Origin of the sequence: Clostridium celatum DSM 1785 (assembly GCF_000320405.1) — a bacterium.
GTDB lineage: Bacteria > Bacillota > Clostridia > Clostridiales > Clostridiaceae > Clostridium > Clostridium celatum.
The window spans coordinates 1-54,708 of sequence record NZ_KB291626.1; the positions used below are offsets into that span (position 1 = coordinate 1).

The following is a 54,708-nucleotide window of genomic DNA, read 5'->3' on the forward strand; positions in this document are numbered from 1 at the left end:
CCATTATTCATATCAGGAGGAGTTTGCATTTGGCCATTGTCATCTTTATTACCCATAGCAACGCTATCACTTTCAGGTTTGTATAAATTACCATTTATAGAGCCATAATGTCTTTCTATAAATTCCTCTTCAATAGGTTCAACTGCTAGGTATAATCCCCATTCTTCGCCATTAACAGTTATATGAGCATAGGCACATTCTGGTGTTGGAACATTTAGAGAATCAAGCAATTTATAAGAAAAGTATTCTTTCATATAAGTTGTATCAGACATATTGTTATTTAAAACTAGCTTACTAAGTCCGTCTAATGTTTGTCCATCAATATATTTATCAAATTTTAACTTAAAGCTAAATCTATCTGTAGTACTATCAGCGACAATTTGAGATAAACTAGAATTTCCTTTTGGCCTAATACCTACATTAGTATAAGTTGTTCCGTTTACAGTTATATTTGCTGAGGTATATTCTTCAGCAGATGCATTATCAATCATTTCTTGCCAAGCATCTTCAGACATTTCTATATTTATTTCAATAATTTTATCATCATCAAATATTGTAGTTACATAATTAGGTTGAGTTATTGAAGTAGCCAAAGTTATATTTTTAGGTAATAGCACAATAAGTGATGAGAAACATATAGCTATTACCATTAATACAGCAACAATTGCATTAAAGTGTTTGTTTGAAATCATTTTTTCACCACCTATTAGCTTAGCTCATATATTCGCCATTATAGCTAACTAAGACAACATTATTTACTCCAGATATATGACTAAGTTCATTTACAAATTGAGTTGACATTTCTTTTAATCTTATTTCAACGGTTAATTCTATTCCAGAATTAGCGGAAACAGTTTTAGATTTAACAACATGTTTTTTTACAGAACTAGAAACAAATTTTATAGCTTCTTTTTCACTATTATCATTAGTACAATTAACAACTAGTATATAAGGATTATCAGTACTTTTCTTATTAACAAATAAAACCATTATGATACCTATGAAAACAGAACCTATAATTCCTAGTGGAATAAGACCAGCGCCTAAAACTATACCAGCAGATATAGCCCAAAATAAAAAGGCAATATCAAGTGGTTCTTTAATAGCGGATCTAAATCTTACTATAGATAATGCACCAACCATACCAAGTGATAAAATAACATTTGAAGTAATTGCTAAGATAATTAAAGTAGTTATAAGTGTCATTGCAACTAAAGACATTCCAAAGCTTTCCGAATACATAACACCCTTAAAAGTCTTTTTATAAATTAAAAAAATGAATAAACCAACTGCCAATGCTAAGCATAGAGCAATTAATGTATCTGTTATAGAAAAACTGGTAGTTTTTTCTAAAAAACTTAATTTAAAAATATCTGAAAAGTTAATTTGTGAATTCATTTGTATTACCTCCAAAAATAATATTAAAAATAATTTATCCAAACATCCTACAGTTAGCATATTTAGAAATTGAAGTAGCTTTTCTTGTATTAGTTTGTATTATATCTTTTATTATGTCAGGTAAAAATTCATCGAACTTTACCTCTAAAATAATTGTATCGTTATTAGGTATTTTCATTATAGGAAGATTAGTATTGAACATATCCTTTGAATAAATACCACTTTTAACATTACTATCAATAGTAATTCTTACATTTCCAGGTTTATAGATATAAGCTTCACGTGTATAATCCACAACAGTTTTAGGTTTTAACATTTGTGACTTCATTTTAAAGTATAATTCTTGTATTAACGATTTATCAGAATTAAGCATCCATTCAATATCATTATTTAATATTTTCTCACATTCTTTTTTTGTTAAAGGTGCAGAAAATTTAGTACAAAGTCCATTTATTTTACTTTTCTTTTCAAGTCTTATAAACGAAAAGTTATCATTGTAAAATCTAATTCTAAATTTCTCTCTTTTACTATATCCATTGATTTTTTCCATTAAGGCTTTATCATTAAAATTATCAAAGTAAAGACTTCGTATATTATAAATACCATTAGAATTAGCGTTTTTATCTAAAGAAGCAATATGTTTAATTCTATTTTTTAGAGCATAGTAATCAGATAAATTTATAAAAAATTTTAATTCATGTCGTGGTTTACTCATAAAGTAATCACCTCCCAATTTTTGTGTTAAATTTAAGTTAACTTACAAATTTAATATTAGTACTTTAATCTTAAAATAGTCTTAAAAGTACACTTAAAGATAAATTTATATGGTAGACTTTTAGTAAAGAATCATTTTATATATTAGGTAAGGAGAGATGATGAATGAGATTATTACTAGTTGAAGATGAAATACAACTTTCGGAAGCACTTACTCAAATATTAGGGAAAAATAAATATGTAGTTGATGCTGTTTATGATGGTGAAGATGGATTGGATTATGGATTAACAGATATATATGATGTAATAATATTAGATATAATGCTTCCAAAGCTTAATGGATTAGAGATACTTAGAAGATTAAGAAAAAATAATATAAAAACACCAGTTATTTTACTTACAGCTAAAGGTGAAATTGAAGATAAGGTTAAGGGACTTGATAGTGGTGCAGATGATTATTTAGCTAAACCTTTTGCAACAGAAGAACTTTTAGCAAGGCTTAGGGCTTTAACTAGAAGACAAGGTGAAATAATAAATGATAATATATTAGAATTCGGAGATATTAAGTTAAATATATCTAGCTATGAGTTAGAGGGGCCATGTAATAGTATAAAATTATCATTAAAAGAATTTGAAATAATGAGATGTTTTATGCAAAGACCTAAGTCTATAGTGACTAAGGATGAACTTATAACTAAAATTTGGGGGTATGATTCAGATGCTGAATACAACAATATAGAAGTATATATTTCATTTTTAAGAAAAAAAATTAATTATATAGATTCAAAAACAAATATATCAACAGTTAGAGGTGTAGGATATAAACTGGAGGATATTTAAATGTTTGATAAATTAAAGAAAAAATTTATTCTAATGAATATGGTATTATTAACTACAGTGTTTATTGGAATATTTGGAACTATATATGTAATGACTGCCTTTAGTTTAAATAGAGATATGGAAATGCAACTTAGGAATAGTATGAATCCAATGGCAAAGCCACCTAAAGGAAATATGGATGTTACAATAACTATTAACTTGGATTCAGAAAATAAAATAACTAATATAGTATCTAGATTTGATGTTTCAGAATGGAATACTAAACAAGTTATAGATGAGATATTAAGCAATAATGAAAGCTTAAGTAAAATAAAAATAAATGGAGAAAGCTATGCTTATCTTAAACAAAATATTAATGGTGGAATAAAAATTGTATTAATAAGTAGAGCATATCAGCAAGATGTTTTAGCAAATTTGCTTAGAATATTTATTTTAGTTGGTGCTATAAGTCTTATTGTCTTATTTTTAATAAGCATATATTTTACTAATAGAACAATAGAGCCCTTAGAGGAAAGTTTCAAAAAGCAAAAGCAATTTATTGCAGATGCTTCACATGAACTTAGAACACCTCTTACAATTATTAAAACTAATATATCTTTATTAGAAGAAAATAAAAATGAAACAATTAAAAGCCAAGAAAAGTGGATTAAATATATTGATTCGCAAGCTAGTAGAATGTCTACTTTAATTAATGAAATGCTTTCTTTAGCAAATTTAGATGCAAAAAGAAAAAATGAAGAAATCACTAGTATTAATTTAAGTAAGATTCTAAATGATTTATTACTTGTGTTTGAAGTGGTTATATTTGAAAAAGGATTACTATTAGAGGAAAATATATCAAAAGATATATTTATAAATGGTGAAAAGGATCAAATAAAAAAGTTAATAAGTATATTAATGGATAATGCAATCAAATATACTAATAGTGGCGGTAAAATTACAGTAAATCTTAATGTTGATAAAACTAAAACTAAATTAATAGTTAAGAATACAGGTGAAGGAATTGCAAAAGAGCATTTAGAAAAAATATTTGAAAGGTTTTATAGGGTTGATGCTTCAAGGGATAGAGGTACGGGGGGCTATGGATTAGGACTATCTATAGCTAAATCGATAGTTGAAGATCATAAGGGGAAGATTTATGCAGAAAGTATAATTGGAGAAAGTGCATCATTTATTGTAGAACTTCCTATAAATAATGAGAAATTAAAAGTTGATAGTAATAAATTGACTTAAAATTGGGTTGTATTAAACTTATAATATAAGAAGGTTTAATGCAACTATTTTTTTGTAATTAAAAATATTAAGAAATTCTTTAGATTTTTAATAAGTTCTTCTTTATTTTTTTAAAGTATTATAGAGTTATAATATAGACTAAAAGGATAATTTTGGAGGAGTAAATATGAATGCTAATACAATATTAAGTTATTTATCACAATATGGAGTAATATTTATATTTGTAATTGTATTTTTAGAATATTTAAATTTACCAGGACTACCAGCTGGCATAATAATGCCATTGTCAGGGGTTTGGATATCAAGAGGGGAGAAATGAATTTTCCTTTTGTCTTAATATTATCTGTTATAGCAGGGGTAATTGGCAGTTGGGTATTATATTTCTTAGGATTTTATGGGGGAAATCTTTTATTAGATAAATACACAACAAAATTTCCCAAGCATAAAAAATATATAGAAGAAAAGTTAGAGTATTTAAGAGGAAAAGGACATATTGGAGTTTTTATAAGTAGATTAATACCAGTTGCAAGGACTATAATTGCAATACCAGCAGGTGTACTTAAAATGAATTTTTTAAAATATACAATATATTCTGCTTGTGGAATATTTATTTGGAATGGCGTATTTATTTCAGCAGGTTATATTTTAGGAGAAGGAATATTTAAATATATTACTTAAATTGAAAGTTAAAAAGGGCAAATAGCAAATTAATGTGATAATTTGTTGTTTGTCTTTATTTATTGTGTAAGATAATATTTGTATAAAGAAATATAGTGATATGCTTATTTTAGATAAGATTAATTAATAAAATTATAAATGATTTTTATATGATAAAATTTAGTTAATAGAACTTAAGAAAATCTTTAGAATTATATGAAGTAGTTCTTTAGCTTTTTTTATTATCATTTGTAGTATAGTAAATGAGCATGTTCTTTAAAATAATTAAGAGAAGGGGAAAAGTAAGAGGTGAATAATATGAGCTCATATAATATTTTAGTAGTTGAAGATGAAAATGATATAGCAATTGCAATTGAAGCATATTTAAATAATCAGGGATACAACGTTTTTATAGCTAATAATGGAATTGAAGGTTTAGAAGTGTTAGATAAGGAAACTATTCATTTAGCGGTAGTTGATGTAATGATGCCTAAGATGGATGGTATAACTTTTGTTATGAAGCTTAGACAAAATCATGAGTTTCCTGTAATAATGTTATCAGCAAAATCAGAAGAGGTTGATAAAATAATGGGGTTAAATATAGGAGCAGATGATTACGTAACTAAACCATTTAGACCATTAGAGTTATTAGCTAGAGTTAATTCACAACTTAGAAGATATTCAAAATTTTTAAATATGGTTACTAAAAAAGAAGTAAATGAAAATGTATATGTAGTTGGTGGACTTGAATTAAATACTGATACTAAGGAAGTAAGCGTAGATGAAAAATTAGTAAAGCTTACACCAATTGAATTTAAAATATTAGAATTACTTATAAAAAATCCAGGAAGAGTATTTGCAACAGAGGAAATCTACGAAAGAGTCTGGAATGAGCAGGCAATAAATACAGATACAATAATGGTTCATGTAAGAAAGATAAGAGAAAAGATTGAAATTAATCCTAAAAATCCGAAATATTTAAAGGTGGTGTGGGGAGTTGGATATAAAATTGAAAAACAATAAGAATAATAGTGACATGAATTATTCGGAAAATGATGTTAATGCAATGAAAAAAAAGGTATATAAAAGTAAAGGAATTATAGCTACATTAGTGTCATTATTAATAATAGCAAGTGCAGCTTTAGGTATGTGTAAGGCATATCCTATTATAGATAAAAGCGCTAGGAATATTGAAAATAATTATTTTGAGCATTATGGATTTGCAGAAGATTTAGCAGAAACAAGTTATGTAAATTATTTTAGTACTTTATCAGAAAAAAACGAAGGAAATTTAAGTCCAGGAAAAACTTTATTGAATTTAGAGAGTAATATATATAGTAATGAAAATTATTATACAGGTGAAGAATATATCAATCAGTTTAATTCAAATTTTAATAATTGGAGAAACAGAACAGAGGGAAGATATACAAATTTATTATATTATGCTTATAATAAAACAAATAACGTAGATAAAACTAATATGGGTAATGGGGTAGAAGTTAAGGATAAAAATGTAGTTATATCACAAGATGCTAAAGATATATATCAATTTTATGTAGCTTTAAACTTTGATGAAAATGGAATTATGACTATAACTGATATTTATGGTGCGGATAAGAATAATTTTGAGTATAACTTAATAGATAATTTAGATGGTATTGATGATTATTATGAGTATACAATTAAGCCTATAAAAAATATGTCAATTGTATATGCAGTGCCTAAGGTTCTACCTTTTGATGATGTAATATCTTGGGGGATAAATAATTCAAAGATGGTAGGATATGAAATGGCTGGGGCAACGGCGGTAACAGTAATTATAACTTTTATAGCCATAGCTGCACTAATATTTCCTATTAATAAAGCTAAAAATATGTCTTTATTTAATGGATTATCAAAAATACCGTTTGAAGTTTGGATGATAATATGTGGACTTGATATAGCACTTTTAATGGTATCACCTAGATATATGGTAAAGCCAGCATTAGAAGGAAATCTAGAATATTTGTTTGGGTTTATTATAAATGGATTTACAGTTTCTCAAAATTTAATATGGTTCTTTAACTTTATAACTTGGGTTATAGAATTTGGAGTAGCATTTTTTGCAGTATTAATAATAAAATATATATTTAATATGGGTTTTAAAGAGTATTTCAAGAAAAGAACCATATTAGGTAGAATTTTAACATTAATTATTAGATATGTTAAAAAGGTATTAAATGAAGTAACTAAGGTAGATTTAAGTGAAAAAAATAATAAGCTAATAATAAAATTATTATTAATAAATGCAGTAATATTATTAATAATAACTTCAATTTGGTTTTTTGGAATACCTGTAGTTATACTTTATTCAATAATATTATTCTTTGTAATAAGAAAATATGTTGATAAGATAAGCGAAAAATATAGTAAGCTTAGAGAAGCAACAAGTAAAATTGCACAAGGTAATTTAGATGTAAAAATAGAAGAGGATTTAGGACTTTTTGAGCCATTTAAAATGGATTTAGAAAAAATTCAAGGTGGGTTTAAGAAAGCCGTAGATGAAGAAGTTAAGAGTCAGAAGATGAAAACGGATTTAATATCGAATGTTTCTCATGATTTAAAAACTCCACTAACAGCAATAATAACTTATGCAGATCTTTTAAAGGATGAAAATTTATCACAGGAAAAACGTAGGCAGTATATTGAAACTTTAGATAAAAAAGCTCAAAGACTACAAGTTTTAATAGAAGATTTATTTGAAATGAGCAAAGCAACTAGTGGAAATATAACATTAAATATAGAAAATATTGATGTTGCATCTTTAATGAAACAAACATTACTTGAATTAGAAGATAAACTTGAAGAGGCAAATTTATCAGTTAGAAAAAATATACCAGAAGGAAAAGTAATATTACCTTTAGATAGCCAACGCACATTTAGAATTTTTGAAAATTTAGTAATTAATATGACTAAATATGCAATGCCTAATACAAGAGTGTTTATAGATATGATTGAAGATGAAAATAAAGTTGAAATAATAATGAAAAATATGGCAGCGGAAGAAATAACATTCAATGTAGAAACTATTGCGGAAAGATTTGTTCGTGGAGATGAATCAAGAAACACAGAAGGTTCAGGATTAGGTCTTGCAATAGCAAAAAGTTTTGTTGAACTTCAAGGTGGTAAATTTGATATAAGTGTTGATGGGGATTTATTTAAAGTAACAATAATATTTACAAAATAGTTTTAGAATATAAAACAATAAAAAGGATAGAGTATAGCAAAATTTTTATTTTCTATACTCTATCTTTTTTAGATAGTAGAAATATTAAGTGCAATGAATAAATTTTATATGAAATAAATATATTTATACATAATTAAATTTTTATAAAACTAAATAATGGAGGAAAATATTATGTCATATAGATATTTATTAGATATCGCATTAATTTTATTAAGTACAAAATTTTTAGGATTACTAACAAGAAGATTTAATTTACCACAAGTAGTTGGAGCTTTGCTTGCAGGTGTTATATTAGGACCATCAGTTCTTAACATACTTCATGAAACTGATTTTATAGGAATGATGGCAGAGCTTGGAGTTATAGTAATTATGTTTACAGCAGGATTAGAAAGTGATATAAGACAGTTAAAAAATTCAGGAAAGGATTCACTTATAATAGCTACTTTTGGTGTTATTATACCTTTAATAGGCGGAACTATTGTTGCATATATTTTTAATGATGGAAGTTTAAGTACAGTAAGCAATATATTACAGAATGTATTTATTGGTGCAATACTAACAGCAACTTCAGTTAGTATTACAGTAGAAGCATTGAGGGAATTAGGGAAACTATCGGAGAAATCTGCAACAGTGATATTAGGTGCAGCTATTATAGATGATATTCTTGGAATTATAGTATTAACGATAATAACTAGTATATCAGATAAGTCTGTTAATGTTGGAATTGTATTTTTAAAAATTATTGCATTTTTTATTTTTGCTCTTGTAGTAGGATATATAATTTATATAGTTTTTGATAAATGGATAAATAAATATGATATTGATAAAAGAAGATTTGTCATAGGAGCATTCGTTGTTTGTTTATTGTTATCATTTTGTGCAGAGGAGTTTTTTGGAGTTGCAGATATAACTGGTGCATTTATAGCAGGTTTAGTTTTATCAAGAAATAGAGAAACAGAGTATATTTCTAAGAGATTTGATATAATTTCATATATGTTATTATCACCTATATTTTTTGCAAGTATAGGTATTAATATGGAAATTCCTAAAATGACAGTATCTATTATTATAATGACTATTGTTTTAGTTGCTGTAGCGATGTTAAGCAAAATTATTGGATGTGGATTAGGGGCAAAAATATGTGGATACTCTAAAAAGGAGATTATACAAATTGGAACAGGAATGATGGCAAGAGGTGAAGTTGCACTTGTTATTGCTAATAAAGGAATAAAACTTGGTATTATGAATACTTATTTTTTACCATCGATTATAATAATGATAATAACTGCAGCAATATGTACGCCTATATTACTAAAGAAAGCATATACAGTATAAATAAATTAATAAAATCTAAAAAATATAATTTTAAAAATGTATCATTTGTTACAACATAAACTTTATATATTATGTATAATTTAAATATAATATTAAAAAAATATATAGAATATGTAAGTATAACACATATATAAAGGAGAGATTAAATTATGATTAATAAGGATAATACTATAGGTGAAATATTAGAAATGAATCCTAAAGCTGCAGAAATATTAAGTGATTTTGGAATGGGATGTTTAGGTTGTCCATCTGCAACAATGGAAACATTAGAACAAGCTTGCTATATTCATGGATTAGAATTAGAAGAAGTTTTAAACAAATTAAATGAAAAATAATTTTAAGGAATCTGTATTGCAAAAAAGCAATGCAGATTTTTTTGTATATTTTTATTTTGTTAAGGAAAAGATATTTATGTATTTAAAGATATTGACAAGGAGACTTTAATATGGGAAATAGTATGGCTATGGAATATCCTATGTTTTGTTATCAATGTGAACAAACAGCAGGTGGTAAAGGTTGCACTAAGATGGGGGTATGTGGTAAGACACCAGAGATTGCAGCACTTCAAGATCTACTTATATATCAAATAAAAGGTATAAGTTGTTATGCTAAAAAAATAGTTGAAAAAGGTGATAATGTAGATAAGAGTATAGTAAGCTTTGTCGAAAATTCATTATTTACAACTTTAACAAATGTAAATTTTGATGCAGATGTACATGTTGAAATGTTACGAGAATCACAAAAAATAAAGGAAAAGCTAAGAAAACAAGTTGGAAAGATTAAAAATGATACAGATCATGCTACTTATAATTTAAGTGAAACTAAATCAGAAATGCTTGAGGATGCAAAAAAGGCCGGAATAATGTATGATCAGGAACTTGATCCAGATATACGTTCATTAAGACAAACTATAGTTTATGGATTGAAGGGGATAAGTGCTTATGGACATCAAGCAAGAGAGCTTGGATATTATGATGATCAGGTTGATAATTTTTATATAAGAGCATTAGAAGCAACAACTGATGATACTTTATCAGTTGAAGAATTAATAAGATGGACTATGAGAACCGGAGATATGAGTGTTGCTGTAATGAAAAAATTAGATGAAGCAAATACTACAGTTTATGAAAATCCATCACCTCATAAGGTAAATGTTCATGTTAAAAAAGGGCCATTTATTACAGTTTCAGGGCATGATTTAAAAGACCTTGAAATGTTATTAGAGCAAACAGAAGGAAAGGGTATAAATATTTATACTCATGGTGAAATGATACCAAGTCATGGATATCCTGGATTAAAAAAGTATTCTCATCTTGTTGGAAACTTTGGAGGAGCTTGGCAAGATCAACAAAAAGAATTTGATAATATACCAGGTTGTATTTTAATGACTACAAATTGTCTTATGAGGCCAAGAGAAACTTATAAAGATAGAATTTTTACAACAAGTGTAGTTGGATGGGATGGAGTAAAGCATATAGGAAAAGGCAAAGATGGAAAAAAAGATTTTAGTGAAATAATAAATAAAGCTTTAGAACTTGGTGGATATGAGGAAGATCAAGAACCACATGAAATATTAGTTGGATTTGGCCATCATGCAACGTTAAGTAATGCAGAGACTATAGTCAATGCAGTTAAGGATGGTAAGATAAGACATTTCTTCTTAATTGGAGGATGTGATGGTGCTAGACCAGGTAGAAATTATTATACTGAATTTGCTAAGATGGTACCAGATGATTGTGTAATACTTACTTTAGCTTGTGGCAAATATAGATTTAATAAACTAGACTTTGGAGAAGTAGCAGGACTTCCAAGGCTTTTAGATGTAGGTCAATGTAATGATGCATATTCAGCAGTTAGAATTGCAACAGCATTAGCAGATGCTTTTGGAACAGATGTGAATGGATTACCATTATCATTTATAATATCTTGGTATGAGCAAAAAGCTGTTGCTGATCTTTTAGCATTATTATCACTTGGAGTAAAAGGAATATTCCTAGGTCCAACACTTCCTGCATTCTTAAGTCCTAATGTACTTCAATATTTAGTTGATACATTTGATTTAAGACCTATAAGTACAGCTGAAGATGATTTAAAGACTTGCTTACAACAAGGTATATAAAAATGTATTTTAGAATTTAAGATAATAGATAAATAAAAAATAATATAATCTTAAAGTTTATAAGGAGATAAAATGAATTTAAATAATAATGATATTATAAAAGTTGCTAATATTGATAACATCGATGAAGGAAAAGAAATTATAGCGATGAATAAAAAGTTCAAAACGATTTGTTTTGTTTTTGATGTAGGTAAAGGCTTGCCTAACCATACTCATAATGGATATGCAAGTGTCTTAGTTTATGATGGAAGTGTATCACTGGAATTTGTAAATGGTGAAAAATATGAATTAAATAAGGGAGATTTCATGCCATTTGATGCAAGAATAGAACATAATGTAATTGCAAGGTCTAAAAGTAAAGTATTAGTAACTATATCAGAAAGCTTGGCAGAATAATATTAATAACCAAAATGAATAAGCTAACAAAAATACTTAAATGATATTAATTTATTATTTAAGTATTTTTTTATTTAAACAGTTCAATAGGATTTTATATATAAGTTTTAAGAGAAATTATATTAGTTGTGATAGGATTTATAATATTAACATGGCTAATATATAAGATTAAAAAATTTTTTTAAATAATGTGCATATAATATGATTATTATTTTAACATACGTAACAAATGTTACTTAATATAATATAAATTTAATATATAGTAATGATATAAATTAAAAATTTAAAAAGATAGGAGAAGAGAATATGAGTTTATTTTTAGGAAAGATACATTACTGGTTATTTAATAAAGTATTATGGTTTGAAGGATTAGAAGGTGAAATCATAGAACTTGCAAAAAATGAAGGGTTAAATATATATAAGCTACAGGATGAAATTAATATAAAATATGGAGAAAAGCTTCCGGATAAAAAACTTGAAGATATGATAGATACAAGTAATATTCATGGATGGTTACAAGGTAAGATTCATAACGCAGAAGGTAGAATGGCTGCATGGACCAATATTATATTAAGTAATAATAAAGATGCTATTTTAAATATGAAAAAAATATATATTGAACAAGGAATTAATGCTGCAAAGGAAGCAAAGACTAAGCTAAGCAATATTACCGCAGAAGATATATTTAAGAGTATGAATGATTATATATTAGATGGAATGCCATGTGATAGAGTAAATGAGGTAATAAATTCAAATAGTGAAACTGTAGAGTGGAAAAGAAAAGTATGTGTACATAAGGATATTTGGAAAAATGAAGGTATATCAGTAGATATATTTTATAACTTAAGAAGTGAATGGATAAATGCTTTTGTTGTTGAAATGAATAATGATTATGAATATATTCAATTAGATGAAAATACACAAGTAATTAGGAAAAAGATATAAGGGGGCACATTAAATGAAGGCTATAGAAATAATGAATGAAGAGCATAAGTATATTCTAAGAATGTTAAATGTAGTTAGAAAAGTGTGCTTTAGAATTATGAATGGTGAAGAAATAATTTATGAAGATTTCAATAAGATAATTGATTTTATTCAAAACTATGCAGATAATCATCATCATAAAAAAGAAGAAAAGGTGCTTTTTACTAAAATGGTAGAGCACATAGGAGAAACAGCAGAAAAAGCAGTTAATCAAGGAATGCTTGTAGAACATGATTTAGGAAGATTATATGTTAGAGATTTAATAAATGCTTTCGAAAAGATGAAGAGTGGGGATGAAGAAGCAAAACTAGATGTTATAGCAAATGCAATTTCATATACACATTTATTAATAAGGCATATAGATAAGGAAGATAGAGTTATTTATAAATTTGCAGAAAGAAATTTAAATGATGAAATAAAGGAATTTATTAATGTAGAATGTGAAAAATTTGAAATTAGTAATGAAAAAATAAAGAATAGATATATATTAATTTTAGAAGATTTAGAAAAGAAATATTAATATGCTATATATAAAATTGTAATTGTAGGTTTTAATAAAATAACTATGTTATAAAACTTAAAAAAATGAAAAAGAAATTCTGCTAATTTTTAATGTTAATTAGCAGAATTTTTTTAGTATAAATTTTTAGCTTTTATTATATAAAAATTACAGGTATAGAATTAAATCCTATACCTATAATTAATTTAAATTATTTTCTAGAGTTGTATATTTCTTTTTCTACATCAATAAAGATTTGAGCTATAACACCATAAGCTTTTCCCCAAGCTTCGATAACTTCATCGGTAGCAGCATCACCTAAGACTTCTTTAATAGAAGCTAAAAGATTTGAGCCAACTATTGGATAATGTCCTTCAGTAATTTGACGGTCACAGTGAACTTCACCAATTTTTTTTACTACAGGTAAAATTGCTTGTAGATTATCTATATTTTGAGCAGCGGCTAAAATAGTCATAGCTAGTGCTTTAGGTTGTTCTCCAGAATTTTGCTTGTCCATATTAAATAATGGTTTAACTTCTGGGTTATTTATGAACATATTTTTATAGAATGTTGTAGTAATTTCTAATCCATGTTCCTTTAATACTGGAACTGTACTTTTTATTATATCTATTGTTTTTTGATCTAACATATTAATTCTCCTTTTATCTAATAATTATTAAGTGATAATTATTATTTGTTCTCTTGGGATAAATATAACATATAAAAATAAAATGTGCAAGTAAAATACACATTTTATTTTTATATGTTATAATGGAGATACTACAAGTGAAAGGAAGATAATAAATGCAATTATCAAAGTTTACAGATTATGCTTTTAGAGCGTTAATATATTTAGCTAAAAATCCACAAGATAATGGGACAGTAGATAAATTAGCAGATGAATTAAACATATCAACACATCATTTAAAGAAGGTAATTAATAAATTAGCAAAAACTGAATATATAATATCAACTAAGGGGAGAAATGGGGGCCTTAAATTAGGATTACCACCAGAAGAGATTAATTTAGGAAAAGTTTTATTGTTAACAGAAGAAAATTTAAGTTTGGTTGAATGTATGAATGAAACAGGAACATGTCCTCTAATTAGTGAAGAATGTAAGCTTAAGGGTATCATTTGTAGATCTCTAAATGGATTTATAAATGAAATGTCTAATTATACACTAAGGGATATAATATAAGTAAAATACTATATATTAAAACAAAGACCCTACTAGAATAAGAAAAAGATATCTAGTAGAGTCTTTGTTTTTTAATAATTATAATGCACTTTCAATAATTTCAGCTTTATGTAGAGTATTTAAAGATTTAAATTCCTTATAAATTAATACTAGTGTTATTACTACTGATAAGAAATCCGCACAAGCACCTGCAGCCCAAACACCATCTAATCCAATAAATAAAGGTAGTATTAAAGTAAATGGAATTAATAATATAACTTGTCTAAGTAAACTAACAAACATAGACATTTTAGCTTTACCTATTGATTGGAAATAACTAGTTGAAACAATGTTTATTCCAACTATTGGCATCATTAATAAATACATTCTAACACCTTTTATAGCAACAGCAGTAAGTTCAGGATCATTGTTAAATAAGCTTATTGCAAATTTAGGGAAAGCTTGAATTAGAATCCCACCGATTGTACAAATAACTGTAGCTGCAATAGTAGCAATTGCAAAAGTCTTTTTAGCTCTATCGTATTTTTTAGCACCATAGTTAAATCCAATAATAGGCTGACAACCTTGATTAATACCAAATATAGGCATCATAAATACCATGTTAATAGAACCTATTATAGTCATGGCTCCTATAGATAAATCATTACCATAAGCTTTTAAAGAATTATTAGCAACAACTTGTACTAAACTGTTAGCAATTTGAGTTGCAAAAGGAGCAATACCAATAGCAAAAGTCATCATCACTAAGTTTTTCTTTAATTTCATATTTTCAAATTTTAATTTTAAGTTGGATTTTCCTTTAGTATAGTAATAAAGAATTATGAAGAAAGTAAGTGCTTGAGAAATAACAGTTGCAAAAGCTGCTCCTTTAATTCCCATGTTTAATACAAAAACAAATAAATAGTCTAAAATTATATTAGTACCACATCCAATAACCATTGTTATTGAAGCTAGCTTAGGATTACCATCAGCTCTTACAGTACTATTTAATGCAAAAGAAAGAATATTAAAAGTACATCCACATAAAATTACAGTAATATATTGCTTTGCATAAAATAAAGTATTTTCACTAGCACCAAATATATTAAGTATTGGATTAAGGAAAATAAGACCAATAATTGTTATGGATATTCCAATAATTAAGCTTAAAGTCAGTGCACTTCCAATAAGCTTTTCAGCATATTCTCTATTACCTCTACCAAGATTTAAGGAAATATTTGCTGTTGAACCAATACCTATAAGCATTCCAAAAGCTAATAAAATAGACATAATCGGCATAGTTATTCCAACACCAGTAAGTGCAAGTGAACCTACATCTGGAATTCGGCCAATAAACATTCTATCTACTATATTATATAAAGCATTAACCATCATTCCTATTATTGCAGGAATAGAGTATTTTAATAAAAGTTTTCCGATAGACTCTTCGCCTAACATATTTTGATGTTTCATATTTGTCCTCCTAAGTGAAATTAAAAATTTATATTTTATTAAATTGAAGTTAATTAACAATGCAAATTTTATATTTAGTTATTAAAAACATTTTTTGATAGTTTATTAAGGATATTTAATCCTTGACAAATTTCATCTTCGCTTAAATTAGATGTAAGCATTTGCTCCCATTTAGTTAAAATATCAAAGAATTGATCTTTAATATTAAAGGCTTTTTCAGTTAAATAGATTCTATTAACCCTTTTATCTGAGCTATCTTTAAGACGACTTACTAAGCCTGCCTCTTCTAGTTTCTTTATTGCTTTCGCAGTTGTGCCTTTATCTATATTAACTAAATCTGAAAGCTTCTCTTGATTAATTCCATCATGTTTATAAAGTTGTATCATGAATAGATATTGCCCAGACCCAATTTCAAGGTTATTAAATTCCTTGCTAAAAAAAACATTAGCTTGTCTATGAATTAAAGATATATATTTACCGAAATACTCATTAGTAGAATTCATATAAAAAACTCCTTTTAGTCATAAAATACTAATATATTATAGTAAAAAAATAGTTGCAAATGCAACTATTTTTTATTTTTACTTTTGAGAAAATATAATAAAGAAATAAAATTACAAGCTAATGATAAAATAAATATTTTAAAATAAAAACCAATACAGGAATTTATTAAAAGGAATTTGAATGATTTTGAATGAAAATGAAAGTTTTTGAATGAAAATCATTGACTTGTGAATAAAATAAGAGTATTATGAAATCAAGGAAGTGATGTAAATGTTATCAGAAGAGAGATATAAATTAATTTTGGATAAGTTAGATAAGGAATCAGTAGTATATTTAAATGATTTAGTTAAATATTTAGATACATCTGAATCGACTATAAGAAGAGATTTAAATGCACTTCATAAAGCAGGATTGCTTAAGAAGGTTCATGGTGGAGCTACATCATTAAAAGATATAAAGATAAATACAAGTGATGATAAAGTAGAATATAGACAAAATTTAAATATGGATGAAAAGCTTAAAATTTCAGAGTATGCAGCATCATTAATAGAAGATAATGACTTAATATATATGGATGCAGGTACAACTACTGAGCTTATAATAGATTTTATAAAAAATACAAAAGCGGTATTTGTAACTAATGGAATAGTTCATGCGAAAAAGCTTATTCAAAAAGGATGTACTACTTATATATTAGGTGGGGAGTTAAAATTAATTACTGAAGCTATAGTAGGGGTTGAGGCTATAAATAGTTTAAGAAAATATAACTTCACAAAAGGTTTTTTTGGAGTAAATGGGGTTTCAATTAAAAATGGATTTACAACGCCAGATATAAGAGAGGCTATGGTAAAAGAAGAAGCAATAAATAGAACAAAAGATAGCTTTGTTTTATGCGACACTTCAAAATTTGATGAAATAAGTTCTATAACATTTGCAAGCATTGATAAAGCGAGAATAATAACAACTAATTTGGAGGATATTAAATATAAGCAAGTTACAGACGTTGTGGAGGTAGGCAAATAATGATTTATACTATTACTTTTAATCCAGCATTAGATTATATAGTTAAAATGGATGATTTTAATTTAGGACATGTAAATAGAACTAATAGTGAGAGTGTTTATGCCGGTGGAAAAGGCATAAATGTTTCAATAGTTTTAAATAACTTAGGTGTTAAAAGTAAGGCTTTAGGGTTTATTGCAGGATTCACAGGAGATGAAATTGAACGAGAATAAGAAATTTTGGCTGTGATACTGATTTTATTAAATTAAAAGAAGGCATGTCTAGAATAAATGTAAAAATTAAAGCTGATGTTGAAAGTGAAATAAATGGTGGTGGTCCAAATATTTCAGAAGAAGCATTAAATGAACTTTATATGCAGTTAGAAAAACTTGAATCAGGAGATATATTAGTTTTAGCAGGAAGTATTCCAAAAACTATGCCAGTAGATATTTATGAAAGAATAATGGAAAGACTTCAAACTAAAGGAGTTAAGTTTATTGTAGATACAACAGGAGATTGCTTATTAAAGGTGTTAAAATATAAGCCATTTTTAATTAAGCCAAATCATCATGAACTTGGGGATTTATTTAATGTAAAACTTAATGGAAAAGAAGAAATTATTGAATATGCAAAGAAGCTAAAGGAAATGGGGTGCAGAAAATGTAATTATTTCTATGGCTGGAGATGGAGCTATTTTAATAAATTCTAATGGAGAAGTTACAATTAGTAATGTTCCAAAGGGTGTAGTCAAAAATTCAGTTGGAGCTGGTGATTCAATGGTTGGTGGATTTATAACTGGTTATGTAAATTCAGGTAATGTTGAAGAGGCCTTTAAATTAGGTGTAGCTACAGGAAGTGCATCAGCATTTTCAGAAGGTTTAGCTACAAAAGAATATGTTTATGAATTATTAAAGCAAGTTAAATAAAAGTGTTTAAGGGAGGAATGGAAAGTGAAAATTACAGATTTACTAAAGAAAAATGGAATTGCACTTAATCCAAGTGTTAACACAAAAGAGGAAGCAATTAATACATTAGTAGATTTAATGGATGTAACTGGGAGATTAAATGATAAGGAAGCGTATAAAGAAGCGGTTTTAGCAAGAGAAAGCTTAAGTACAACAGGAATTGGAGATAATATAGCAATTCCTCATGCTAAGACAACTGCAGTAAAGGAACCAGGACTTAGTGCAATGGTACTTACTAATGGAATAGATTATGACTCACTTGATGGTGAACCAGCAAAGTTATTTTTTATGATTGCAGCACCAGAAGGCGAAAATAACCTTCACTTAGATGTACTTGCTAGACTTTCAATGATGTTAATGGATCCAAGCTTTAAAGATCAATTAATAAATGCAAAAAGTGTTGATGAGTTTTTAAATCTTATTGATGAAAAAGAAAATGATAAGTTAAAGGCTGAAAATGAAAAAGAAGAAGCGCAAAAAGCTCAAGTTAGTGGATATAGAGTATTAGCAGTTACAGCATGTCCGACAGGAATAGCTCATACATTTATGGCTGCAGAAGCTTTAGAAAATAAAGCTAAAGATATGGGAATTACTATAAAAGTTGAAACTAATGGTTCTGGTGGAGCTAAAAACGTTTTAACAGCAGAGGAAATTAAAAATGCAGATTGCATAATAGTTGCAGCTGATAAAAAGGTTGAAATGGCTAGATTTGAAGGTAAAAAAGTTATTCAAACTAAAGTTGCAAATGGAATTCATAAAACAGAAGAATTATTAACTAGAGCTACAAATGGAGATGCGCCAGTATACCATCATGCAGGTGGAAATGATAGTGAAGGTGTATCATCAGAAGATAAAGAAAGTATTGGAAGACAAATATATAAACACTTAATGAATGGTGTATCTCATATGTTACCATTTGTTATAGGTGGAGGTATATTAATAGCTTTAGCATTCTTATTAGATAACTATAGTATTAATCCAGCTAACTTTGGTAAAAATACACCAGTTGCTGCATTAATAAAGACAATTGGTGAAACTGCATTTGGATTTATGTTACCTGTACTTGCTGGTTATATTTCAATGAGTATTGCAGATAGACCAGGTCTTGCAGTTGGTTTTGTTGGTGGTATGTTAGCTAATTTAGGTACAACTTATGCAAGTGCATTTGATTCTTCAGTATCAGTTATTAGTGGAGGATTCTTAGGAGCATTATTTGCAGGTTTCTTAGGTGGTTATTTAGTATTAGGATTAAAGAAGATATTTGATAAATTACCACAATCTCTAGAAGGTTTAAAACCAACATTACTATATCCTTTCTTTGGTATTGGATTAATTGGTTTAATAATGATATTTGTAAATCCATTCTTTGGTGGAATAAATGAAGCAATAACACATTTCCTTAACTCAATGGGTGGAACTAGTAGAGTGTTATTAGGTATAGTTGTTGCAGGTATGATGGCAATCGATATGGGTGGTCCTTTCAACAAAGCCGCATATGTATTTGGTACAGCATCACTTGCATCAGGAAACTATGAAGTTATGGCAGCTGTAATGGCTGGGGGTATGGTTCCACCACTTGCAATTGCTTTAGCATCAACATTCTTTAAGAATAAATTTACAAAGAGAGAAAGACAATCAGCACTTACAAACTATGTTATGGGGTTATCATTTATAACAGAAGGAGCAATTCCTTTTGCAGCAGCAGATCCACTAAGAGTTATACCTTCATGTGTAATTGGTTCTGCAACAGCAGGTGCGCTTTCAATGTTATTTAACTGTCAATTAAGAGCGCCTCATGGTGGAATATTTGTATTACCTGTTATAGGAAATCCATTTGGATATTTAGCAGCAGTTGCTATTGGTTCTGTAGTTGGAATGGCAATATTAGCATTACTTAAGAAGAAAGTAGTAGAATAGTTATATATAAATAATATAAGGTATTAGAAATCTTTAATTTAAGATTTTTAGTACCTTATTTTTATTATAAAAATTAATTTTTTATATAAAATAAAAAAATGATAATTATCGCATACTAGTACTATACAAATGATTAATGTCATAGTAGGAGCAAGTGTTATGGAAAATAATAAAAGAAAAAATAAAAATATAATAGGCTCAGAAGCCTTTCCAGGAATATTATTATTAGCAACTACAATTTTAGCCTTAATTTTAGCAAATACACCTTTAGATAAATTTTATAATTATATATTGTATGATTTAAAGGTAGGAGAAGAGTTTAATTTACACTTATTTATAAATGATTTTTTAATGGCAATATTCTTTTTAGTTGTAGGATGCGAAATAAAAAGAGAACTTATATATGGAAAACTTTCTTCTATAAAACAAGCATCTTTTCCAGTTATAGCAGCTGTTGGAGGTATGATAGTACCAGCGTTAATATTTACACTATTTAATTATAGTACTGCATTTGAGATAGGTGCTGGTATACCATTATCTACAGATATAGCATTTGCAATAGGAATTTTCTCAATCCTAGAAAGCAGATTAAATTTTTCATTAAAGCTATTTTTACTTACATTAGCTGTTGTAGATGATTTATTATCAATAATTATAATTGGAGTATTTTATTCATCACATATAAGGGTGTCAGGAATAATAATTTCTTTAATTTTAACAGCTATTCTATTTTCACTTAAATTTTTTAATAAAAGAAACAAATTATATCCATACATAATATTAGGTGTAGCATTATGGGCAGCAGTATTTTATAGTGGAATACATTCAACATTAAGTGGAGTAATATTAGCCTTTAGTATACCTGTATTACCTGAGAAAGATAAAGAGAAAGATTTAAGCTATAAAATTCAACATAAGTTAGAACCATTTTCTAATTATGTAATACTTCCTTTATTTGCGTTTTCTAATACAGGAATAAATTTAGGAGGAAATTTAAACTTAGCAAAAGATTATCCTTTAATGATAGGAATAATACTAGGGTTAGTCATTGGAAAGCCAGTAGGAATTGTGCTATTTGGATATTTAGGAAGTTTAATAGGTATAACAAATAAGCCACAAGATACATCGTGGTATGATGTTTTAGAGGTTTCAATACTTGCAGGAATAGGATTTACAATGTCATTATTCATATCAGAGATAGCTTTTGCTGGTGAAGAAGTTGAACTTAGTGTATCAAAAATATCAGTATTAATTGCAGCTGTTATATCAATTATAATTGCAAGTATATTAACTTCTATTGGAGAAAAGGTTCAACATAAAAATTAATTTTAAAGATATATATTTAATATAAATCTAAAATAAAAAATATTAATTAAATAGCAATTTTTAAAGCACTTTCATATATTATTACGACAAAAATATATAGGAAGTGCTTTAATATGAGCATAATAAGTAAAGTAGTATATTGTACTATGATTTCAGCAGGAGGAGTACTAGAAAAAAAGTTTAATAAATATACCTTAAATTCGAGATCTGTAAATGAAGAGGTTCTATTTAAAATATTAAATAAAAATAATGAATGTAACTATGGAGAAAAATATAATTTTAATTCGATAAGGTCTGTAAATGAATATAAAGAAATAGTACCTATTACAGATTATTCTGATTATGAGCAATATATAAATGAAATGCTAAAAGGTAAAAAAAATATTTTAATTACTGATGATGTTGAATATTTTGGGCATACATCAGGAACAACAGGTAAACAAAAGTTAATACCAGTTACTAAAAAATCCAGAGAAGTTGGTAGTAAGTATATGGCGTTGTTAATAGAACGATTTGCGTATAATAATTTAAAAAATCAATGGAATTATGGACGAGGATTAATGTTGGCAGATACTGTTATGACAACTTATTCTGAAGGTGGAGTACCTATATGTTCAGCAACATCAGGTGGAATGGATGCAATAAAGTTTATACTTCCTAAAATATATACCTCACCATATGAAGTTATGAAAATTAAAGATAAAAATACGGCGTTATATTTACATTTATTATTTGCTTTAAATGATAAAAATCTAACTTATATAAGTGGTGTATTTATTTCAAATGTTTTAGATGCTTTAAGAGTTTTAGAAGAAAAAAGTGAGTTACTAGTAATGGATATTAAGAAAGGTAGGATAAATAGAAACTTAAATATTGGTGATGAAAATCGAAAAAAATTAAATAAGTATTTAAAGCCAAATGCAGGAAGAGCCGATGAGATAGAATTAGAGTTTTCTAAAGGGTTTAGAGGAATATGTAGAAGACTTTGGCCAAAGATAACTTATATTGCAGCAGTAACAGGAGCTAATTTTTCAATATATGATGAGATGGTTAATTATTATACTGAATCATTACCAATTTATTCACCAGCATATGCAGCAACTGAAGCTATGATAGGAATTAATCCATATATATCAAATATAAGATATGTAATAATACCGGATACGGTATTTTATGAATTTATTCCAATAGATGAAAGTGATAAGGAAAAGCCTGTGACATGTTGTATAGATGAATTAAAGATAGGAGAAAAATATGAGATTATAGTAACTAATTATGCAGGATTTTATAGATATAGATTAGGTGATGTAATTAAAGTTGTTGGATATTATAATAATTCACCAGAAGTTGAATTTTTATATAGAAAAAATCAAGTTCTTAATATGGTTTCGGAAAAAACCACAGAAGATCATTTAAAGGTTTCAATAAATAAAACTATAAAAGAACTTGGAGTATCACTAATTGACTATACAACCATAGCTGATAATACGATAACACCAGGTAGATATATATTTTATTTTGAGTTAGATAAAGAAATATCCCAAAGTAAGATAAAAAACTTTGAAAAAATTTTAGATTTAGAGCTTCAAAAAGCTAATTTAGCTTATAGTAGATTTAGAAAAAATAATAAATTATCAGGTGTAAGTGTTAATGTTGTTAGAAAGAATACATTTGATAATATAAAGAAATTTCTAATATCAAATGGAGTTTCAAAAAGTCAAATTAAAATTCCAAGAGTAGCGACTAATAAAACAGATATTTTAAGAATTTTAAATGATAATAGAATATAAGAAAAAGATAGAAGTGATAGAATTTAAACTTTAATATCACTTCTTTTTATTTGAGTTAAGTATATTTTTAATGTAATGGTATAATATTTATATAATAAAAAATGAATAAAGAAAGGAATTTTAAATTATGTGGATATTATATGCTTTTGGATCTGCATTTTTTGCTGGAGCAACATCAATTTTGGCTAAGGTAGGAGTTAAGGATGTTGATTCGCATGTGGCTACTGCAATAAGAACTATTGTAGTATTAATTTTTTCATGGATTATGGTGTTTATAGTAGGTTCACAAGGCAGTATAGGAGAAATTAGTGAAAAAACTTTTATATTTTTAATTTTATCAGGATTTGCAACAGGGGCATCATGGTTATGTTATTTTAAAGCATTACAATTAGGTGATGTAAATAAAGTAGTTCCTATTGATAAAAGTAGTACAATTTTAACTATGATATTAGCCTTTATTTTTTTAGGGGAAAATATAACTATAAACATGATAATTGGAATGATATTCATAGGAATTGGGACTTATTTAATGATTCAAAAAAAAGAAAATGCAAAAAAGAAAGTTAAGAGTAATGCATGGTTAATATATGCAGTATTATCAGCTTTATTTGCTTCGTTAACATCTATATTGGGTAAAGTAGGTATAGAAAATATTGAATCAAATTTAGGAACCGCAATAAGAACAATAGTTGTACTTATTATGGCATGGGTTATAGTTTTTATAACTAAAAAGCAAGGGGATATTAAAAAGATAGATAAAAAAAGTTTAAGGTTTTTAATTTTATCTGGAATTGCAACAGGAGGTTCGTGGCTTTGTTATTATAAGGCTTTACAAGATGGACTAGCATCTATAGTTGTTCCCATAGATAAACTTAGTATTTTAGTAACAATAACATTTGCTTATGTTTTTTTAAAGGAAAAATTATCAAAGAGAGCTATAATTGGTTTAGTTCTAGTTGTAGTTGGAACACTTTCTTTATTGATTAAGCTGTAATAAAGCATTATTAGATATTTTATATAGTTGAATAAAATATAATTTCTCAATTAAAAAGAAATATATTACATGGATAATATCAGCTAAAAAGCAGGAAACGAAAGATAAAAGATTAATAGAAGCTATAAAAAAACTAAATAATAAAGAAAAAATTAAGTAGTGTATAAATCCTATGAGAAATCATAGGGTTATTTTTATATAAGATTATTAATAAGATTATATAGAACTACTTTATAAGGTGAATAATAAATTATTAAAAAGGATAGTTTATAGATTGTTAATAAGTATAGGAGGGGAGAGTTGAAGTGTATACTTTATACCAATGGATTCTTTTATTTTACATTTATTGCTTCGCTGGTTGGGTTTGGGAATCGGCTTATGTATCAATAAAACTTCATAAGTGGATAAATCGTGGATTTTTAAAAGGCCCATTTTTACCCATTTATGGATCAGGAGCAATAGTTGTATTAATTTCAACAGTTTTAATAAAAAAATATACTATTTTAGTATTCATTATTGGAATGATTTCAGCAACTATATTAGAATATATTACAGGAGCCATAATGGAAAAGTTATTTCATGTTAGATATTGGGATTATAGTGAAAAGAAATTTAATATAAATGGATATATATGTTTAGTGTCTTCTCTAGCGTGGGGTTTTTTTTCACTAGCTTTAGTATATTTAGTAAATCCGTTAATAGAGCCCTTTATTATTAGTATATCTGACAAAATAATAGAAGTAATTGTATATGTTATAACTATATTTGTTACAATTGATGCAGTTCAAGCTTTTAATAATGCAATGGATTTAAAAAATGTTTTAGTTAAAATAACGGAAAGAAACGAACGTATATATATTATACGAAAGAGACTAGAAGTTGTTGAGGCTTTTATTAATAGTGATGTTAAGGAACTACAAGGCAAATTAATGGATAAGTTAACATTACAACAAGAGAAAAATTTAAGTAAAAAAGAAACTAAAAAACAAATTATTGAAAAATGTATTAAGAGTAATTTGGCTACAACAGAGGAGAGGATAATAGAATTAGTAGAAAGAGTATCCAAATATGTAACTAATATTGATAAGATATTTTCGAAAGAAATTACAAACAAAAGCTATTTAAAAGAAGAGTTTTTAGAGTATTTAGATAAGCTAAAGAGGGATGAGAGTTATATTCATAACACGGAGAATAGAACATATTTAAATTGCATTAATATGTTACGTAGGAATCCAAGCGTTAAGGCAAGAGAACATGAAGAAGCAATGGAAGAATTAAAAAAAATCAATGAAAGTTTTGAAAAAAATATAAATAACAAAAGAATTTAATGAGGTAAATAATGGAATGTAAGGTTAAAAAGAGATATGCAGCATATTTTGAAAAATTTAAATGTATAGGCGGAAAATGTAGTGATAGTTGTTGTGTTGGATGGAATATAGATATAGATAAAATAACATTTAAAAGATATTTTAAAGTTAAAGATACAGAAATGAGAAAAATGTTTCAAAAGAATGTTCAAAATAATGAGAGATGTAGTAGTGAGGATGTTGATTATGGAATAGTTAAATTAAAAAAGGATAAGAGATGTCCTTTCTTAGATAAAAAAAACTACTGTATTATTCATTCAAAATTAGGTGAAGATTATCTCTCAAATGTTTGCACATGTTTTCCGAGAGTTACTAATAAGGTAAATGATACTTATGAGATGTCTCTTGATGTGGCATGCCCAGAAGCTGCAAGACTTATTTTATTAAATGAAGAGGGAATAAGATTTGTAAGTAAAGAAGAAAAACTAGGAAAATATATAATATCAGCACAAGTAGATACAACATTGAAGGAAGTTAAAAACACTCCATTAAAATATTTTAAGGAAGTAAGAGATTTTTGCATAGAAATAATTCAAAATAGGCAATTTAAACTAAGTGAAAGGCTTTATGTTTTAGGAGATTTTATAAATAAACTAGATGATGGCTTTGAGAATAATTCAAATGAGATAGTTAAATTTATAAATGAATATGATGTTAAAACAACACTTAAAGAGTATAAAGATGAAGATATAAATTCCTTATTAGGAAATAGCAATATGAATTACATCATACAAATTAACTTTTTTATGAAGATGCTTAAAATTTTAAAAGTAGATAAGGAAATCGAAAGTGTTTCTTTCAAAAATTATACAGAAACAATGTTAAATGGGTATAATATTCAGGATGACGAATCTATAAGTAAAAATTCACATTTATATATAAAGGCATTTAAAGAGTATGAATATATTTTAGAAAATAAATATGACTATATATTTGAAAATTATTTAGTTAATTATATATATAATAATATGTTTCCTTTTAATGAAGTAATATCATTATTTGATACTTATATAATGTTATTAATGAGAGTTAGCTTTATTAAATTTTACTTAGTAGGATTATATTTAAATGGTGAGGATAATGATAACAAAAAAATAGCTGAATTTATACAAGTGTTTTCAAAAACCATTGAACATCATAAAAGTTTTTTAATGGATTCTTTAGCATATATAAAGAGAAATGAACTTAATAATATAGAATTTGCCAAGATGCTTTGATAAGAAGTTTTTATAATAAAATAATAAATTTAATATAATAATTATTGACTTGGAATTATTTATATTAGATAATATTATAAAAGAAAATAGAAGTAAATTTAAAGATAATGATAAGGAGTAGTACTTAAATATATTATTTTTAGAGAGCTAAGGGTTGGTGAGACTTAGTAATAATAATTTAAAGAAGCAGCCTTTGAATCGCTTACTGAGAACTAAGAATTTTTCTTAATGTAGGTAAAGCCGTATTTTCCTAACGTTAAAAGGAATAAAACATTATAATTATTATATATATAATAATTATAAAAGTTTTTACTGAGTGAGTAAAGAAATTTACTTATTAGGGTGGTACCGCGGAATAATAGCTTCGTCCCTTTTTATGGGGATGGGGCTTTTTTTATTACTTAGAAATTAGGAGTTTCTATATTAACTACTAATCAAAAGCAATTAATTTGAAACTAATTTTTGGAGGGTTATTTATGGAAGAAATTTTAGAGATTTTGGAACAAAATAGTAGATATAGCGATGAGCAAATAGCAGTAATGGCAGGAAAAACAGTAGAGGAAGTTAGAGAAGCTATTAGAGATTATGAAGAAAAGAGTATAATAGCGGGATATACTACTCTTATAAATTGGGAAAATACAGGTAAAGAAACAGTTACAGCTCTTATTGAAGTAAAGATAACACCTCAAAGAGGAGAAGGTTTTGATAAGGTAGCTGAAAGAATATATAAATTCGATCAAGTTAAGGCATGTTATTTAATGTCTTCAGGTGGATTTGATCTTACAGTAATAGTAGAAGGAAAAACTATGAAGGAAGTTGCAATGTTTGTATCTCAAAAATTAGCTATTCAAGATAATGTAATTGGAACAGCTACACATTTTGTATTAAAGAAATATAAGGATCATGGAACTATATTTAAAGAAAAGAAGGGTCCAAATAGGGAGGTAATATTTATATGATATTAGAAAATATGATAAGAAAAGAAGTAAGAGAGATGCCTCCTTCAGGTATACGAAAGTATTTTGATATAGTTAATGAAATGGAAGGTGTAATATCTTTAGGGGTAGGTGAGCCAGATTTTGTTACTCCTTGGAATGTAAGAGAAGCTGGAATATATTCATTGGAGCAGGGTGATACTCATTATTCTTCTAATGCAGGGTTTATAGAACTTAGAGAAGAAATAGCAAAATATTTATATAGAAAATTTGATTTAAAATATGATCCAAAGGATGAAATATTAGTAACAGTTGGTGGAAGTGAAGGGATAGATATAGCACTTAGAGCGTTAGTTGGACCTGGTGATGAGGTAATAATTCCAGAGCCGAGTTTTGTTGCATATAAGGGATGTACAGCTTTTACAGGAGCAACATCTAAAATAATTAATCTTAAAGCAGAAAATGACTTTAAATTAACAGCACAAGAGCTGGAAGCGGCTATTACTGAAAAAACAAAGGTTGTTATCATTCCGTTCCCTAATAATCCAACAGGTGCAATAATGACTAGGGAAGAATTAGCTCCACTTGTTAAAGTATTAAAAGATAAGGATATAATAGTAATTTCAGATGAAATTTATGCAGAATTATCTTATGATAAACAACATGTATCTATAGCAAGTTTTCCAGAAATTAAAGAGAAGACTCTTGTTATAAATGGATTCTCTAAGTCTTATGCAATGACTGGATGGAGACTTGGATATATCTGTGGACATCCGGTACTTTTAGATGCCATGAAAAAGATCCATCAATATGCAATAATGTGCTCACCAACAACAGCACAATTTGCAGCTATTGAAGCTTTGAGAAATGGTGATGAAAGTGTTAATAAAATGGTGAAAGAATATAATAGAAGAAGAAGAGTTCTAGTTGATGGATTTAGAAAATTAGGTTTAGATTGCTTTGAACCACTTGGAGCATTTTATGTATTCCCTTGTATTAAATCTACTGGGTTAACATCAGATGAATTCTGTGAAAGACTTTTATTAAAAGAAAAGGTGCTTGCAGTGCCAGGAAATGCTTTTGGAGAATGTGGAGAAGGATTTATTAGAGCATGTTATGCTTCTTCTATGGAAAATATAATAGAAGCTCTTAAACGAATTGAAAAATTCTTGAATGAAGAAGTTAAAAAATGCTAATTAATACTTATTTGAAATAGCACAAAATAGAATAGTGTTTTATATGAATGTTGATTTGAAAATACAGAAATGAATATTAAATTTATTTCTGTATTTTTTTTGTAATAAAAGGTATTGACATAAAGTTAACTTTACCCTGTAAGATAAATTTGTTGATTAAATTTAAGAAGATAATAAAATAAATTTTTTTAAGTTTTAGTAAAAATTAAATTATATGACAGTATATTAACAGGGTAAATATGGAAGGTAATATCTTAAATAAAATAAATGAGCCAAAGGATTTAAAAATCCTTAATAATGAAGAATTAAATTTATTAGGAGGAGAAATTAGAGAAGTATTAATTAAGAAAGTAAGTACAACAGGTGGACATTTTGGACCTAATTTAGGAATGATTGAAGCAACTATTGCATTACATTATGTATTTAACTCACCAATAGATAAAATAGTTTATGATGTTTCACACCAATCATATCCACATAAGATTTTAACAGGAAGAAAAGAAGCATTTATTAATCCAGAAAAGTTTTCAACTATAACAGGATATACATCTCAACATGAAAGTGAACATGATTTCTTTACAGTAGGTCATACTTCAACTTCAGTTAGCTTAGCTTGTGGATTAGCTAAGGCTAGAGATGTAAAAGGTACTAAGGAAAATATTATTGCTGTAATTGGAGATGGTTCTCTAAGTGGTGGAGAAGCTTATGAAGGGTTAAATAATGCAGCAGACTCAGGAAAAAATATAATAATAGTAGTAAATGATAATGATATGTCTATTGCAGAAAATCATGGTGGATTATACAAAAACTTAGCAGAGCTTAGAAAAACAAATGGAATGGCAGAAAATAATTTGTTTAAAGCACTAGGGTTTGAATATCATTATGTAGAAGAAGGAAACAATATTCAAGCGTTAATAGAAGTGTTCAATGAGGTAAAAGATACAAATCATCCAGTTGTAGTTCATATTCACACCATTAAAGGTAAAGGATACGAAGAAGCAGAAAAAAATAAAGAGGCTTTTCATTGGGTAATGCCATTTAATTTAGAAAATAAAGAACAAGGTATAATTGATTTTCCGGAAAGTTACACTGATATTGGAGGAAAGTTTTTAGTTGAAAAAGCTAAAGAGGATAAAAAAATTGTAGCAATAACAGCAGCAACGCCAGGACCTGTTGGATTAAATTATTTTAGAGGAGAAGAAAGTCTTAAAGAACAATATGTGGATGTAGGAATAGCAGAAGAGCATGCAATAGCATTTGCATCAGGAATAGCATCACAAGGAGGAAAACCAGTAGTATCATTATTAAGTTCATTTATTCAAAGGACATATGACCAATTATCACAAGACCTTGCAATAAATAACAATCCTGCACTTATAATGGTTTCTTGGGCTGGAATAAATGGGGGAGATGTTACACATTTAGGAGTGTTCGATATACCATTAATATCTAATATACCTAATATAGTATATTTAGCTCCTACAAATAAGGAAGAATATCTTGCTATGATGGAATGGGGAATAGAGCAAAAGAATCATCCAGTAGCTATACGTGTACCAAATGGGGATGTTATATCAACAGGAATTAAGGTTGAAGCAAGCTTTAATAAATTAAATGTTTATGAAAAAACTATAGATGGAAGTGATGTTGCAATTATTGGACTTGGTTCATTTTATGAACTAGGAAAAAGAGTTCACGAAAAATTAAAGAATGAAAGTGGTATAAATGCTACATTAATAAATCCTAGATTTATTACAGGAATTGATAAAGAGTTATTAACAGAACTACTAGATAATCATAAGTTAGTAGTTACTTTAGAGGATGGAATTCTTGATGGTGGTTTTGGTGAAAAAATTACTAGATTCTATGGAGATAAAGAAATTAAGGTATTAAATTTTGGCGCAACAAAGGAATTTACTGATAGGGTACCATTAGAAGAATTATACGAAAGATACCATTTAACCGAAGAATTAATTGTTGGTGATATTAAAAATATATTGAAATAATAACTATTATAATAAAATACCTTAAAGGAAGGTGTAGTTATATGATATATACAATTAAGCAGGTAGCGGAAATTATGGGAGTTTCAGTACCAACGCTACGATATTATGATAAAGAAGGGCTACTGCCCTTTATTGAAAGAAAGGAAAATGGAACTCGTTTATTTAAAGAATCAGATTTAAAGACTTTAGAAATAATATCGTGTATGAAGAAATCTGGAATGCCTATAAAAGATATTAAGGTGTTTATTGATATGTGTATAGAAGGGGATAGCACTTTAGAAAATCGCTTAGATATATTTATTAAAAGAAAAGAAGTTGTTAAGGAACAAATGGAAGAGCTCAATAAAATAATGGATGTAATTGAACATAAAATTTCATACTATGAAAAAGCTGTTAAGGCAGGAACAGAAGAAATTCATAAAAAAATAATATAAATTTAAAAGTAAAAAGTTAATTAATAATAGTAGAGTAGAGTTAAATTATTACGATAATTATAATCTATTCTACTATTTTTTTAGCATAAGATTAAAATTGCTTTATTAAGCGATAGATATGGTTAGTTGCAATTGTTCATATTATGAATAATTATGATTAAATAATATCGAAAATAAGAATATAAGTGATGGTATTAAAATAAATATTCTTTAAATGAACTATTAACAAAGAAAAAACTTGATTTTTGCTCAAAAAATGGATAAAATAAAATCATAAACTATGAATTTGTTGGGAGGTAATTAATTATGAGTAATATTAAATTTCCAGAGAACTTTTTGTGGGGAGGAGCAACAGCTGCAAACCAATTTGAAGGTGGATATAGAGAAGGTGGAAAAGGATTAAGTACATCAGATGTTATGACAGGTGGAACTCACAGTACAGCAAGAAGAATAACTCCAGAAATTGAAGAAGGAACATATTATCCAAGCCATGAAGCAATAGATTTTTATCATAGATATAAGGAAGATATAGCATTATTTGCAGAGATGGGATTCAAGACTTTTAGATTATCTATAAATTGGACAAGAATATTTCCAAATGGAGATGAACTAGAACCAAATGAAGAAGGATTAAAATTCTATGATGATGTATTTGCTGAATTAAAAAAATACAACATAGAACCATTAGTAACAATATCTCATTATGAAACACCATTTGGATTAACAAATAAATGGAATGGATGGTTAGGAAGAGAAACCATTGATTGTTATTTAAGATATTGTGAAACTATATTTAATAGATATAAAGATGTAGTTAAATATTGGTTAACATTTAATGAAATAAATATTTTAACTCATGGACCAGCAGCTGCCTTTATGGGTGCAGGAGTAATGTTTGATGAAATTAGAGAATTAAAATTTGGTGCAGCTGAAGATAATCATTATCAAGAATGTTTCCAAGCTTTACATCATCAATTTATTGCAAGTGCTAAAGCTGTTCAGTTAGGACACTCTATTAATCCAGAATTTAAAATTGGATGTATGATTGCATTTGGAAAGTTATATCCATATACTTGTAGTCCAGAAGATGTATTATTAGCTCAACAACAAGAAGAATTCTCGAATTTCTTATGTAGTGATGTACAAGTTAGAGGAGCATATTCAGGATTTGCTAAACGTTTCTTTAGAGAAAACAATGTAGATATTAAGATGGAAGAAGGAGATTTAGAGACTCTTAAAAATGGAACTGTTGATTTCTATACATTTAGCTACTACATGACAAACTGTGTAAGTAATAATCCAGATCTTGAAACTACAGGTGGAAACTTATCAATGGGCTTAAAGAATCCTTATCTAGAATCAAGTGATTGGGGATGGCAAATTGACCCAATAGGATTAAGAACCACTTTAAATGAAATCTATAATAGATATCAAATTCCAATGATGATTGTTGAAAATGGATTAGGTGCAGTTGATAAAGTAGAAGAAGATGGATCAATCAATGATGACTATAGAATTAAATACTTAAAATCCCATATTGAACAAATGAAAGAGGCAATTGGTGATGGTGTAGAACTATGGGGATATACTCCATGGGGCTGTATAGATTTAGTAAGTGCTGGTACTGGTGAAATGAAGAAGAGATATGGATTTATCTATGTTGATAAAAATAATGATGGTACTGGAACTTTAGATAGATCAAGAAAAAATAGTTTTTATTGGTACAAAAAAGTAATTGATAGTAATGGTGAAGAGCTATAAAATAAATGAACTTATAGGTTTGATTTGATATAAAATACATCACTGCGATATAAATCAGTATATAAGATTTATATCGTAGTTGTATTTTTAATTAAATAATTTTTAAATTCATTTTCTATTTTAGATAATTTTTTATTTTTCAAATGAACCAAACATAAATTACTAGATATTTTTTCCTTTATAAGTACAATAGAAATATTCGTTTTATCAAAGCACTCAACGGTTTTCCTCATAAGTGGTGAAATTCCCATTCCAGCAACGACAAGTCCTAATATTTTTTCTATTCTACTATTAAAACAAACTACATTAGGTTCGAATGAAAACTTTTTACACTGGCTAACAAAAAAATCATAAACTCCAGAGTTTTTTCCTAAAGAAATAAAATTTTCATTTGATAATTCTGAAATAGAAACATATTTCTTTTTTGAAAGAGGGTGAGTTTTAGGGACAATTAGTACAAGTTCATCTTGAGCTAATTGTGTAATATCTAAATTTGAATAATCTAATGTATCACTTCTTAAAAAGGCAAAATCTATTTTTTGAGATAACAACAAATTAAGTATTTCAGAATGTTCACCTTCGTGAAAAATTAATTGTAAATCTGTAACTTCGCTACTAAAGCGTCCAATAAGATTAGCAATGTTATATTGATTTATTACTGGAATATAGCCAATAGACAATTTAGGAAAAGAAGAAGTGAATTTATTCATATCAATTAATAATTCATCGTAGTTATTAACTATATTTAAAGAATATTTTTTTAAAGTAATTCCAGCATCAGTTAAATTAATATGCCTAGTACATCTTTCAAAAAGTACACAGTTAAGTTCTACTTCTAATTTTTTATATGTTTAGATAATGAAGATTGAGATATACATAATTCTTCAGCAGCTAAGGAAAAACTATTATATTTTTCTACACTTAAGAAGTATTTTAAACTTTCTATGTTCATAAGTTAATCACCGTCATTTCTATAAGATACTTATATTATATCATGATAGTAATTAATTTATTGAAAGAGCTTTAATACTTATTCCAAATTGGAATAAAAATATATCAATTAAGGAATTGTTATTAGAGGATAGGCTAAATATAATTTCAGTATATAGTAGTAACTTTAAAAATCTTTTTAATAATAGGAAAATTTAAAATGATAAAAATAGAACGTAATTATAAAAGTATAAATATAAAATTAGAAGTAATATTCGATAGGAATAATTTATGTGTATTAATATAGATGATATATTAAAGTAATACATAGATGGTTCTTACCGACTATTGCAATGAAATTTTCCGAGAATTAAAAGTTGAATTTTTTAAAGTTGCTACTAATAAAATTGATGTTAAAAAATGAATTTAATTATAGGAATTACGGGGACAACAGCTACTGTAAAGTATTAGATTGATTTAATATAGATATAGGAAATGATTTAAGATGGAGAGAAAAAGAGTATGAATAAAATAGAGATTAATGATTTAAGAAGTGCTATTGAGTATTTAAAAAATGTTAAAGGACAATTAGTTAAAAGTGATGTTGAAGTAAATTCACATGGAGAGCTTGCAGGAGTATATAGATATATTGGAGCTGGAGGAACTGTAAAGAGACCAACAAAGATAGGTCCAGCTATGATTTTTAATAATATTAAAGGACATAAAGATGCTAAAGTTATAATAGGACTTTTAGCTAGTAGGGAAAGAGTTGGGATGCTTCTAGATTGTGCACCTAAAAGATTAGGTTTTTTATTAAATGAAGCAGTAAAAAATCCAATAAATCCAATAATAATAGATAATGAGAAGGCACCATGCCAAGAAGTTGTACATTATGCAACTGATGAAGGATTTGATATAAGAAAAATATTACCTGCACCTACAAATACTGAGGAAGATGCTGGACCATATATAACTTTAGGAATGTGTTATGCAAGAGATCCTGAAACTGGGGAAGGTGATGTTACAATTCATCGTTTATGCTTACAAGGAAAGGATGAATTATCTATGTTCTTTACACCGGGAGTAAGGCAGTTAGATGCATTCCGTAAGAAAGCAGAAGAAAGTGGAGAAGCACTACCAATATCTATTAGTATAGGCGTTGACCCTGCAATTGAAATAGCATCGTGCTTTGAACCACCAACTACACCAATTGGATTTAATGAATTATCTATAGCTGGAGCAATAAGAAATAAACCTGTTGAAATGGTTAAATGCTTAACTGTTGATGAAGCTGCAATCGCAAGAGCTGAATATGTAATTGAAGGTGAATTAGTACCTAATAAGAGAATAAGAGAAGATAAGAATACAAACACTGGAAAGGCAATGCCTGAATTTCCTGGTTATACAGGTGAAGCTGCTAAAGAATTACCCGTAATTAGAGTAAAAGCAATAACTCATAGAAAAAATCCAATAATGCAAACTTGTATAGGACCTAGTGAAGAGCATGTTAATATGGCTGGAATTCCAACAGAAGCAAGTATAATACAGATGGTTGAAAAAGCAATGCCAGGTAGACTTGTAAATGTATATGCTCATCCAGCAGGTGGGGGAAAATATATGGCTATATTACAAATTAAAAAGAGTATTGCTAGTGATCAAGGGAGAGAAAGACAGGCAGCACTATTAGCATTATCAGCTTTTTCCGAATTAAAAACTGTAATATTAGTTGATGAAGATGTAGATCCATTTGATAGTAATGATGTTTTATGGGCATTAAATACTAGGTATCAAGGTGATATTGACACAATATTTATTCCAGGGGTAAGATGTCACCCATTAGACCCTTCACAAAGTCCAGAATATAGCTGGACTATTAGAGATAGGGGAATAGCTTGTAAAACTATATTTGATTGTACTGTACCTTATGAATTAAAAGATAAGTTTAAGAGAGCTAAATTTACTGAAGTAGATTTAGAAAAGTTTAAAATAGAAGAATATAAATAATAGTAAGTAAGGGACATGAAAGTAACTTTTGATGTCCCTATTAAATAGTTTAATACATTAATATTTAATTCTAGATTTTTCGTTATTTATATTTTATCAATATGAATGTATGTTGTATTTTATATTATCAGTAATTTTTTATATTATAAAAGACTTCATAAGGAACTGCAAAAGTGCCATTACCAATTCCGATATCATTATTTGGCCTATAAGATCCATGAAAATCAGTTCCACCAGAAGGAATCAGTTTATATTTTTTGATTAAGTAATCTACAAATCTATAATCATCATCATTAAAGGTTGGATAATACTTTTCAATACCTCTAAGTCCTAAGGAAATCAGATATTTAATATGTTCTTCAACTTTGGATTTATTGATATTTGAAAAACCATTCCTATTATTATAGTGAGCTAAAATTGATACTCCACCTGATTTGTTAATCATATTAATTGCTTCTTCAATAGGAATTAATTCATTTTTTCCATATGGTATAGGATCTAAATAAGTATTCCAAATTAATTTACTATTATTACAGATATTATTATCTATAAGATACTTATGAATATCATGTCTAGATATAAATTCATCAAGCTTTTTTTCTTTTAGAATATTAATATCAATACTTAAGTTATGTTTATACTTCAAATACTTAAGAGTGATGGGAAGAGATTCTTCTCTAGCTTTCTTCATTTTAATATATGGATTTAAAAAATTCACATTATTAATATCCATTCCTAAACCTAATATATGTAGCATTCTACCATCAGGATATAGTGCACTAATTTCAATTCCCGGAATGAAATTTATACCATATTTTTTTGAGGCTATATTAGCTTCAAGTATTCCTGAAATGCTATCATGATCTGTTAAGGATAACGCTTTTACATTATTTTTAAACGCAGCTTGTACTACTTCAGTAGGACTACATGAACCATCTGATATAAGAGAATGTGTATGAAAATCAACTAAATTTACCATATAATCACCTCAAAATAATTATATCATATAAGAATTTGAATAATACTGTAATATAAATCAAAATATAGAAAATAAATTTGAGTTATTATAGTATAATAAAATATAGTGAAGAAGATAAATGATACATAAATCAGTATTATGGAAAAGGAGAAGCATATGATAAAGTTAATTGCATCAGATATGGATGGAACATTATTAAATGATGAACATACTATATCTGAAGAAAATATAAAGGCTATAAAGATAGCAGAAGAAAGAGGATGTCATTTTACAATAGTAACAGGAAGAGATTATAGTGGCGTCAAGAATTTTTTTCAAGAGTTCGATTTAAAATGTGAATGTATTTTAAGTAATGGAGCAGAGTATAGGGATATTAATGGAGATGTAATTGAAAGAATAACCATTGATAATGATACTGTAAGAAAGATAGTACAAGTGATGATGGAAGCTAATGTTGCTATTGAAATGTTTACTGAAGATGGCATGATTATAATAAATGAAGATATTTATAAAGAAAGTTTATTACAAAGATTTAGAAGATATAATAAGGGAAAAACAGATTTAGAGATTATTGAAATAGCAAGAAATATGTATGATACTTGGAAACCTGAGATGATTAAAGATGTAGAAGGATTTTTAGATAGTAATACAGATATATTAAAGATAATGACATATCATGAAGATGCTCAGTATATTAAGGAACTTAAAGAAAAATTAAAGAATATAGAAGGTGTTGCAGTAGCATCAACATTTGCAAATGATATAGAGATAAGTAATATACAAGCTCAAAAAGGATTAATACTAGCAAAAGTTATAGAAAAAATGGGTATAAAAAAAGAAGAGGTTATAGTTCTTGGTGATAGTTTTAATGACTATTCTATGTTTACAGAGTTTGAAAACTCTTTTGCTATGGAAAATGCAATACCTGAAATAAAAGAAATCGCAAAATATATTACAGATAGCAATGATAATGATGGAGTTGCAAAGGCCATTTATAAAGCTTTAGAATGGAAATAACATAAGATAAAAACATATTATAAAAGTAACCTTGATTTAATAAAATCTCTATAAGCTTTATTGAAAAAAAGCTTATAGAGATTTTTAATTTTTAAAATAAGATTTTTAAATGGTGTTAATCAGATAAATATAATAAAGTTTTGATATAATAGTAAATAGATATAATAATAAAATTTGTAGGAAGAGAGGAATAAATAATGATAAAATTAATAGCAAGTGATATGGATGGAACCCTACTAAATGATAGTCATATGATATCTGAGGAGAATTTGAAAGCTATAAAAAAAGCACAAGACATTGGAAAACATTTTACAATTGTAACAGGAAGAGACTATGATGCAGTAAAACCATATTTAGAAGAGTGCAATTTAAGATGTGAATGTATTTTAAGTAATGGTGCAGAATATCGAGATATAGATGGTAACGTTATTGAAAGTATATATATGAATAAAAAAAGTGTAAAATTAATATTTGATATATTAAATGAAGAAGGTTTATATATTCAACTAATGAGTAATAAAGGCTCATATATAACCAATAAGCAAAGTGATAAAGAAGCACTTATAGATAGGTTTAAATTATTTAATCCAAAAATGAACGAAGAAGAAGTTATTGAATTTATTGAAAAGTTCCATAAATCAAGAAAAATGAATTACATAGATGATGTATATGAATTTTTAGAAAGTGACAGTGAGATATTAAAAATAATAACATTTAATAATGATGTAGAATTAATTGCAAGAGTGAAGGATAGATTAAGAGAAAATATTTCAGATATAGCAGTAGCATCAACTTTTTCTAATGATATAGAAATAAGTCATATAGAGGCTCAAAAAGGATTGATTTTAGCTAAGGCTATAGAAAAGATGGGAATTGATAAAAGTGAAGTAATAGTATTAGGAGATAGTTTTAATGATTACTCAATGTTTACTGAATTTGAAAATTCATTTGCTATGGAGAATGCTATACCAGAAATAAAGAAAATTGCAAAATATATTACAGATAGCAATGAAAATGATGGAGTTGCAAAAGCTATTTATAAGGTTTTAGAATAAAATAAATATTATATATAAATAAGAGGTTGTAATATATTACAATCTCTTATTTATATAGATATTTTAGGGTATAGTTATATTGTTAATACAATTATATAACATTTCAACAAGTGAGTATAAAACTCCAATAAGAGTTAAACAAATTAATAAATTCATAATAGACACCTCAACATTTAATTTATATTAATATTACTAGGGTAGTTAAAATTAATTAAAGTTATGCATTAGATTTATTAATAAAGTAATAAGATTTTTACTTAAAGAAATAAGTGAGTTATTGGCATGATACATATACCTAAAAATATGGAGGCTAATGAAATTCTAGTATAGCCATATTTTCTTGATGATGGAATAAGCTCAGCAAATGAAATATAAAGCATAATTCCACAGACTACAGCAAAAATTATACCAAGAATAAGTTCATTTATAAATGGTTTTAAGCATAAGAAAGCAATTAAAGCACCTAATGGCTCAGCCATACCAGATAAGAAGGAATATTTAATTGCTTTAAATCTACTTTTAGTAGCAAAATAAATGGGCATTGCTATAGCTATACCTTCTGGAATATTATGAAGAGCTATAGCAAATGTTACAGATAATCCAAGTCTAGTATCTTGATAACTAGAGACAAAGGTAGCAATACCTTCAGGAAAGTTATGTATCATTAGAGCAATGGTAGATACAAGTCCTACTCTAAAAATATCAAAGTCATTTTTAACTTTAGGAACAGTTCCTTTTTCTTCCGCAGGTATAAAGCTATCGATTAAATAAGCCATTAAAGCACCTATTAGTAAGAAGAGTATTGACCAGAGTATACCACTAACTTTTCCATGATATTTAGATATAGCATTTTCGGCTGTTGGAAATAAGTCGGTAAATGATACTGTTGTCATAACTCCAGCTGAAAAACCTAAAGCAAATGTAAGAAATCTCTCATTTCTGTTTTTAGTAAAAAAAACTATAACAGCTCCTAAAACGGTTGAAAGACCGGCTATTGTAGATAGAATTAAGGGAAAAATAGAATTTTTATCAAGCATAATATACCTCTCATTAATTATTGTTACATATATTATCTTATGATTGAAAACAAGTAAAAAGAATATAAATTTTTACAATATATTGGTATAATTATGTAATAGTAATTTTAATAGGGGGAAATAAATAATGTTGGGAACTATAGTAAACTCTATTGCTGTTATAGTTGGATGTTTAGTTGGTCTTGTTGTAAAAGGAAGGCTAAATGAAAAAATAAGTATAACTGTTATGCAAGGATTAGCCTTATGTACTTTATATATCGGAATTTCAGGTGCATTAAAAGGAGAAAATACTTTAATAATGATATTATCAGTTGCTATTGGTGCGTTGATAGGTGAAATAATAGATATTGATAAAAGGTTGAATAATTTAGGTGAATATTTAGAAAGTAAATTTAATGGTAAAAAAGAAAGCAATGTATCAATAGCAGAAGGTTTTGTTTCTGCGAGTCTTTTATTTTGTGTTGGAGCAATGGCTATAGTAGGTTCACTTGAAAGTGGATTAAGTGGTAATCATAATACGTTATTTACTAAGTCTATTTTAGATGGTATATCATCAATCATTTTTACATCATCATTAGGAATAGGAGTTATATTTTCTTCAGTGGCCGTTTTTATATATCAAGGGGGAATAACATTAGGAGCAGGATTGTTATCAGGTATATTAAATTATATGGTTATTGCAAATATGAGTGCTGTAGGAGGGTTATTAATAGCTGGACTAGCTTTTAATATGTTAGGAGTGACAAAAATGAGAATTGCAAATTTGCTTCCAGCAATATTTTTACCAATAATTTTTCAAATTTTTATACGATAAAAATAATTTATAATAATAAAAATATATTTACATTCAAAATAATATAGATATGTAGTAATATATTAATTAATAGGGGGTGATATAAGATGAAAAAAGATTATTCAGCACTTATATGGGGAATTGGATTTATTATTTTAGGAATTATTTTTGCAGGAAATACACTAAATTTATGGAGTATCGATGTATTTTTCCCAGGATGGTGGACATTGTTTTTAATTGTTCCAGGTTTAGTATCTATGATTAAGTATGGATTTAATTGGGGTTCAGGAATATTAGTTATAGTAGGAATAATACTTCTTTTTGATAGATTAGATATTATAAGTGGAGCTATTATGTGGAAATTAGTAGTACCATTAGTTTTAGTAATTATAGGTATAAGTATAATTAGTTCATTTTTTAAAGGAAATAGCAAAAAAAAAGGCATTGATATGGAATTTAGTGAAAGTAAATCTTATAAGTATGACTCTATAACATATCCACATTATACAGCAATCTTAGGTGGGGGAGAGTTTAAAAATAATAGTGAGGATTTAAAGGGAGTTTATGCAGAAGCCATATTAGGTGGACTAGAAATAGATTTAAGAGATGCGAAGATAACAGAAGATATAGTTTTAGAGCTTACAGCTGTTTTAGGCGGTATAGATATATTTATTCCGGACAATGTAGGAGTAGAAATAATTTCTGGCACACCTATTTTAGGTGGCTTTGAGCATAAATTAAATAGAAATATAGTTTCTGGACCAAAAGTAAGAATTAAATATACTGTAGTACTAGGTGGAATAGAGATAAAATAGTTAAAAATATAAATTTAATAAGATGAATTATATAATAGTTCTAAATTTAGGGCTATTATTTTTTTTTATTTCAATTATAATAATAAATATTATTTAATAAATACTTTATTTTTATATAAACATAATATAAAGAGAAAAATATAATAAGTTTAAGCTTATGGAAGTGTATAAAATTACAAACCATAAAGAGAGGATGTGTTTTAGATGAAGGTTGTAATAATAGGTGGTGTAGCAGCAGGAATGAGCGCTGCCGCTAAGTTTAAGAGACTCTCACCAAATGATGAAGTAATAGTTTATGAAAAGGGAGATATAGTATCTTTTGGTGCGTGCGGATTGCCTTATTATGTAGGGGGATTTTTCGATGATTCAAGAGAAATGATAGCAAGAACTCCAGAGGAATTTAAGGCATCAGGAGTAGAAATACATATAAAGCATGAAGTTTTAAGTGTTGATTTTAAAGCTAAAAAGCTACATATAAAAAATTTAATTTCAAATGAAATATTAGAAGAAAATTATGATAAGTTAATGATAGCAAGTGGTGCAAGAGCAATAATTCCACCAATTAAAAATGTTAATTTAGAAAATGTAGTTACTTTAAAATCATTAGATGATGGTAATAAGTTAAAAGATTTAATGGCAAATGAAGAGTATAAAAAGGTTACTATTATTGGAGCTGGGTTCATAGGGCTTGAAGCTGTAGAGGCAGCAATGCATAGAGGTAAAGAAGTTACAGTTATTCAACTTAAAGATAGAGTACTTCAAGAAGTATTTGATAAAGATATAACAGATTTATTAGAGGATGAATTAAGAGATAGTGGTGTTAATCTTTTATTAAACGAAACAGTTGTTGAACTTATAGGAGATGAAAAAGTTTATAAGGTTAAAACTAATAAAAGAGAATTAGAAACAGATATAGTTATACTGGCAACAGGAGTTAAGCCAAATACTGATTTCTTAAATTCTGATGAAATAGAAATGATAAGAAATGGAGCAATAGTTGTTGATCAATATGGAAGAACTTCAGTAGAAGATGTTTATTCAGCTGGAGATTGCGCAACTATAAATAATCTAATTACAGGTAAGCCTGTATATGTTCCACTTGCAACAGGTGCAAATAAGCTTGGAAGAATAGTTGGAGAAAATTTAGCTGGACAAAATAATTCATTCCAAGGTTCTATGGCATCAAGCTGTATTAAGGTTATGAATATGGAAGCAGCAAGAACTGGGCTTTCAGAAAAAGAAGTTAAGGATTTAGGATTCGATTATAAGACTAAATTTATAACTGATATGAATCAAACTAGCTACTATCCAGGTAGAGAAAGAATTTATGTTAAGCTTATTTATGATGCACATACTAAAGTTATTTTAGGTGGGCAAGTAGCTGGATATAAGGATGCTGTTCAAAGATGTAATGTTTTAGCGGCGTGTATTTATGCAAAAATGACTACAGATCAATTAGGCATGTTAGATCTTTGTTATTCACCACCATTTGCAAGAACATGGGACGTTTTAAATGTAGCAGGTAATGTATCTAAATAGTTATAACTAAATCAAAGTTTTAAAATAGCAACTAAAGATAAACTTAGTTGCTATTTTGCATTTGTATTATAGTGATAGTAAACGATTAATAAATATACTATATTATTAATAAAAAGTTATTTATAATTTTAATTTAGTATTTTATGATTTACTTTATTAAAATTTTATGTAATAATATTATATATTTTGTGCCTAATTAATAAAAAAATTTTATTAATAGTTGCAATTAACATAAGTAATTTTTAGTTTTTAAAATTACTTATGTTAAAAAAAAACTATAAAATTAGGAGTGAACATATGAAAATAGGATTTGATCATGAAAAATATTTAGAGGAACAATCAAAGTACATATTAGAAAGGGTTAATAACTACGATAAATTATACTTAGAGTTTGGTGGAAAACTTTTATTTGATTTACATGCAAAAAGAGTTTTACCAGGATTTGATGAAAATGCAAAAATCAAATTATTACATAAGTTAAGAGAAAATGTTGAAGTAGTTATTTGTGTTTACGCTGGTGATATCGAAAGAAATAAGATTAGAGGAGATTTCGGTATTACATATGATATGGACGTTTTAAGACTTATTGACGATTTAAGAAGCTACGATTTACAAGTTAATTCAGTTGTAATAACTAGATATAATGATCAGCCTTCAACTACTGTTTTCATAAATAAGTTAGAAAGACGTGGAATTAAGGTTTATAAGCATAGAGCTACTAAAGGATATCCAACAGATGTTGATACAATAGTAAGTGAAGAAGGGTATGGAAAAAATCCATATATTGAAACTACTAAACCAATAGTAGTTGTTACTGCACCTGGACCAGGAAGTGGTAAGCTTGCTACATGTTTAAGTCAGTTATATCATGAAAATAAGAGAGGAAATGTTGCTGGATATTCTAAGTTTGAAACATTCCCAGTATGGAATGTTCCATTAAAGCACCCATTAAATATAGCTTATGAAGCTGCAACAGTTGACCTAAAAGACGTTAATATGATAGATTATTTCCATTTAGATGCATATGGGGAAACTGCAGTTAACTATAATAGAGATTTAGAAACATTCCCAGTACTTAAGAGAATTATAGAAAAGATTACTGGTAAAGAATCAGTTTATAAATCGCCAACAGATATGGGAGTTAATAGAGTTGGATTTGGTATAGTTGATGATGAAGTTGTTAAGGAAGCTTCAAGACAAGAAATAATAAGAAGATACTTTAAAACAGGTTGTGAATATAAAAAAGGTTATGTTGATAAAGAAACATTTGAGCATGCAAAGCTTATAATGGAACAGGTTAATTTAAAACCAGAAGATAGAAAAGTTGTTACACCAGCTAGAGAACGTGCAGTAAAATTAAAAGAAGAAAATAGGGAAATTTGTACAGCAGTTGCATTAGAATTAAATGATGGAACTATTCTTACAGGAAAAGGGTCTGAACTTTTAGATGCATCAGCTGCAGTGTTATTAAATTCTGTAAAATATTTAGCTAATATTGCAGATGATATGCATTTAATTTCTCCTGTTATTTTAGAACCAATTCTAGCTTTAAAATCTAAAACATTAGGAAATCAAAAGATTTCTTTAAATTGTGAAGAGGTTCTAATTGCTTTAAGTATTTCAGCTGCAACTAATCCAACAGCGCAAGTAGCTATGGAGAAGTTAGGAATGCTTAAGAATTGTCAAGTGCATTCAACAACAATACTACCAACTACTGATGAGCAAACATTTAGAAAGCTTGGTATAGATGTAACGTGTGATGCTGAATATGCTTCAGAAAGTTTATTTTACAATAACTAAAATATCAAGAATTAAATAAATAATAGAGGATGTGTATTTTTACATATCCTCTATTTTTATTTAATAAATAAATTAAAGTTATTTTGCAATATAGTAGAAAAAGAAATTAGTAATATTAGATTTTAATCGGTAAAAGGATTTATAGACATTGTAACTAAGATGAATTTTAAAGAATAAAATATAAAGAAGATATTACAAAGGAGGAAAAATGAGATGACACAATATAAAGGAATAGATATTAGTAATTGGCAAGGAAGTATAAACTTTTCAGAGGTAAAAAATAGTGGAGTACAAATAGTTTATATTCAAGCTACAGAGGGTAATTTTTTTACTGATCCTTATCTTCAAGAATTTTATGATGAAGCATCGTCTAAGGGATTATCAATTGGATTTTATCATTTTTTTAGTCCTTCAGTTTCTGCGGATGAACAAGCAAAATATTTTACAAAAGCTATAAGTGGAATGACTAGTGAATGTAGATTAGTATTAGATTTAGAACAATCAGGAGGAATTGGAGCAGACGAATTGTCTAGAATTGCAGTTGATTTTTTAGAAAATGTGAAGGCGAATAGTGGATTAGATGTTGCATTATACACTTATGCAAGCTTTGCTAATAATAATATTACAACTGGATATGGATTAGAAAATTATCCATTGTGGATAGCTGAATATGGAACTAGTTATCCAGAAAGTAATCCTATATGGGGAACTAGTTATGCAGGATGGCAATATTCTGATACAGGATATACACCTGGAGTAAATGGTAATTCTGATTTAGATATATTTAATGAAAGAATATTATTAGATGACAAAGTAAGTATACCAGGAAATCGGAATGAAGAGTCAAGTCATGGCTCTGTAAAATATTATATTGTAAGGTCTGGAGATACTTTAAGTAAAATAGCATCAAGGTTTGGAACAACAACTCAAGAATTAGTTAAATTAAATGATATATCAAATCCTAATTTAATTTATGTAGGACAAGTTTTGAAGATATATACAAACAGACAAGTTCAAAAAGATGATAATAATTTTAGTAGCACCTATGTTGTAGTAGCTGGAGACACATTAAGTAAAATAGCATCAAGGTTTGGAACAACAACTCAAGAATTAGTTAAATTAAATGATATATCAAATCCTAACTTAATTTATGTAGGAGAAATATTAAAAATTCCAGTGATAAATTCAGTTAAGAGTGGAGCATCCTCAAAGCAGTATCAAAGCACTTATGTAGTACAGAATGGTGATACTTTAAGTAAAATAGCATCAAGGTTTGACACAACTGTCCAATATTTAGCAAGAATAAATGGAATAAAAAATCCAAATCTAATATACACAGGGCAGGTTTTAAAAATTGAATCATCAGGAAGTTCAGTACAAGGAAGTAGCACAACATCTACTTATGTAGTTAGGGCAGGTGATACTTTAAGTAGTATTGCATTGAGATTTGATACAACAGTCAATAATTTAATAGATTTAAATGATATAGCAAATCCAAATTTAATTTATGTAGGACAAGTTTTAAAAATATAAAGCAATATATTGTTAGATTGGTTAAATAAAAAGAGGGATTATATAAATTAATATAGATTTACTAGTATAGAAAGTTAATGATATTATCTTCAAGCCTACTATAATATCATTAACTTTTATTATTTTACAATAATATTATAATCATAGTTAGTTCATTAAATTAAATAACCAATTTTTAATTTCATTATTATATAGTAAATTTAGAATAAGTAGCATGACATATTACTAAGTTTATTTAGAGGTATTTATATTTAATATTAATATTGGTAAAAAAATGAATAAGATTAAACTTAAATACATGAAAGGAATAACAGACTATTTACAAGGAATAATAAATATATATAAATTTATTAAGTAATGAATGAAAGGAAATTATTTCAATGAGTGATGATAAAGTTAGAATAATACCGCTAGGTGGATTGGGTGAAATAGGGAAGAATATAACAGTTATAGAGTGCAATGATGAAATAATAGTCATTGATTGTGGAATAGCTTTTCCTGATGAACAAATGTATGGAGTTGATTTAATTATTCCAGATATAACTTATTTAAAAAATAATATAGATAAAGTAAAAGGAATATTCTTAACACATGGGCATGAAGATCATATTGGAGCTTTGCCATATGTATTAAAACAAATTAATGTACCGTTATATGGGACTAAGCTAACTCTTGGAATAGTAAAAACAAAGCTTGAAGAACATAATATATTATCAGAGTGTACTCTTAATAATGTAGAAAGTGGAGATATAATTAAATTTAAGCATATAAAAGTAGAGTTTATTAGAAATACTCATAGTATAGCAGATTCATGTAGTTTAGCAATATTTACTCCTATAGGCACTATTCTTCATACAGGAGATTTTAAAATAGATTATACACCTATTGACAATAAAAAAATGGATTTGCAAAGAATATCTAATTTGGGTAAGGAAGGAGTAATGTTACTTATGGCTGATAGTACGAATGTAGAAAGGCAAGGACATTCTCTATCAGAAAAAAGTATAGGATTAACTTTAAATAGAATTATAGGAAAAGCTAAAGGAAGAGTTATAGTGGCAACTTTTGCATCTAATATTCATAGAATGCAACAAATTATAGATGCATCATTGTTACACAATAGAAAGGTTGCGTTTAACGGAAGAAGTATGGAGAATATATCTAAAGTTGCAATGGAACTTGGATATTTACATATACCAGATACTGAAATAATTAGTATAGATGACTTAAAGGATTATAGTAATGAAAAAATAACTATAATAACAACAGGTAGTCAAGGTGAACCAATGGCATCTTTAGCAAGGATAGCTTTTTCAAATCATAGAAAAATTGCAATAGAGCATAAAGATACATTTATAATTTCAGCATCACCTATTCCAGGAAATGATAGGCTTATTTCAAGAGTCATTAATGAATTATTTAGAAAAGGTGCAGATGTTATTTATGAGGATTTAGAAGATGTACATGTATCAGGGCATGCATACCAAGAGGAACTTAAGCTTATACATAGTCTTGTTAATCCTAAATACTTTATGCCAGTTCATGGTGAATATAGACATTTAAAGCATCATGGTGACCTAGCAGAAAGTTTAGGAATGAGTAGAGATAATATATTTATATTAGAAACTGGTAATGTTTTAGAGTTAACTAAAAATAGCTGTAAGAAGGATGGAAGAGTTAAAACAGGTGCTATATTTGTAGATGGGTTAGGTGTTGGAGATGTAGGAAATATAGTATTAAGAGATAGAAGACATTTAGCACAAGACGGAATGTTAACAATAGTAGTTACAATTGAGAGAGAGACATTTACTATAGTTTCAGGACCGGATGTAATAACTAGAGGTTTTGTATATGTAAAGGAATCAGAGGAACTGATTAAAAAGGTAAGAAGTATCGCAGTAGAAGAGTTAGAAAAATGCCTACAAGTTGGTGTAATTGAATGGTATGTATTAAAGAGTAATGTAAAAAAGGCTGTTGAAAATTACATATATGAAACAACAAAACGCAGACCAACTGTTATACCTATAATAATGGAAACATAGTTTAATTAGCAAAAGAAATAATATTAAATTGTAATAAATAGTAAGTTTTAAGTAGTATATTTAAGGTTAATCTGTCATTTTAGTTTGAAGTATATGGAAAGATAGTGTATAATGAGTTATGTAAACATTTAAATGGGGAAAAGGGGAATATTATTATGAGTGAAATAGCTACAAAAACGTACCAAGATTTGTTACAAGAATTTTCAAAAACTCCAAAGGAGGATGTTAAAGCCTTTACTGAAAAATATAAAGAGGTTTTAACTGAATTTTTAAATCTTAATGAGGTATATACTATTGCAGATAAAAATGCAAAAGTAAGTGATGTTAAAAATAATACAGCACGTCCACTTTGCGCATTAAGTAATAAAAAATTACCTTGTATGTGGTTTTTTTCAGAAAGAGAAATGGCAGAAAAGTTTGTAAATCATTTTGGACTTATTAAAGATGATGTAGAATATATAATGAAGTTACAAGGTGAACAAATAATTGGAACTGTTAAGAAAGCAATATTTAATGGAGTATTTCAATTTGCTATAGATGAAGGTAAATGTTCAATGGTTATAGTACCATATGATTTATTAAATAGGTACTTAGAAAATAAAGGTGAAGAAAAGTTTTTATTAGCAAGACAATATGAGTTAATGATATTATTTAGTTCGATGAAGTTTGGTAAAAAATCTGTATTTGCAATTGAAAGCGATGAAAAATTAGAAAATGGAATAATAGTTCCAGCAATAGATAGAGACGGTGTGTTGCGTATATTTGAAAAACAAGAAGATGCTGATGTTCATAAATATGATATTGGATATGGTAGAAAAGATTCTATGAATTTAAATTTAGTTAGATTAAGAAATTGTGTAAGCGCAGCAGTTAGTAAGAAAGTAGAAGACATGAAATTTGAAGTTGGTCAGCATATAATAGAAGTAAAGGCTAAAAAAGTATTACACATTTTAAATGAAATGATAATTCAATAATAAATATATAAATTTATAAGATCTTTGGTAGCAATATTAAAGGTCTTTTTTTTATTATAAATTTTATTTAAATTCAGTTAAAAATAATAACAATATCATTATAGATTGAAAAATGTTAGCAATATAATTATATATACAGTGAAAAATCTTAATGATAAAATATTACATATATTCAATAAAAAGTATACAAGAATAAAGAAATAAAAAAGGGGGAAGAGAAAGTGAGATTTAATAAAAGAGTAGCAGCCTTGGTAGCTATGACTGTAATTACATCTACATTATCAAATTTTACTGTAACTAATGCTACGACGGTTAATCCAGTTTCTATAGTTGAAGTGCAAAATACAATAACTATTGGAAACGAATACATGGAAAGGGTATTTTCCATAAAAAATAATAAGTTAAGTACATTAACTTTAAACAACAAGAGGGCAAATAATATTTTCGAGCTAAGTGCCTCATCTGAAGAATTTGTTATTGGATTAGTTAATGAAGTTAATAGAGGATGGGAAATATTAAGTACAGATAGTGAAGAAACAAGTTCTGAAAATGGTGCTAGTGCTAATGCCATAGATGGGGATATATCTACAATGTGGCATACTAAATATAGTGGAAGTGTAGATGCATATCCACATCATTTAGCTGTAAATTTAGGAGAGGAAAAAGAGCTAGAAGGATTCACATATACACCAAGACAATCAGGTAATAATGGTGATATTAAGGAGTATGAATTCTATGTTAGTAATGATGGAGAAAATTGGGGAGAACCTATATCTTCAGGTGAATTTACTTATTCAGGAAAGAATAAGATAGAAATTAGATTTAATCAACCAGTTTCAGGTCAATATATAAAATTAGTAGGTTTAAGTGCTGTAAATGGTCAAAATTTTGCAGCTTGTGCTGAGTTAGATATTTTGGAAGTTGGAGCTGTTGAAACAGACGAAAGTGAATTCCAAATAAAATCTTCAGATTTAACTATTGCAGATATTATAACAGAAGATTCTGCTAATAGACAAGGAAAGAAAGTTGCATTTAAGTTTGAACCTATAAATAAAAATGGTGTTAATTGGGATATAACTATGAATGTAGTTATGGAAGATGGAGATCATTTCATGAGAAAATATTTAGAAATATCTTGTGATGATCCTAGTGCTAGAATTGACTATATTGATTTAGAACATTTAAAGTTAAATGAAAGTGTAGAGCAAGAGTGGTCAAGACCACAAACTGAAGGTGCTATGATGCTTAATTCATATCAAATGGCACTTGGCCAACCAATATATATTGATGGTATGTTCTTAGGATGTGAATTCCCAGTAACAGATAACCAAATACTTTCTGATAGAACTGCTCAAATAAAATATTATTCGGGAAGAGAATTTGAAGATTTAGAAAAGACTACCGATGGTAAATTTGTAACTTGGCAAACTGTAGTAGGCGCTGCTAGAAGTACTGATCAATCAGTAATTCAAACAGATTTCTTCGAATATATTGATGAGATAGCAACAAGAACAGATTTTAGAAAGCAATATAATTCGTGGTATGATCATATGATGAATATAACTGCTGAAAATATAGAGGGATCTTTCTATGAAATAGAAAAAGGATTATCTCAATATGGGATAGAACCGTTGGATTCTTATGTTGTTGATGATGGTTGGAATAACTATGATGCTGATTTCTGGTCATTTAATAGTAAATTTCCTAACGAGTTATATGACTCAAAAGAGCAAGCTCAAAACTTTGGTTCAAACTTTGGACTGTGGCTTGGGCCAAGAGGTGGATATAACTACAATTATAAATTTGGGAAGCAAATGGAAGCAGCAGGAACAGGAGGATTTAATCCATCTTCAGGTGATATATGTGTAGGTGATCATAATTATGTAGAAAATATAACTAATTTATTTTTAGATTATATGAATAGATTTGATATAAATTATTGGAAGATAGATGGTAACGTATCACATCCTTGTCCAGTAAAAACTCATGGACATGTTACTGGTGGAGAAAATGGTATGTATATGCTTACTGAAACTTGGGAATCATGGATTGATATTTTTGCAAAAATGAGAGAGTTTAATCCAGATGTATTTATAAACTTAACTTGTTATGTTAATCCAAGTCCTTGGTTCTTACAGTGGGTAAATACTGTTTGGTTACAAAATTCACAGGATGTAGGGTTTACTGGTGGATCAGTTGATGGATCTATGATGGATGCTATGATAACCTATAGAGATGGTAGATATTATGATTTCTATGAAAGTAGAGAATTACAATTCCCAGCAGCAAATATTTACAACCATGATCCTATAAACGGAAATACAAATAAAGTTAACGGACAAACTGTTCAAATGAATGAAGAACAATTTGAGAAATATTTATATATGATAATGACTAGAGGAACATCATTCTGGGAATTATACTATAGTTTCAATTTAATGAATGAAGGTAAATGGATGGTTAACTCTGAAGTATTAAAGTGGGGAGAAGAAAACTTTGATATTTTAAGAAATGCTAAGCTTATAGGTAATGCTAGCGCTGGTAGTGGAAATGTATATGGATATTCGTCTTGGGCAGAAGATAAGGGAGTTATTTCTTTAAGAAATCCATCTTCAACTAAGCAATCATACACAATAACATTGGATAGATTAATTGGTGTTGGTGAAGGTGCTTCTAATATGGTTAAGAGCACAGTTTATCCTTATGGAGTGCCAGAAGAAAATACAACGTATAATTATGGGGACACTATAACTGTTGAATTAGAACCATATGAAGTTTTAGTATGGCAATTTGGAGATGCCGATACAAACCCTGCAGAAATTGTTGAAGTTAAAGCTGAAGATGCAAATACAATTTTAGTTGAGTTTAATGAAAGAGTTTTAGCTGATGCGGCTAATTATTCAATTGAAGATAATATTATAACAGATGCTGAAATATTAATGAATCGTAGAACTGTTAAATTAACTCTTGAGAATGATTTGGAGGTTGGTAAAGAATATTCTATAAAAATTAAAAATACTAGTGATTTAGCTGAAAATACTACTTCAAAAGATGTTACTTTCAAATTATATGAAGATAATAAGATTGTAGTTGTTAATGGAAAAGAAGATTTGAAGAATGCTAGCAGCTTAAAAGAAGGTAAAGGTCCAGTAGAAAACATTAAATCATTAATGCTAGATAGAAATAAATTTGAAGTTAATAGCAGTAATTCAGTTAATGGTGTTAAGGATTTTGGAGTGTCAATGATGATTAATACTACAGATTCTAATGCAACATTATTATCGCAAGGTGAGGAATATTCTTTAAGAATTAATGAATCTGGAAACTTAGAATTTACATCTAATGGCGTAACGGCTATATCAAAGGTTGCTATAAATGATGGAGAATGGAATGATATCACTGCAGTAAGAGAAAATAGTGGTCTATTAAAAATCTATGTAAATGGAGAGTTAGATAGTTCTGCTTTTGATGAAACTTTAGGTATAAAAGACATACAAAAGGCTCCAATAACTCTTGGTAGTGAAGAATTTATAGGAGAAATTTCTCATGTTATTGTAAGAGATGTAGCACTAGCTTATGATGAAGTGGAAACTGTTTTCGAAGAAGGCGGGATTACTGAAGGAAATAAGATCCCTCAATCTCAAATGACTATATTTGCTACAAGTGAAGAAAATGGAAGTGAGGTTAACTTAAAGGAAAATGCCATTGATGGAAATAAAAATACTTTCTGGCAATCGTCTACAAGTAAAGATAATACTGTTGAAAGACAATATTTAACTTTAGATTTAGGAAAATTATATAATGTATCACAAGTAGACTATACAGCAAGATATCATGAAAGCCTTGGATTGAATTGCACTGGTAATATTCTAGAGTATGTTATTGAAACAAGTATTGATGGTGAAAATTGGATAGAAGTAAGTAAAGGACGTACTTCAACTGAAAATGCAACAACAGAAATAGCATTTAATGCTATTGAGGCACAGTATGTTCGTATTTCAGCAGACACAACTTATCATTGGCAAGATGCGTTAAGAAATACAACTGTTTCTGTGGCAGAAATAAATGTTTATGGTGATGAAGTAAAAGAAGAAGAGGCAACAAATATTGCACTAAATAAAAAAATAACTGGTTACTGGACAAAGGATAATTCATTAGTTGATGTAAATAAGGATAAGCCATTAACTAATATAGTATCAGGAAATAAGGAATTAGGGGATTATTCTGATTTTGGAAGTGATAATAGAGCTGAATCTTCATATATTCAAATTGATTTAGATGGTAGATATGATATTGAATCTATGAATTTATATCGTTATTGGCAAGATGGAAGAACTTATAATGGAACTGTTATAGCTATTTCAGAAAAAGAAGATTTTTCTGAAAGTACTATAGTATATAACTCAGATTCAGAAAATTTCCATGGTTTAGGAAGTGGAACTGATTCAACTTACGCAGAGACATCAGAAGGAAAAACTATAGAGTTTAATGCTACTACTGGAAGGTATGTAAGAGTTTATATGCATGGAAGTAATTCTGGAAACACAAATCATATCGTTGAGCTAGAGGTTATGGGAAAAGAATCCAAAGGAGAAATTCCAGAAAAACCAGAAATTCCAGAGACAGAACAAACTGGAATTAACTTAATAGCACCAACAGAAGTGGCAGTTGGAAAAGATTTTGAACTTAGGGTAAACTTAAGCGACATAAAAGAAAATATGTA

At 27.6% G+C, this 54,708-nt stretch carries 47 protein-coding genes, 1 pseudogene and 1 other annotated feature; of the genes and pseudogenes, 38 read left to right on the top strand and 10 right to left on the bottom strand.

Annotation, left to right across the window (positions count from 1 at the left end):
- The 3 genes from HMPREF0216_RS05990 to HMPREF0216_RS06000 form a co-directional block, all read right to left on the bottom strand.
- A partial coding sequence (locus tag HMPREF0216_RS05990) for a CotH kinase family protein (protein ID WP_005212455.1) occupies positions 1–692 on the bottom strand: 692 nt, incomplete at its 3' end.
- A 19-nt stretch (positions 693–711) separates the two neighbouring features.
- Positions 712–1,398: a DUF4956 domain-containing protein gene (locus tag HMPREF0216_RS05995; RefSeq protein ID WP_040419114.1), complete on the bottom strand. Its 687-nt coding sequence runs from the start codon at positions 1,396–1,398 to the stop codon at positions 712–714.
- 34 nt (positions 1,399–1,432) lie between these two features.
- Entirely contained in the window at positions 1,433–2,113 is a 681-nt protein-coding gene (locus HMPREF0216_RS06000) for a polyphosphate polymerase domain-containing protein (protein WP_005212458.1), read from the bottom strand.
- A gap of 164 nt (positions 2,114–2,277) precedes the next feature.
- Here HMPREF0216_RS06000 and HMPREF0216_RS06005 point away from each other — a divergent pair, with 164 nt between their 5' ends.
- The 12 genes from HMPREF0216_RS06005 (at position 2,278) to HMPREF0216_RS06055 (ending at position 13,422) form a co-directional block, all read left to right on the top strand.
- Positions 2,278–2,952 carry a response regulator transcription factor gene (locus HMPREF0216_RS06005; protein ID WP_005212459.1) on the top strand — a complete coding sequence of 225 codons (675 nt, stop codon included), beginning with the start codon at positions 2,278–2,280 and terminating at the stop codon, positions 2,950–2,952.
- Positions 2,953–4,185, top strand: coding sequence for a sensor histidine kinase (locus HMPREF0216_RS06010; RefSeq protein WP_005212461.1), 1,233 nt, complete (start codon positions 2,953–2,955; stop codon positions 4,183–4,185).
- A gap of 166 nt (positions 4,186–4,351) precedes the next feature.
- Positions 4,352–4,504 carry a hypothetical protein gene (locus HMPREF0216_RS18090; protein ID WP_005212463.1) on the top strand — a complete coding sequence of 51 codons (153 nt, stop codon included), beginning with the start codon at positions 4,352–4,354 and terminating at the stop codon, positions 4,502–4,504.
- The gene (locus tag HMPREF0216_RS06015; protein WP_005212464.1) at positions 4,501–4,863 is read left to right on the top strand and encodes a DedA family protein; all 363 of its coding nucleotides are present in this window, start codon (positions 4,501–4,503) and stop codon (positions 4,861–4,863) included. The genes HMPREF0216_RS18090 and HMPREF0216_RS06015 overlap by 4 nt, the downstream gene beginning before the upstream one ends.
- Before the next feature lie 297 nt (positions 4,864–5,160).
- The gene (locus HMPREF0216_RS06020; RefSeq protein ID WP_005212466.1) at positions 5,161–5,865 is read left to right on the top strand and encodes a response regulator transcription factor; all 705 of its coding nucleotides are present in this window, start codon (positions 5,161–5,163) and stop codon (positions 5,863–5,865) included.
- A complete protein-coding gene (locus HMPREF0216_RS06025) occupies positions 5,840–8,068 on the top strand; it encodes an ATP-binding protein (RefSeq protein WP_005212469.1) in 2,229 nt (742 codons plus the stop codon). Before HMPREF0216_RS06020 ends, HMPREF0216_RS06025 begins: the two co-directional genes overlap by 26 nt.
- A 168-nt stretch (positions 8,069–8,236) precedes the next feature.
- Positions 8,237–9,403, top strand: a complete 1,167-nt coding sequence (locus HMPREF0216_RS06030) for a cation:proton antiporter (RefSeq protein WP_187116558.1) — start codon at positions 8,237–8,239, stop codon at positions 9,401–9,403.
- Positions 9,404–9,552: 149 nt separating this feature from the next.
- Entirely contained in the window at positions 9,553–9,738 is a 186-nt protein-coding gene (locus HMPREF0216_RS06035; protein ID WP_005212474.1) for a DUF1858 domain-containing protein, read from the top strand.
- A gap of 110 nt (positions 9,739–9,848) precedes the next feature.
- The gene (gene hcp, locus HMPREF0216_RS06040) at positions 9,849–11,522 is read left to right on the top strand and encodes a hydroxylamine reductase (RefSeq protein WP_005212477.1); all 1,674 of its coding nucleotides are present in this window, start codon (positions 9,849–9,851) and stop codon (positions 11,520–11,522) included.
- Positions 11,523–11,594: 72 nt separating this feature from the next.
- A complete protein-coding gene (locus HMPREF0216_RS06045; protein ID WP_005212479.1) occupies positions 11,595–11,918 on the top strand; it encodes a cupin domain-containing protein in 324 nt (107 codons plus the stop codon).
- Positions 11,919–12,224: 306 nt separating this feature from the next.
- Positions 12,225–12,863, top strand: a complete 639-nt coding sequence (locus tag HMPREF0216_RS06050) for a hypothetical protein (protein WP_005212481.1) — start codon at positions 12,225–12,227, stop codon at positions 12,861–12,863.
- A 13-nt stretch (positions 12,864–12,876) separates the two neighbouring features.
- On the top strand, positions 12,877–13,422 hold the full coding sequence (locus HMPREF0216_RS06055; protein ID WP_005212483.1) for a hemerythrin domain-containing protein: 546 nt from the start codon (positions 12,877–12,879) through the stop codon (positions 13,420–13,422).
- A 190-nt stretch (positions 13,423–13,612) separates the two neighbouring features.
- Here HMPREF0216_RS06055 and HMPREF0216_RS06060 read toward each other — a convergent pair whose 3' ends face one another.
- Complete coding sequence (locus HMPREF0216_RS06060; protein WP_005212485.1) at positions 13,613–14,050, bottom strand: globin domain-containing protein; 438 nt, start codon at positions 14,048–14,050, stop codon at positions 13,613–13,615.
- 155 nt (positions 14,051–14,205) lie between these two features.
- On the opposite strand from HMPREF0216_RS06060, the gene HMPREF0216_RS06065 reads away from it, so the two are divergent.
- Positions 14,206–14,601, top strand: coding sequence for an RrF2 family transcriptional regulator (locus HMPREF0216_RS06065; RefSeq protein ID WP_005212486.1), 396 nt, complete (start codon positions 14,206–14,208; stop codon positions 14,599–14,601).
- Between the two features lie 78 nt (positions 14,602–14,679).
- Here the strand turns inward: HMPREF0216_RS06065 and HMPREF0216_RS06070 are convergent, their stop codons facing one another.
- Both HMPREF0216_RS06070 and HMPREF0216_RS06075 read right to left on the bottom strand, forming a co-directional pair.
- The gene (locus HMPREF0216_RS06070; protein WP_005212488.1) at positions 14,680–16,053 is read right to left on the bottom strand and encodes an MATE family efflux transporter; all 1,374 of its coding nucleotides are present in this window, start codon (positions 16,051–16,053) and stop codon (positions 14,680–14,682) included.
- 74 nt (positions 16,054–16,127) lie between these two features.
- Positions 16,128–16,556, bottom strand: coding sequence for a MarR family winged helix-turn-helix transcriptional regulator (locus HMPREF0216_RS06075; protein WP_005212490.1), 429 nt, complete (start codon positions 16,554–16,556; stop codon positions 16,128–16,130).
- A gap of 271 nt (positions 16,557–16,827) precedes the next feature.
- On the opposite strand from HMPREF0216_RS06075, the gene HMPREF0216_RS06080 reads away from it, so the two are divergent.
- From HMPREF0216_RS06080 to HMPREF0216_RS06140, 14 genes and pseudogenes are all read left to right on the top strand, one after another.
- Positions 16,828–17,580: a DeoR/GlpR family DNA-binding transcription regulator gene (locus tag HMPREF0216_RS06080; protein WP_005212492.1), complete on the top strand. Its 753-nt coding sequence runs from the start codon at positions 16,828–16,830 to the stop codon at positions 17,578–17,580.
- Positions 17,580–18,485: pseudogene (gene pfkB / locus HMPREF0216_RS06085) on the top strand (1-phosphofructokinase). The gene HMPREF0216_RS06080 and the pseudogene pfkB overlap by 1 nt, the downstream one beginning before the upstream one ends.
- A 24-nt stretch (positions 18,486–18,509) precedes the next feature.
- On the top strand, positions 18,510–20,441 hold the full coding sequence (locus HMPREF0216_RS06090) for a PTS fructose transporter subunit IIABC (RefSeq protein WP_005212500.1): 1,932 nt from the start codon (positions 18,510–18,512) through the stop codon (positions 20,439–20,441).
- A 159-nt stretch (positions 20,442–20,600) separates the two neighbouring features.
- A complete protein-coding gene (gene nhaA / locus HMPREF0216_RS06095; RefSeq protein ID WP_040419119.1) occupies positions 20,601–21,767 on the top strand; it encodes a Na+/H+ antiporter NhaA in 1,167 nt (388 codons plus the stop codon).
- Between the two features lie 113 nt (positions 21,768–21,880).
- Positions 21,881–23,557, top strand: coding sequence for a GH3 auxin-responsive promoter family protein (locus HMPREF0216_RS06100; protein ID WP_005212504.1), 1,677 nt, complete (start codon positions 21,881–21,883; stop codon positions 23,555–23,557).
- Between the two features lie 127 nt (positions 23,558–23,684).
- The gene (locus HMPREF0216_RS06105) at positions 23,685–24,551 is read left to right on the top strand and encodes an EamA family transporter (RefSeq protein WP_005212506.1); all 867 of its coding nucleotides are present in this window, start codon (positions 23,685–23,687) and stop codon (positions 24,549–24,551) included.
- 49 nt (positions 24,552–24,600) lie between these two features.
- A complete protein-coding gene (locus HMPREF0216_RS16720; protein WP_278244419.1) occupies positions 24,601–24,711 on the top strand; it encodes a YdeI/OmpD-associated family protein in 111 nt (36 codons plus the stop codon).
- 145 nt (positions 24,712–24,856) lie between these two features.
- Positions 24,857–25,879, top strand: a complete 1,023-nt coding sequence (locus HMPREF0216_RS06110; RefSeq protein WP_005212507.1) for a putative ABC transporter permease — start codon at positions 24,857–24,859, stop codon at positions 25,877–25,879.
- Positions 25,880–25,890: 11 nt separating this feature from the next.
- The gene (gene fliB, locus HMPREF0216_RS06115) at positions 25,891–27,135 is read left to right on the top strand and encodes a flagellin lysine-N-methylase (protein ID WP_005212509.1); all 1,245 of its coding nucleotides are present in this window, start codon (positions 25,891–25,893) and stop codon (positions 27,133–27,135) included.
- A gap of 98 nt (positions 27,136–27,233) precedes the next feature.
- Positions 27,234–27,510: a binding site (T-box leader), on the top strand.
- A 101-nt stretch (positions 27,511–27,611) separates the two neighbouring features.
- Entirely contained in the window at positions 27,612–28,094 is a 483-nt protein-coding gene (locus tag HMPREF0216_RS06120) for an Lrp/AsnC family transcriptional regulator (protein ID WP_005212511.1), read from the top strand.
- Positions 28,091–29,266 (top strand): aminotransferase class I/II-fold pyridoxal phosphate-dependent enzyme, encoded by a 1,176-nt coding sequence (locus tag HMPREF0216_RS06125; RefSeq protein WP_005212517.1) that lies wholly within the window; start codon positions 28,091–28,093, stop codon positions 29,264–29,266. Before HMPREF0216_RS06120 ends, HMPREF0216_RS06125 begins: the two co-directional genes overlap by 4 nt.
- 239 nt (positions 29,267–29,505) lie before the next feature.
- Positions 29,506–31,272 (top strand): 1-deoxy-D-xylulose-5-phosphate synthase, encoded by a 1,767-nt coding sequence (locus tag HMPREF0216_RS06130; protein ID WP_005212521.1) that lies wholly within the window; start codon positions 29,506–29,508, stop codon positions 31,270–31,272.
- Positions 31,273–31,313: 41 nt separating this feature from the next.
- Positions 31,314–31,706, top strand: a complete 393-nt coding sequence (locus tag HMPREF0216_RS06135) for a MerR family transcriptional regulator (RefSeq protein ID WP_005212523.1) — start codon at positions 31,314–31,316, stop codon at positions 31,704–31,706.
- Positions 31,707–32,012: 306 nt separating this feature from the next.
- Positions 32,013–33,467: a glycoside hydrolase family 1 protein gene (locus HMPREF0216_RS06140; RefSeq protein WP_005212525.1), complete on the top strand. Its 1,455-nt coding sequence runs from the start codon at positions 32,013–32,015 to the stop codon at positions 33,465–33,467.
- A 68-nt stretch (positions 33,468–33,535) separates the two neighbouring features.
- Here the strand turns inward: HMPREF0216_RS06140 and HMPREF0216_RS06145 are convergent, their stop codons facing one another.
- Entirely contained in the window at positions 33,536–34,177 is a 642-nt protein-coding gene (locus HMPREF0216_RS06145; RefSeq protein WP_005212531.1) for a LysR family transcriptional regulator substrate-binding protein, read from the bottom strand.
- Between the two features lie 125 nt (positions 34,178–34,302).
- Positions 34,303–34,419: a LysR family transcriptional regulator gene (locus tag HMPREF0216_RS16725; RefSeq protein WP_005212533.1), complete on the bottom strand. Its 117-nt coding sequence runs from the start codon at positions 34,417–34,419 to the stop codon at positions 34,303–34,305.
- Positions 34,420–34,919: 500 nt separating this feature from the next.
- On the opposite strand from HMPREF0216_RS16725, the gene HMPREF0216_RS06150 reads away from it, so the two are divergent.
- A complete protein-coding gene (locus tag HMPREF0216_RS06150; protein WP_005212542.1) occupies positions 34,920–36,401 on the top strand; it encodes a UbiD family decarboxylase in 1,482 nt (493 codons plus the stop codon).
- A gap of 127 nt (positions 36,402–36,528) precedes the next feature.
- Here the strand turns inward: HMPREF0216_RS06150 and HMPREF0216_RS06155 are convergent, their stop codons facing one another.
- Complete coding sequence (locus HMPREF0216_RS06155; RefSeq protein ID WP_005212545.1) at positions 36,529–37,380, bottom strand: PHP domain-containing protein; 852 nt, start codon at positions 37,378–37,380, stop codon at positions 36,529–36,531.
- 156 nt (positions 37,381–37,536) lie between these two features.
- Here HMPREF0216_RS06155 and HMPREF0216_RS06160 point away from each other — a divergent pair, with 156 nt between their 5' ends.
- Together HMPREF0216_RS06160 and HMPREF0216_RS06165 are read left to right on the top strand one after the other, a co-directional pair.
- The gene (locus tag HMPREF0216_RS06160; RefSeq protein WP_040419123.1) at positions 37,537–38,397 is read left to right on the top strand and encodes a Cof-type HAD-IIB family hydrolase; all 861 of its coding nucleotides are present in this window, start codon (positions 37,537–37,539) and stop codon (positions 38,395–38,397) included.
- Between the two features lie 197 nt (positions 38,398–38,594).
- On the top strand, positions 38,595–39,452 hold the full coding sequence (locus tag HMPREF0216_RS06165; RefSeq protein WP_005212549.1) for a Cof-type HAD-IIB family hydrolase: 858 nt from the start codon (positions 38,595–38,597) through the stop codon (positions 39,450–39,452).
- A 257-nt stretch (positions 39,453–39,709) separates the two neighbouring features.
- Here the strand turns inward: HMPREF0216_RS06165 and zupT are convergent, their stop codons facing one another.
- Complete coding sequence (gene zupT, locus HMPREF0216_RS06170) at positions 39,710–40,489, bottom strand: zinc transporter ZupT (protein WP_005212551.1); 780 nt, start codon at positions 40,487–40,489, stop codon at positions 39,710–39,712.
- Between the two features lie 127 nt (positions 40,490–40,616).
- On the opposite strand from zupT, the gene HMPREF0216_RS06175 reads away from it, so the two are divergent.
- From HMPREF0216_RS06175 to HMPREF0216_RS06210, 8 genes are all read left to right on the top strand, one after another.
- Positions 40,617–41,303 carry a DUF554 domain-containing protein gene (locus tag HMPREF0216_RS06175; RefSeq protein ID WP_005212553.1) on the top strand — a complete coding sequence of 229 codons (687 nt, stop codon included), beginning with the start codon at positions 40,617–40,619 and terminating at the stop codon, positions 41,301–41,303.
- An 86-nt stretch (positions 41,304–41,389) separates the two neighbouring features.
- Complete coding sequence (locus HMPREF0216_RS06180) at positions 41,390–42,097, top strand: LiaF transmembrane domain-containing protein (protein WP_005212555.1); 708 nt, start codon at positions 41,390–41,392, stop codon at positions 42,095–42,097.
- 204 nt (positions 42,098–42,301) lie between these two features.
- On the top strand, positions 42,302–43,636 hold the full coding sequence (locus HMPREF0216_RS06185) for a CoA-disulfide reductase (protein WP_005212558.1): 1,335 nt from the start codon (positions 42,302–42,304) through the stop codon (positions 43,634–43,636).
- A 297-nt stretch (positions 43,637–43,933) separates the two neighbouring features.
- Positions 43,934–45,436, top strand: coding sequence for a DUF1846 domain-containing protein (locus HMPREF0216_RS06190; protein ID WP_040419125.1), 1,503 nt, complete (start codon positions 43,934–43,936; stop codon positions 45,434–45,436).
- Between the two features lie 213 nt (positions 45,437–45,649).
- Positions 45,650–46,969 (top strand): LysM peptidoglycan-binding domain-containing protein, encoded by a 1,320-nt coding sequence (locus HMPREF0216_RS06195; protein ID WP_005212562.1) that lies wholly within the window; start codon positions 45,650–45,652, stop codon positions 46,967–46,969.
- A gap of 380 nt (positions 46,970–47,349) precedes the next feature.
- Positions 47,350–49,011, top strand: a complete 1,662-nt coding sequence (locus HMPREF0216_RS06200; RefSeq protein WP_005212563.1) for a ribonuclease J — start codon at positions 47,350–47,352, stop codon at positions 49,009–49,011.
- Positions 49,012–49,166: 155 nt separating this feature from the next.
- Positions 49,167–49,985 (top strand): hypothetical protein, encoded by an 819-nt coding sequence (locus tag HMPREF0216_RS06205; RefSeq protein ID WP_040419127.1) that lies wholly within the window; start codon positions 49,167–49,169, stop codon positions 49,983–49,985.
- Positions 49,986–50,206: 221 nt separating this feature from the next.
- On the top strand, positions 50,207–54,708 hold a 4,502-nt coding region (locus HMPREF0216_RS06210; protein ID WP_005212568.1), incomplete at its 3' end, for a discoidin domain-containing protein.

What these genes read in the sequence shown, in the direction of transcription:
- HMPREF0216_RS06100 (WP_005212504.1), top strand. Translation starts at nt 21,881, where the DNA reads ATGAGCATAATAAGTAAAGTAGTATATTGTACTATGATTTCAGCAGGA.
- HMPREF0216_RS06080 (WP_005212492.1), top strand. Translation starts at nt 16,828, where the DNA reads ATGTTATCAGAAGAGAGATATAAATTAATTTTGGATAAGTTAGATAAG.
- HMPREF0216_RS06120 (WP_005212511.1), top strand. Translation starts at nt 27,612, where the DNA reads ATGGAAGAAATTTTAGAGATTTTGGAACAAAATAGTAGATATAGCGAT.
- zupT (WP_005212551.1), bottom strand. Translation starts at nt 40,489, where the DNA reads ATGCTTGATAAAAATTCTATTTTTCCCTTAATTCTATCTACAATAGCC.
- HMPREF0216_RS06075 (WP_005212490.1), bottom strand. Translation starts at nt 16,556, where the DNA reads ATGAATTCTACTAATGAGTATTTCGGTAAATATATATCTTTAATTCAT.
- HMPREF0216_RS06035 (WP_005212474.1), top strand. Translation starts at nt 9,553, where the DNA reads ATGATTAATAAGGATAATACTATAGGTGAAATATTAGAAATGAATCCT.
- HMPREF0216_RS06015 (WP_005212464.1), top strand. Translation starts at nt 4,501, where the DNA reads ATGAATTTTCCTTTTGTCTTAATATTATCTGTTATAGCAGGGGTAATT.
- HMPREF0216_RS06195 (WP_005212562.1), top strand. Translation starts at nt 45,650, where the DNA reads ATGACACAATATAAAGGAATAGATATTAGTAATTGGCAAGGAAGTATA.
- HMPREF0216_RS06185 (WP_005212558.1), top strand. Translation starts at nt 42,302, where the DNA reads ATGAAGGTTGTAATAATAGGTGGTGTAGCAGCAGGAATGAGCGCTGCC.
- HMPREF0216_RS06055 (WP_005212483.1), top strand. Translation starts at nt 12,877, where the DNA reads ATGAAGGCTATAGAAATAATGAATGAAGAGCATAAGTATATTCTAAGA.
- HMPREF0216_RS06000 (WP_005212458.1), bottom strand. Translation starts at nt 2,113, where the DNA reads ATGAGTAAACCACGACATGAATTAAAATTTTTTATAAATTTATCTGAT.
- nhaA (WP_040419119.1), top strand. Translation starts at nt 20,601, where the DNA reads ATGGAAAATAATAAAAGAAAAAATAAAAATATAATAGGCTCAGAAGCC.
- HMPREF0216_RS06175 (WP_005212553.1), top strand. Translation starts at nt 40,617, where the DNA reads ATGTTGGGAACTATAGTAAACTCTATTGCTGTTATAGTTGGATGTTTA.
- HMPREF0216_RS16725 (WP_005212533.1), bottom strand. Translation starts at nt 34,419, where the DNA reads ATGAACATAGAAAGTTTAAAATACTTCTTAAGTGTAGAAAAATATAAT.
- HMPREF0216_RS06020 (WP_005212466.1), top strand. Translation starts at nt 5,161, where the DNA reads ATGAGCTCATATAATATTTTAGTAGTTGAAGATGAAAATGATATAGCA.
- HMPREF0216_RS06105 (WP_005212506.1), top strand. Translation starts at nt 23,685, where the DNA reads ATGTGGATATTATATGCTTTTGGATCTGCATTTTTTGCTGGAGCAACA.
- HMPREF0216_RS06130 (WP_005212521.1), top strand. Translation starts at nt 29,506, where the DNA reads ATGGAAGGTAATATCTTAAATAAAATAAATGAGCCAAAGGATTTAAAA.
- HMPREF0216_RS18090 (WP_005212463.1), top strand. Translation starts at nt 4,352, where the DNA reads ATGAATGCTAATACAATATTAAGTTATTTATCACAATATGGAGTAATA.
- HMPREF0216_RS06155 (WP_005212545.1), bottom strand. Translation starts at nt 37,380, where the DNA reads ATGGTAAATTTAGTTGATTTTCATACACATTCTCTTATATCAGATGGT.
- HMPREF0216_RS06045 (WP_005212479.1), top strand. Translation starts at nt 11,595, where the DNA reads ATGAATTTAAATAATAATGATATTATAAAAGTTGCTAATATTGATAAC.
- HMPREF0216_RS06180 (WP_005212555.1), top strand. Translation starts at nt 41,390, where the DNA reads ATGAAAAAAGATTATTCAGCACTTATATGGGGAATTGGATTTATTATT.
- HMPREF0216_RS06070 (WP_005212488.1), bottom strand. Translation starts at nt 16,053, where the DNA reads ATGAAACATCAAAATATGTTAGGCGAAGAGTCTATCGGAAAACTTTTA.
- HMPREF0216_RS06125 (WP_005212517.1), top strand. Translation starts at nt 28,091, where the DNA reads ATGATATTAGAAAATATGATAAGAAAAGAAGTAAGAGAGATGCCTCCT.
- HMPREF0216_RS06010 (WP_005212461.1), top strand. Translation starts at nt 2,953, where the DNA reads ATGTTTGATAAATTAAAGAAAAAATTTATTCTAATGAATATGGTATTA.
- HMPREF0216_RS06050 (WP_005212481.1), top strand. Translation starts at nt 12,225, where the DNA reads ATGAGTTTATTTTTAGGAAAGATACATTACTGGTTATTTAATAAAGTA.
- HMPREF0216_RS06205 (WP_040419127.1), top strand. Translation starts at nt 49,167, where the DNA reads ATGAGTGAAATAGCTACAAAAACGTACCAAGATTTGTTACAAGAATTT.
- fliB (WP_005212509.1), top strand. Translation starts at nt 25,891, where the DNA reads ATGGAATGTAAGGTTAAAAAGAGATATGCAGCATATTTTGAAAAATTT.
- HMPREF0216_RS06140 (WP_005212525.1), top strand. Translation starts at nt 32,013, where the DNA reads ATGAGTAATATTAAATTTCCAGAGAACTTTTTGTGGGGAGGAGCAACA.
- hcp (WP_005212477.1), top strand. Translation starts at nt 9,849, where the DNA reads ATGGGAAATAGTATGGCTATGGAATATCCTATGTTTTGTTATCAATGT.
- HMPREF0216_RS06135 (WP_005212523.1), top strand. Translation starts at nt 31,314, where the DNA reads ATGATATATACAATTAAGCAGGTAGCGGAAATTATGGGAGTTTCAGTA.
- HMPREF0216_RS05995 (WP_040419114.1), bottom strand. Translation starts at nt 1,398, where the DNA reads ATGAATTCACAAATTAACTTTTCAGATATTTTTAAATTAAGTTTTTTA.
- HMPREF0216_RS06150 (WP_005212542.1), top strand. Translation starts at nt 34,920, where the DNA reads ATGAATAAAATAGAGATTAATGATTTAAGAAGTGCTATTGAGTATTTA.
- HMPREF0216_RS06145 (WP_005212531.1), bottom strand. Translation starts at nt 34,177, where the DNA reads ATGAATAAATTCACTTCTTCTTTTCCTAAATTGTCTATTGGCTATATT.
- HMPREF0216_RS06160 (WP_040419123.1), top strand. Translation starts at nt 37,537, where the DNA reads ATGATAAAGTTAATTGCATCAGATATGGATGGAACATTATTAAATGAT.
- HMPREF0216_RS06165 (WP_005212549.1), top strand. Translation starts at nt 38,595, where the DNA reads ATGATAAAATTAATAGCAAGTGATATGGATGGAACCCTACTAAATGAT.
- HMPREF0216_RS06200 (WP_005212563.1), top strand. Translation starts at nt 47,350, where the DNA reads ATGAGTGATGATAAAGTTAGAATAATACCGCTAGGTGGATTGGGTGAA.
- HMPREF0216_RS06190 (WP_040419125.1), top strand. Translation starts at nt 43,934, where the DNA reads ATGAAAATAGGATTTGATCATGAAAAATATTTAGAGGAACAATCAAAG.
- HMPREF0216_RS06060 (WP_005212485.1), bottom strand. Translation starts at nt 14,050, where the DNA reads ATGTTAGATCAAAAAACAATAGATATAATAAAAAGTACAGTTCCAGTA.
- HMPREF0216_RS06065 (WP_005212486.1), top strand. Translation starts at nt 14,206, where the DNA reads ATGCAATTATCAAAGTTTACAGATTATGCTTTTAGAGCGTTAATATAT.
- HMPREF0216_RS06005 (WP_005212459.1), top strand. Translation starts at nt 2,278, where the DNA reads ATGAGATTATTACTAGTTGAAGATGAAATACAACTTTCGGAAGCACTT.